Raw genomic sequence first — 57,671 nt, forward strand, 5'->3', positions numbered from 1 at the left:
CACCAACTTGAATAATACCAAAATCAATGAATGGGTTTATAACCTGCACAAGTGGTTGAACTCCAGTGCCACGAATAGTATGATAGAGTGTATCGGATTGAGTAACAATAACTATTTCAGCATTATGAGAACCAATCCTTTTTGGTTTGAATCTAAATTCGGTATACATTGAACTTTGAGGTTCAACAATATATTTAGGTAAACCGGAAACAATATCGAAAGCATCGGCATCTGCACCCTTGAAATATATTGTATCAACCTGAAATTCGTAGCTGCCTGTATTACGAATATAATTTTCGATTAATGAATCTTTTACAGAGCCAACCATCACTTGTCTCATATCAACATTCTGAGATGCAGGTACAGGCATTACAATTGAAAAATGAGCATCTGATACATCAGACTGAAGCATATCAAACTTAATTCTCCATAGGAAGAGGTCATCTGACCCACGGCTTGTAAGTGACCTTGTTCCAAATTCTGACACACTCTTAAAGCTACCTGTCGAAACTACATTTCCGGCTTGGTCAAATGTTATACCATAACCGGTATCATCTTCAGAGCTCCCAGCATTTCTTGTCCATAAATGATCGCCTCTTGCAGAATATCTCGACGTGAAAACATCTCTCCCACCCCGGCTGCTTATCTGAGTATAGCCAAAAGTTGCATTTCCGTTAAAATATCCTGTTAAAGCAACTGCCCCATCATAATCTGATGTTACACCTAATGCCATATCCTCAGTATTGCTACCCAAATTACGTGCCCACAGAAATTCCCCTTGTTGATCTAATTTTGCTACAAATGCATCAAAATCACGGCTTGCTAAAATTTGTGAACCGAAACGAGCAATTCCTTTGAAACCACCGGCAATAACCGGACTACCAAAGCCATCAGAGCTAACTGCTAAACCATAGTCAACCCCAACTCCACCTGCACTGCGTGCCCATTGAACTAAACCATCAGGATTAACTTTCGCTATAAAAATATCTTCTTCACCGGAGCTTGTAATAATCTGATTGCCAAATTGTGCGCTAAGCCTGTAATCACCTACAACGATAGTATTACCAAAGTTGTCATCGGTTATGTCTCTGCCGATGATATTGCCCGGACCTGAGCCCTTGATAACCCATTGCAATAATCCGGCAGTATTATATTTTGCAATGTATGCATCGTAACTCTCTCCGCTTGTAAGGTCTTCATAAGCAAATTGAGCATTGCCATAAAAAGCACCTGTAATTGTAGAATTACCATATCTATCTACTGCAATTCCTCCACTAAAGTCACGTCCTTTACCACCGGCACTCCGAGCCCATTGCAAATTTCCGTTCGCATCCATTTTAGCGATAAAAACATCTAAGTCGCCTCTGCTATCCAAAATATATTGATTGCTGAAAGTAATTCTGCGGCTGTATTCGCCTGTGAAATAAATATTATCATTTTCATCAATTGCAACATCTTTTCCATAATCATTTCCTGCACTTCCAAAAGCTCGTGCCCAAATCAGATTACCGTTATTATTAAATTTCAAAACAAAAATATCTGAACCGCCACGATTCTGTAAAAATCTGTTGCCTATTGAAAATGATGCTGAAAAATACCCGACAATTATTAAATTTACGGCATTATCTTTAACGATTCTTCTTGATATATCAAGTCCCGTGCTTCCTCCGCTAATTGCAGTCTCCTCAAATCCGGCGAAACTTTGCTGAGTAACCCTAACAAGACATTGGTCACTTGGTGTTCTTGGTATGTTATTCCAATCATATTTAAGACCTGTAGCCAAATTTGTAATCACATCCCAATTATTACCTCCGTCAGTTGTATATTCAATCATTACAGTATCGAGTGGAGTGATTCCTTCCCATGTTATTACAGTATCAGAACCAACTACAAACACCTCGCCACCGTTTGGATGAACAACTTTTAAAGTTGGCTTCGGAGGCGGTTTTCCGGGCCAGCCACCACTTAAGTACATTATTTCAGGACATTTTTCATTTTGAACATTTAATTCACCATAAGTATACGCACTGTCACGAGGAATAAAACTAACGGTAACTGTCCTTGATTCACCTGCTTTCAGTGAAAATTTAGTCGGATTGACAGTAAAAGCATTATTGCTTCGTAAAATATCTGCAACATCAAAGTCACTGTTTATTGCTGTAACTTCAACAATTGTATCTTTTCTTACATTAGGTCGGATACCACCAAAATTAATTGAACTCGGCTCAATTAATAATTTTGCTATTGAATTGGGAGGAGCTGGATAAGTAGTACTAAATGTCCTTCCAAATCGATTGATTGAAATACTGAGAGCAATATCAATCGGTTCGCAAACTGTTTCGCTTAACCATTCTATAGTACAAGGAGAGTCTTCGCCCTGTTCAAGCTCTAAAATTTCTTTATAAATATTGTTTGCCTGCTCTTCTGTACGAATATTATCAAACCATTTTCCGCCAGATTTTTCTGCAAGTTCTCTCATTTCTTTCTGAATACTCATTCTAATGGCAACAGAGTAAATAGTTGCCTCCTGCTCAGATGCTCCAAGCAAGATTTCATCAATTAGTGTTTCTGTAGTGGGCTTTCCATCAGAAAGAAATACGATAACTTTTTTGTTTGCTTTAGGTCTCAACATAATCAAAGAACCATGCTGAGGTTCGATGAAACCGGCATTATAATTAGTCCACCCGTACTTATTATAAAAAATACCGTCCACACCTTTGAGTAAACTTTCTTTGTTATTTGTAAATCCCGTCACAAGATGATTCTTTTCATCAAATGCAGTTATCGCTATTTCAGTTCTGTTATTTCGTACACCTGTTATAAATGACCTGGCACCAGCTTTGGCAAGTTGAATGTTTATTCCACCCATCGAACCGGAGGCATCCATAACTAATACTGATGAAAGTGCTCTTGCAGGCTTTACATCAGGACAAGATACACTAAAAATATCTCTTGTTACTCCATTTTCAGTTACAGTAAAGTCTTCATCTGAAAAATTGGTTATATAATTTCCATCAGCATCAAACATATAAAAGTTTGCACGCATAAGAGGAAAGTTGCTTGCATCAATATTGAATACTGTTAAAACCTGTGACTTTAGGGTCAGACTTAACATTATCCAGAGTGATGCTATTGTAAATATCTTGCCCATATTTTAATCCCCTGATTGCACCATCAAATTAAAAAATTCTTTTCTTTAATACAATAATAAACTACTTTACAAAATTACGATTTAATTGTTTTATTCTTGTAATTTTCTTAACAAATATTGAACTTAAGTCATTTTTTTTTCAATTTTACAAATATTTTATAAATTATATTGGATTTAGGTCAATATTCTGATTAATTTGAAAATTTTTAAAATTGATTAAAATGGACTTCTGAATAATATTTGTATAATTTAATGGAATTAAATCGTTCATTCTAAATATAATTTGCATTAATTAGATATTTTTGTTAAATTTAAATCTTTAGTATTGGTAATTTGGAATGAAGATATGAAAAAACTTGTTACTCTTTTTATATTATTGGCAATTATACCACTTTTTGCGGATTCTGCAGAAGAGCACCGCCGAGCAAAAGAGGCTTTTAAGAGATATATGAAAGCTGCTCATCCACTTCCTGAAACTGTTAAGAAAATTGAAATTGGCGATGCTTTTTTATCTAAAGAAAAAAAACTGCCAAAATTTCTGAATGTTGATGCAACAATTGATGAATTGGCTTCAGAACCAAATAAGATGCAGAATGAATCATCAATTGCTGTTAATCCTAAAAATCCAAACAATTTAATCGCTTCCGCTGTTGATTATCGGGCAAACTCATCTACATGGGTCTATGTATCGAGCGACGGCGGTTTAACATGGAGAAATCTCAACCTTGGAAAACCATATCCAAACTGGCGTTCTACAAATGACCCGTCAGTATATTTTGATACTGAAGGTGTCGGTTACTTATGCTATGGCGGGTTTGGTGATGTACTAAATTCTGATGCCGGTTTAGTTGGAGAAAATGGAGTATTCATTGCTAAAACAACCGACGAAGGTGTTACTTGGAAAGCCCACATTCCGGTAATTATACATTTGGGTAATCAAACAATGGATTCCACTTTTGAAGACAAATATTATGTGCAGGTAGATAACTCTCTTCAATCGCCTTACCACAGACATGTTTATGTCCCATGGAAAAGAGTGACACCAAGGGATTCTGCAACTCAAATTGTGATATCTAAATCAACAGATTTAGGTGAAAGCTGGTCTGAACCGGTAAACGTAAGCCACCGCCTTCCCGGTTCGAGTGAAGATACAACTTACGGACAAAGCTTCCCGCTTGCTTCGACCGGTCCGAAAGGAGAGCTTTATATTGTTTGGAATCATGGGATAGAACATGGCGTAGGATTTTCAAAATCTTACGATGGTGGCAAAACTTTTACAGATCCAAGAATAATCCACCGATATAACATCTTCGGTGAAACTCGGTTTCTGACCGGTCAGGGTGGATACAGACACACTGTCAAAGAAGTCGTCAGAGCTGAAACCTATCCGGTTTTGATTACCGATATTACTGACGGTCCAAGACGAGGAACTCTTTATCTTTGCTGGTCAGGTGATAATTATCCAAATGTCTATTTTTCAAAATCAACTGATGAAGGCGAATCCTGGTCAAATCCTGTGATTGTTCATTCGGATACAACAAATGACCAGTTCTGGCAGTGGATGAGTATTGACCCACTTAATGGTGACCTTAGCATAATGTATCTTGATAGTCGGAATGACGCTGAAAATATTATGGTTGAGTGTTATGTCAGCTATTCAAGCGATGGAGGCAATACCTGGATTGACAGAAGAGTATCTGATACTCAAAGCGACCTAAGACTCAATCCTTTTTCAGGTAGGTCATTTGCAGGAGATTACAGCGGAAGTGCATTCTATGATGGTATAATTTATCCGTCATGGGTGGATATGCGAAATGCTGTTTTCAATATTTCGGATAGTGATATTTTTACAGCAATCATAAATATAAGAGCACCTGAACCCCCTGACAACTTTGAAAATATCTCGGATTTTGCTAATCCGCTTGAGCTAAATTTTTCATGGGAACCTCCAACTAAAAGAGCTTTCGGACAAGAACTTAAGCCTGAAGATTTTGTGCACAAGCTAATGAGGGATAATAGAATCATCGCAACTCTGGATGGGAATGAAGACAAATTCAGTGATACTGATGTTGAGCCTTTTAAAATGTACGAGTATCAGATTTATGCAGTTGCCGGAAAAGATTCAAGTATTGTCCGTGAATTAATTGCCTATCCGGGTGGTTCTAAGCAGCCAAATGCTCCATCTATTGTGACAATTGAAGGTAATTTAAGCAATAATGTTTCTATGGAAATTAAATTGCCGACTTTGAGAACAGATAGTATAACTCCAATTGTAAATCTCAAATCTGCAAAAGTTTACAGAAATAAAACTGCAATCGGGTCTATTACTTTAACGCCACAGGACACAGGCAAAACTATTCAATTTTCTGACAATCCTGCCGAACTTGGTTTTTACAGCTACAAAGCCGGCATAAGTGACTTTTTTGATATATTGCAAGAAGAAACTGTAAGCGAGTTAAGCCTTCCTAAAGCAGTATTCACAGGGTCCAGTGTTGAATCAGTCAGAGAAGACTTTGAATCAATTCCACTACCATATTATTTTATTTCCGGTGATTGGGAAGTAACTGATGAAGTTGCTGCTGTAGGCTCAAAATCAATTAGTAATGCCCCTTTCCGGCAGCACGGAAATCTGCAGTTTGATACATTGATTTTTTTACCGGTTGCAATGCCGGAAAAAGATGATTTATTCATGACATTTATGCACATTTGCTCAGTTCCTGCAGATGATTCTGCTTTAATTGAAATTTCGTATGATGATATGAAAAGCTGGCAGCCTCTTGCAAAATACAACCGAAATATGTACCCTGATTGGAGCAATAATTCAGTTTCCAACAGCGATTGGAAATTTGAAAGGTTGTTAATTCCGAATATGGAATCAGCCCAAAGAGTATTTGTCAGACTACTTTTTGAATCAAATACATTCAGAAACGGCAACGGCTGGTATTTGGATGATGTTGTTATTGGTCAGAAATCAGTATCGGTAAGTGACGAAATGTTCTCTGAATCAATTCGTGTATTTCCTAATCCTGCTCAGGATTATGTAAAAATTATTTCCGGAAATGGTGAATTTTCCCGAGTCAAGATTTTTAGTATCCATGGTTTGCAAATACTGGATTATATTTCAGATAATTCTCAGGATATTACAATTGATTTACCAAACTTTGCCAGCGGCTCTTATTTTGTCGAAATTACTAACGATAACGGACAAAAAATCAGAAAGATATTATTCATAAATAAATAGTTCCAAATTATTTTAGGAGTTTGAAATGAGTCTAATGGAAAAGTTTTCAACCGATGAGATTGAAAATCTCAAACTATCGGTTATACGTGTATTTAATTACATTGCAGACATTGATGGTAAAATTGACAAAAAGGAAGTCACAGCAATTGAGACATTCCTTAAAAATATTCGAAAGTTCAATAGTGAATTATTGAATGAATTATTCGTTGAACTTCCGGTAATTGGTATTCTCGAAGAGAAAAGAAGTTTGTCAGGACTTGGAGACAGAGAAGGTTTGCGATATATTTCCGCTCTATTGGATAGAAAAATTGATAGAGAAGAAGCTCTCAATTTTAAGAAATCACTTATAGCTTTAGGATATTTTGTTGCAGACTCGTCAGGTAGTTTTTTTGAGCATAACATTTCCGATGATGAAAATTCAGCTCTTAATTCTATAGCAAAAGATTTGGATTTAAGTTTGAGAGAGATGATAAGTACTAAGCAAATACAAAGGTTAATTGAATCAATGGGTTAAACTACTCAGTTTTTAATCCAAACTGAAAATAATATCCGATGCTGATAGTCTCGATTTCGGAAAAACATATTGTTACGCTGAGCGAAGTTGAAAAATATAAATATTTGGAAAATATATTCTTTAACTTCGCTCAATCTTATATAATAAATCGAATATTGCAGCCAACCAAAACAAATTACTAATCTATATATCAGCCTAATCCATCAAGATTACCTTTGACAACTTCTAAGGAATTTGTAAGGTTTGCTAATTTCTCACGTTCATTATTAACAATTTCCGGAGCAGCATTAGTAACAAATTTTTCATTTGACAGCTTCTTTTCTGTGCTGGAAATTAAATTTTTAAGTCGCTCAATTTCCTTATTAAGTCTATTTTTTTCGGCTTCTATATCAATTAAGTCACCAATTGCGAGATATATTTCATTTTCGCGAACAACTCCACTAAGAGCAGGTTCGGGCTTTTGAATATCTATGCCAGCATTCAAGTCAGTGCATTTCGATAAAAGCTCGATTACATTTTTTTGATTATTAATAAATTCAAGTGCCGCTTCATTTTTGAGATTAATTGAAAGCGGAACTTTTTTAGAAGGTGGAATATTCGCTGTAGATCGCAATTTGCGAATTTCTTCGATTATACTTTGCAAGAGTTCAAACCCTGTTTCTATATCCTGATTAATCAATTCAGAATTTAATTTTGGTGATGAAGATTTAGAAATACTTTGCTTTCTATCGGCAAGTAAGTACCAAATTTCCTCACTTATAAATGGCATAATCGGATGAATAAGTTGTAAAATATTTTCATAAATACCAATAGCTGTATTCAAAAGTCTGACCTTATATGCACCGTCATTGCTTTGATTTGACTGAATTTTAATAATTTCGACATACCAGTCGCAGAAGTCACGCCATATAAAATCATAGAGTATTTTTGAATAATCATTGACTTTGAAATTATCAAGAGCAAAATTAATATTTTCAATAGCAGTATTCAATCTGGAAAAAATCCATTTATCCGAAAGAGTTAATTCATCAAAAATTAATATATCATCAGATTTAATATTGAATTCTTCAGAAATTTGGTCTCGTTTCATTATTAGAAATCTGCCTGCATTCCAGATTTTATTACAGAAATTTCTTCCTATTTCGATTGAAGGAATATCCTGAGTTTCGACATTAACATCCATTCTTACATCCTGACCCAATGGAGACATATAAACCATTGTAAACCTTACAGCATCAGCTCCGTATTTATCAATCACGTTCAGCGGGTCAGGAGAATTTCCAAGTGATTTGGATAATTTTCTCCCCTGCCCGTCACGAATCAAACTCGTGAAATAAACATTCTTAAATGGAATCTCATTTTTGAAATGGAGAGTAGCCATTATCATTCTTGCAACCCAGAAAAATATAATATCGGGTGCAGTAACGAGCAAATCTGAAGGCAAGAATTTACTGAGTAAGGGGCTTTCCTCATTTGTACCGTCTGCAAGCCAACCCATTGTCGTCAGGGGCCATAGCCACGATGAAAACCATGTATCAAGTACATCTTCATCACGTCTTAATGTCACAACGGCATCAAGCCCAAGCTTTTTCCTTGCATCTTCAGGAGAGTTTGCAGCAGTAAATCTGCCGTCTTCGGTATAATAAACCGGTATTCTGTGTCCCCACCATAATTGACGGGATATGCACCAATCCTTGATATTTGTAAGCCAATGCTCGTAGGTCTTAACCCAATGATTTGGATGGAATTGAATTCTGCCATCCTGAACTGCCTGAAGAGCCTTTTCGGTAAGAGGCTTCATCTTGACAAACCACTGGTCACTTAAATAGGGCTCAACCGGCTCTCCCCCACGCTGTGAAAAACCAACATTATGGGTATATTCTTCAATTTTCTCTATTAAATCTTTTTCTTTCAATTTATCAACAATTTTCTTCCTTGCTTCAAATCTTTCTTGTCCGGCAAATTCACCGGCAAAATCGTTTAAAGTGCCGTCAGGATTTATTGAATTGATTATCTCCAGATTATGTCTTTCTCCGACTAAGAAGTCATTTGGGTCATGTGCAGGAGTGATTTTTACGCAACCTGTTCCGAAAGCAGGGTCAGCATATTCATCAGCTATAACCTCAACAAGTCTTCCACAAAGCGGTACGCGAACTTTACTGCCAATCAGGTGCTTATATCTTTCATCATTTGGATTTACTGCAACAGCGGTATCACCAAATATTGTTTCAGGTCTGACGGTAGCAACCATCAGATAGCCAGAACCATCTTCATAATAATATCTCATTGTATAGAGATGTTCTTTCACCTCACAAAATTCTACTTCTTCATCTGAAAGAGCAGTCATTCCCATTGGAGACCAGTTAATAATCCTTTTGCCACGATAAATCAAACCTTCGTCAAAAAGTCTGATGAATACTTCGTTTACAGCATTACTTGGAGCTTCGTCCATTGTAAAAATGGTTCTGTCCCAGTCAGGCGAAATACCAAGTTTTCTTTTCTGGTCAAGAATAATTCCACCATATTTTTCACGCCACTTCCAAATTCGCTCAACAAATTTTTCTCTGCCTAAATCATATCGGCTGAGTCCTTCTTTTCGGAGTTCAGTTTCAAGCCTTGCCTGAGTAGCAATTCCTGCATGATCAGTTCCAGGAAACCAGCATGATTCAAATCCATCCTGTCTTTTACGTCTGATGTATAAATCCTGTATTGTCAAGTTTAAAATATGTCCGAAATGTAATATACCGGTTATATTCGGAGGTGGCATAAGTATGCTGTATGCAGGATTATCAGACATTTCGTCTGTATTAAACAATCCTTTATTTATCCACTCTTCATAAAATTTACTTTCTGAATTTTGTGGTGAATATGCTTTTGGAAATTCTATTGACATAAATAATCAAACTTTTAGTAATTTTGCAAAATAATAATTTGCAAAATAGCAATATTTCTGCAAATTTCAGCATTATTATGAAAATTTTCTTCAACTAAAATTGTAAATTAAAATTTGAATAATTATTATTCTCAAATTAAATTTCAACACAATTTCATAATATCCGTCTTAGAAATTAATAATAAAACAACTGAATAACCTATGAAAAATACATTAATTCTGTACATTATAATTGGAATGTTATGCGAGATTTCGGCTTTTGGTCAGGAATTTAATTCTTACTTAATTAAGTATAAAGGAAATCCAACAAAACTCAGTAGCGAGCTTTCAAAAATTGGAATAAATCAAAAACCTGCGATAAATTTCAATGATATGACTAAAAATAAAGATAGCGAAATTTTGCTAAATGCCAATCAAATGGAAGCTATTTCTGAACTTGGAAGTTTTTATCTGATTCCTGCAGGTGATTTCAGCAAATTGGCAAAAGTATATGAATTGCTTGGCAACGATGAAAATTTTATAAGTTTAGAGCCAAACTACATATTCAAAATTCATAAAGACGATTTAAAACCGAATGATTCACTTTATAATCAATTATGGTGGATTCAGGCTGTAAATACCGAAAAGGCTTGGCGAACATCAACAGGCGAGGGCGTCATAATCGGATTGATTGATACAGGAATTGATTTTAATCATCCTGATTTGAAAGACAATTTATGGATTAATTCAAAAGAAGATTTGAACGGGAACGGTACTTTTGAACCATGGCCACATACAGAGCAGCGTAATGGAGTTTTCGGTGATTTGAATGGCATAGATGATGATGGTAATGGATTTATTGATGATGTAATAGGATTTGATTTTGTTGACCAGGATTTTGCTAATTTCGGTGACTTTTCAAATCCTGACCCTATACCCGATGACCAAGGTGAACACGGTACGCTTGTTGCCGGAGTTATGAGCTCAACACGGAACAATTCAATAGGAATAGCGGGTATTGCTTTTAACTCGAAAATCTTGACAGCCAAAGCATTTGATATAACCGGTAATGCAGAGTCTGATGATATTGCAAGAGCTATTGTTTACGCAGTTTTAAACGGTGCTAAAGTCCTGAATTTCAGCTTCGGGGAAAGGAATGAATCGCCGATAGTACATGACGCTATCAAATTTGCATACTCAATGGGCTGTGTTATGATTTCTTCTTCAGGGAATAATGGCTGGAATAATCAGCATTATCCAAGCGACCATCCTGAAGTAATATCAGTCGGTGGCATTGATGAAGGGCTTGTTAGAGCAGGTAGAGCTAACTATGGCTCTATGCTGGATATTGTTGCACCTTCACAAAATATTCTAACAACTGATGTCGGTGGTGGCTACAAAGTTACAAATGGTACATCACTTGCTGCACCGGCAGTATCTGCTGCGGCGGCACTTATTCTTGAAAAAAATCCCAACCTCTCACCTGCCGAAGTTCGTGGAATAATCCAGATGTCAGCCCAAAGAATAAATAATCCCGTTTGGGATGTTTTCTATGGTGCAGGAATTCTTGATATAGGAAATGCTGTGATTGCAAGCGGCAGTTCAGTATTTGAAATTAACTATCCAAAAAATGAACAATATATAAATATTTCCACAAATCCTGAAATATCAATCACTGGTACAGCTGCATCAAGCTTATTCGAAAGTTTCGATTTAGCAATTGGAGAGGGAATTATGCCTTCTCAATGGGTAGTTAAAACAGAAAAACAATTTTCTCAGGTAATTGGTAGTGAGCTTGGTACAATCAATTTAGTAGGTTTGAGAAACGGAATTCATACCTTGTCACTCAGAGTTTATCAAAAAAACACAAATATTATTGAAAGAAGAATATATCTTAACATTACTAACGATAATTCACCTTTAATTGTATCAAGTTTTAATGTCGAAAATGCTTATTATAACGATAAAAGAGTAGTTATTTTAGGTGCTTCTACAGATAGAAAATGTAACCTCATAGTTAGATATGGAAAGTCCGGTGAAGAACAATTCCGAGTAACAAGGCAATTTGACTTTAATTCAAGATATCACACAGTAGTCTTGGGGGATGACATCGAGTCTGAAATTGAGTATTCGGCAGAAGCAATATTTTTTACAAGTTCAGGAGACAGCACGAAGAGAAATTTCAATTTTATGAAGAAAAATGATGTTTTTAATACTGCAAATTTTGTGAGGAAGAATTATACATTACCAAGAACATACTTGCTCAATCAGGTAGAAGACCTTTATAATAACGGCAAAAAGCATCTTGCAATAAATGACCTCAGCGGTTTATTTATAGGTGATGCAGCAATTTATGAATTTGATAATAACTCTTTCAAACTTAAGGACACATCCCGTGAAGGTTGGATTGCTGCAGGAATTGGCGATTCAAACGGTGATGGAATTCCTGAAATTTTTGGTACATCTGATGGTTTAAGCACCATCAAGCAAGCAAATATTTACGGGAATAATCCTTTTGAAAAGGAATTATACCGGAGTCCTATAGACTCAACCTTCTGGGCTGAGCAAATATTCGATATAGACGGTGACGGTATTGATGAGCTGATTGGATATAAATTTGATTTAAATTTGCTAAATTATTATGCTGTTTACAAATTTATAAATGGCAATTACAGATTACTAACACGCGCCATTCTTCCCGGAACTTTAAATCAGGTGGCTTTGTCACGTGGCTCAGCAATAGCTGATTTCGACGGCGATGGAAGGTATGAATTAGTCTTTGCAAATACACGAGGACATTTATTCATATATGAATTTAATAATGGCACTTTGAATCTTGAGTTTGTTGACTCTAATTCTGTGGCAAGCAGTTCTCAATATATAGAAAAGCCTGATATTGACGGCGATGGAAAACCGGAAATTATGCATGCTTATGCCGGAAGTGTTAAATTATTTAATGAAAATGAGGTCGGAACGCCACTTTGGACTGTTCGATTGTTACGTTCAACCGCTCCCGACTCTTACGAAAAAGAATTTTGGAGCGATAATATCTATGGTGTCAGGTTAGGTGCAACCCGGCAAGGAGTGTTTTTCAGGAATGGAGCCTCTTTCGGCGATCTGAACATGGACGGAAAAGATGAAATCGTACTTTCGGCATTCCCAAATTTATATGTTTGGACTTGGGATTCAACAAATAGTAATATGAAGCCATTTTGGTACTATCCAACTACTTTATCGAATACCGCTGTAATTCATGATTTTGATGGAAACGGAGTTAATGAAATAGGCATTTCGACATTTTCCAATACATCATTTTTTGAATTTGATGTAAATTTCAACGGTCCTCATTCGCCAAAGAATTTTGAAGGTTGGGCAGAAAGTCAGACTTCAGCATTTTTTAAATGGGATGAAATTGAAAATGCCGAGGAATATGTTCTGTTTTTTGTGGACAGAAGTTCAAATCCACCACAGGCAATCGAGCAGGCAAGAACAAGCGGAACTGAAATATTACTTGATGGATTATCTGCAAATTCATACTACGAATTTGTACTGGCTTGTTATAATTCAAATCTTCCAAACGAAATCAGTGATTTCAGTGAAATAGTCGAAATAATTACTACACCTGAAACCAAACCAAATTCAATTAAGATTTTGAGCGACGAAAGTATAAATCTAAGCTTATCCGGAAGACTAAGTAGAAACAGTCTTGCGCCTGAATATTTTAGAATTTTTGATTCGGATGGTGTAATTTTTAGCAACTGCAAATCAGCAATAATAAGCAATGACAGTAATTTGATTCTGACATTTGATAAGAAATTTTTACAAGGCAATTACTCTCTCAGAAACTTTAGATTCAGCGATTATTTCAATAATCCTGTTCGGGAAAGCGAAATTATTTTTGAATATTTTGTGCCAATTGAGCAGCCTGAATTATATCTTCTAAGTCTTGAATTTGCATCTGAGACGCTTCTAAGAATTAAATTTTCAGAAAAAGTTGAAACAACTTCAGCCGAAATTGCAGAAAATTACAAAATGAATCCTATTGGACGAGTTTTATATGCAGAAGTTGACCAAACTGACAATCAATATGTACTTTTGAATCTCTCACAGGAAATCAGAAATCAGGGAGCTCGAGGCAGAAACTATACTATAACTGCAAATAATATTATCGCTGCTTCAGGCAACGAAATGACTAAAGGTGCAGGAAATACACTTGGTTTTGTTATTTCAAAAGACAATTTGAGAGATGTTTTCATTTATCCAAATCCTATCCGACAATCTGAAAATCCTGAAATATATTTCGCAAATCTGACTAATAGAGCTACGGTTACTATCATGACATTAGACGGATCAGAATTACTTACTTTAGTAGAAACTGACGGTAATGGCGGTGTCGAATGGGACGGACGTGACAGAAACGGCAACTTACTTCCAACAGGAATTTATCTTTTCAAGGTTGCCGGAGAAAATTCCGAGGGTTTAAACGTGTTTGAAGAGAAAGGTAAATTTGTAATACTACCATAGTCAAGTCCAAAAATAATGAAGTGAGTTCTTTTCTTAAATGAATAATCCATTTAAAAAAAGTGTATATCAACAAACCTCTAACCGCTATATCCGGTGGAAAAACCCGATTACAACCAGAGTTGTTTTATTTATTTACAATGGAATATTATTTTTAAATCAAGAAGACTTCAATCCTACTTTATATTTATAATATTCAACATCTCATTTTGATACTTAGATTTTAATAATATGAAATAGTTGCCTGAACTGAGATTTCGTAAATTAATTATTACCTCCGAATATTCTCGTCCCGGTCTGATTATACCACTTTCAGAAATAATTCCTGAAATATCAATAACTGAATATTCTACATCAACGTCGCCGGTTGAATTCATCTGAAACTTATAAATGCCATCATTTGCAAGGTCACCCGACTTAATTCTGAACCATGGCATCATAATAAATTTACTTAAAGCTACAGTTTCAGCACAGTAATCTGTAAGCTGAAGTTTGCCATTTTGAGTATCAATCATAATATCTTTATCAGTTGCAATATCAAACACGTCTATTTTGAGTTGCGTATTATCAGGAATTGAAGCCATTACAGTACCCAAAATCTTAAAAATTTCTCCGTTTGATTTGAGCAAATCTTTGGACTGATTTCCTGATACTGATACTTTTAAAACACCACTTAAGTAATCAAATTCAATTGGACTGTATAAATTATTCTGCCTTACACTCATAGCATTGGGATAAAAAAGATATTTATCAAAGCTAATTTGAATGTCAATTTGTTCGGCATTAATTCTCTCAATTCCTTCTTTCAGGTTGACGGAAATTTCAATTTGCTCGCCTGCTACTGCTTCATATTCATTTATGAAAACTAAATTTTCATACTTTTCTTCAAATACTGAGCCTGAAATATCAGCACTAACTGAATCCACACAAAGAGATGAATATTTTACCAATATTTCACCGCTATAGTCACCAAAATTTCCTGCTATAAATTGAATATCGAACTCAATATGTTTTCCGGAAGAAATCATTTGACCAAGAGGACTACCTATAAGAATAAAGTCAATCTCATTGCTTAGACTAATATCATCTATTTTTAAATCAGTCTGACCAACATTATGAATCTCAACTTTCAAGACAGGTTTCTGTTCTTCCCATTTTGAGCCAAAATCAATCGTTGTTGGTATAATAATTAATTCTGGCTTGATTATTTCTGCCTGGACATTAATCTCGAAATTATCCGGACAAACAACTGAATTTAAAACAAATTTACCTGAATAATTACCAACTTCTGAAAACAAATCCGGACTTACTTCAAGTGAAATTTCTGCTTCACCTCCTGATTCTATTGTCCATTTTTCTCCGATAATACTAAAAGCAGTATGCCCCTGATAATCAGAAAAAATAATTGTATCAGCTATTGAGCCGCTATTTATATATTTTACTGTTATTTGTTGTTTTTCGGAACAGAGTTCTAAATTCCTAAAATCAACATTGTGAATTTTGGGCGCAATATCAGACATTCTAAATTCACCGGTTAATAAAACCGAAAAGCTCTGCCCATCATCACCTATTGTAACGATATTAAGATTCGTCAAAAATATTCCTTCATTCTGCGGTAAAAATCTTAAACGAATTATAAAATCTTCTTCGGGCTGAAGTATAAGTGGTAATTCCGGTAAATTTAATATTGAAAATTCATTAATATCAGGTGAAAACGAAATTGAACTTATGGTATCAGGCGAAAATCCACGATTCGATATCGTAATATCAAAATATTTTTCTGATTTTTCGCATAAAGTCAAACCAAAATCAGCAGCTTTAGGGTTGACATCAACAAGTCGGCTAAAGCTGGATAAATCTAAATCAACATAGAATGTTTCAAGACACAAACCATCGGTTTCAATTACTATTCTGCCTTCAAGCTTTGATGCTGAAAGTGGTGTAAAATTGAATGTAAAATCTGCTCCTTGCTCAGGAAGCAGTACCATCGGAACTCCCGGACTGAAATTATAACTCCAGCCTTGGGGTTCAGGTTCAACTCTTATACTTTTTACATTTAAATTTATATCGCTTAGAGAATTAATTCTAACTGTTTCAGTCAAAATTTCGCCTGTTTTTACAATGCCTGTTATAACCTCAGGAATAATATCGAGCTCATTCGATACTACTCTGCCATTAATTATCAGATATGTTATTTCATCGCATGGCTCAGCTCTAATTGCAATTACTTCCCTGAATTCACCTTTTTTAAGGGCATTATAAGAAACTCTTATTGAAACTGAATCATTGCCTCTGATTCGGCGATTAATATCTTCAATCGAGACTATCATTTCGCCGGGAATATCCCTAATGCTTAATATTGCATCGAGGTTTCCGCTATTCTTTAGTCTGACAGTTTGCAACTTAGTCAATCCAAGGCAAATATCACCAAAGTCAATAAATAATGAATCAATTAGCTCGACTCCGTTTGAATTGCCTGTTAAATTAATAATATATGGATTTTTATTACCGTTTACTTTTGTTGAATCATTATTAACAAGAATTATTTGACAATTCTCATTTCCATATTTTTCCGGTGAGTAGGAGATTAAAATCTCTGCAAATTCATTTCTTTGAATTTTTACAGGATATGAATTTTGATTTATCCATCCAACAATCGAAAAACCACTTAAAGTTGGTTCTAATCTGGCACCATCAATATTGAGAATATCATTGCCAGTGTTATGAATTTTTATAGTGTCAATGATAGTTTCAAGACATTCGCTTGTAAAATCTGTTTTACCCGAATGACTTATAATTGGTGATACTCCATAAGCTCGAATCGTAATAACTGTATCTTTATAACAAGGGTCAAGCGTAACTCTGAATTTCGTTTCAAACCAACCGGTATCAGGAAGCTGAATTGCAAATTCAGAGTTTGTAACAGGTTTGGTAAGCGGATATGGAATTGGTGACATATTTCTGATAAAATTTGTGCCTTCAATTTGTCTGATATCAAGAATTGACTCGCCATCTCCTTCTAAAAACCATGGTAAAGCAATGATATTCATAGTATTACAAACAACACGGTTTTCAATTATCAAATCATTTTGAGGAAATGCTGTAACTTTACTTACTTTTCCAACCAAATAAATATATTTAATAACTTCCTGAGAAGTTCCTGGATGTACCGTAATTTTCAATCTTGCTAAATGGTCATTCTGATTTTTGGGTGTATATCGAACAGAAATTCTTGTATCAGAGCAGCCGGGTAAATAGAAAAATTGCTGTGGCGTAATCAGTTCGAAATTACCATCGGAATCATCAATTATTTCAAATTCGGAATATGCTTCTATAAATGACAGATGTTTAATTAGTAAACTATCAGATTTTGAATCACCAAGGCATAAATCTTTGAAAAATAATGAATCTTTGGTAAAGTCATATTCTGGTGGCGACAGCTTGTAAACTCCACTACCGACGACATATCCGAGATTTGGATGCACAAACCAGATATCATCAAGATTACCGTCTTGCCGTATTCCACAGTTACGAGTTTGCCATGAAAGTCCTCCGTTAGTCGTTTTAAGTACACTTCTTCCATCTCCGCAAGCCCATCCGTTTTGAGCATCAAGCAAATATGTCCCGAACATAGCAAATCCTGTCTGATAAACATTCCAGGAATTTCCCATATCTGTAGTAAATCTCATACCACCGTCTCCGCCCTGACCTGAGCAGTTTGTACCGGCATAAGGAAGTAGAAAAGAAGAACCGCTGTTAGTAATTTCCTCGTGCCAGACATTTGAACCGGTTGATGTAAAAATAGCCCAAGTTCTACCTCCGTCAGTGGTTCTCCAAAGGTTTCCGCTTGAGACAGCATAGCCTAATCCGTTTGGTTCGAATAGAAGTAAATCTGTTAAGCCTGAATTTGGCTCACTTGCCGTGAACAACGTCCAGGTCTGTCCTCCATTTTCAGTGCGGTAAAATCTCTGCTGACCTATACAACCACCACCAATAACTAGACCGACATTCTCATTTACAAAATAACAGCCCCAGTAATCAGCAATTGTTTCAGGAGTGATATTTGACCAGCTTACCCCGCCGTCGGTACTTTTGAAAATGCCTGCCGGACCGGAAGTATAGCCGATAGTTAGTGTTGGAAAATGTACATGCTCCAGATGATTAGCTCCATTTACTATAGAGCCAGACCACGAATCGCCGGCATTAGTTGTTCTTATAACCATTCCGCTGAAACCACAAACCCAACCATAATCAGGATTTGACGGATGAAAATATACATCTAACCAATAGTTAGTCCTGAATGGTGCAGGAATATTTTCAAACTCTTTCCAATACTGCGATTTTGCAGAAAAAATTGTAATTAATAACAGAATAAATGTAGTATAAAATCTTTTCATTGCATTTCCTTTTTATTTTATACTAATTTAATAAAAAAAAACTTAAAATACAATTATTTTAATTTTATTTAATACAATAAGTTATAATCTCACTTCATTAGCATCACTTAAATATCAAGGATTCCTTAGCTATTTACTACCACAGAATACCATATATCTTAAGGCTGTATTCTTCGGAAAATTTAAAAAAAGTGCTTTTTGAGTTTTTTTTCTCTGCCGCATCTAAAATCTATTGCAATATTTTGAAATTCATCTCTTATACCAATAAAAACTACTCCTTATTGAAGCATCTTCAAAATTGTACCTGTCTTATCCTGAAATAGTTTGACATAAAACCGGAGCAAAAGATGTCAAATAAGAAAAAATTTCCAATTTTTTTCGACAGGCTGTGAGAGAATTTTTAAAAAAACAACATTTGAGAAATATTAAAAATCAAATCCCCCGAGCTTACTTACGAGTCGGGGGATTAGTAAAATATAGAAGCTACTTCATGCGAATAATTTTTCTTATGAACCTTTGATTTTCAATATCAATAATAACAGTATAATCTCCAATCGCCAAATTAGAGCCATCAAGTGAAATCTTCTTCAAGCCTGATTGAAGGAATCCTTCGTATAAAGTACTAACTTTGGCACCTCTGTTATCATAAACACAGATTACGACCTTGCTCTCAGTTTTTAAACTGAACTCCATTGTAAGTACATCTGAAAATGGATTTGGTCTCACAATAATGGATAAATCATCATTCATCGTTTCAATATTTGCTTTAGCTATAATTACAGCATCGGTTTTGTAATTCAGCCAAGATTGTGATTCTCCGCTGATAATGTCAGTCATTTCGAACAACTCTACATCATTCAATCTACCTGTTTTATTGTCGTAATGCTTTATCCGCAATTCGTTGTTGGCTTTAGCACCATCGCTTCCCGGGGATTGAGAATTGTTGCCCCAGATTGTAACTATTGCTTTTCCATCAAGGAAAATTCCTGATCCGAGAAGTAAATCAAATTCAGAATAAACACCTATTTCATTGCCATCCGGAACATCTGCAAATATAACAAGAGTAGAATTATTTCCGGTATTTGAAATTGCCGGTATTAGAATTTTTGGATGCTTGATTAAACTTTCATCCATAAGTGCACGCTTCCCTAATGAGTTTTGAGGATAAGTCAGAATAGAATTTTTACTTAAGTAAATCTGATATCCTTGACCCGGTTGCATATTACCAATATTATTAATGCCAAACATAGGAAGATATGTGCCACCGGAATTATTTTTTGCGATTACAAGTGCATCATCATCAGTCAATGTAGCCATAGCATCAACAATATTGAGTGGATTATTGCGAAGGTAGGAAACAATTTTCCAGCCTGACCCCAAAGCTATATTATGGTCTTCCGGAACAACTTCTGTACCGGCAATTACGAGCTCAACCGACTGAGAAGTGTAAACCTGATAGCCTTCGTAATTATGCCAATTTACTATATTATCAACATCAAATAATGGCAGATATGTTTTTCCGGCATTGTTCTTCACTAAGACTATGTTATCTTTAACATCATTCCAAATAGCGGGTATTGAAGAATCATCGGGTGCAATAAAGGATGAAATTAAATTCCATCCTGAATTTAATGTAATGATTTGTTCGTCACCGGTGCCGGTTGTTAATTCGTACTCAGTTCCATAAGAAGTGCCCAATGAATTTGTGGCATAAGCTCTGTAATAATACTTGGTACCTTCGGTCAACCCGGTGATATTACTGACAAAAACACCACCACCAGTACCATCAATGGTTTTATTATCTGTAATATCCGGATTTGGATTATCAGACCAACAAACACCTTTACTTGTTACTTCCAAACCACCTTCAGAAGTAACTTCGCCACCAGTTTTAGCTGATGTTGACCTTACATTTGTTGCAATTGTAGTTATAACAGCAGGAATATCGGTAATAATTACAGAATAATCTTCCGACTCGCCATAATCGGAATAATCGCAAGGATCTAAGTCAATATTATATACTATTCTTGCTCGTAATCTTGTTTTACCTAATTCTGCATCATTTGGAATTGTAATGTTCTTCAAAAATGTCTTATTGCCATCTGTGGAATTCAGTATAATCAATTCTTCTGTGTCGAATTCTTCATTTTGATTATAATCAATCCATACACCAACTTTATCACCATTATATTGAACAGGATTAGTCACTTTGATTTGATATTCAGCTCCTCTGACCACAGTAGTTTGAATATGTTTATAGTCAGAATGACCATTTAAAAGACCGCAACCTGATGTATTTGAAATTGTATTAAATTCAAATTTACCAATGTATTCATCGCACTCGTCAGTAAATGGGGCACAATAAATATCGGCAATTTCAAACATCCATTTGCCTGAAAATTCGTTTGCCCCTCCGGGCAGATTTGCTTCAACGTACCAATAGTACTTTCCAAGCACAGGTGTTTCATCGAATACATACATTGTATCATTTAAATTGATAATATCTTCATCAATAAAATCATAATTATCTGCAAAATGCAACTTATATCCTTCTGCATTCTGGAATTGATTCCATTTCAAAACTATATTACTTTGCATTATTGTTGCAAATTCAGGTTGTACAAGGTCAATTTTATTAGGTTTATAATTATGCGGTACTGCAAGAGCAGTAATTTCATTATTATTCTTGACATCAGATAGTTTCATAACCGAAGAGTTGTCAAAGTCAAAATATGAAATCTCGGAATTAAGATTGCTTTCCGAATCATAAAAATAGGAACTTAAATAAAGCATCTCATTATCAAGGTCATATTCCATACTTTGTGCAAAATTATAATCTGCATTTAAATCTTTCCAAAATGGGAAATCACCTTCCCATTTATCATATTGAAGAATATTATCATCTTCAATATCAATCATGAATAAATTTCCATCTTTATCACATGCCAAATTGATGAGTAGCATACCATAATCAAATTCTTGAACTAATTTAACTGATCCCGATTTTGGATTAACAGTATAAAAACTTTGACCATTCAGTCCGCCAACAGCCCATATAAGATTAGTTTCCGGGTCATAAGCCAGCCCGTTGACCGGTATATCGAAATTCATCACAATTGTTCTCTGACCATTGGTAGTGTCGTATGTCACTAATTTTAACGAACCGGTACCATCATCTTCAATACAATACCACTTTCCTTCGAACCAGGTCCCCCCTCTTGCAAAAACAGGTGATCGGTCTGCTGTCAAAAAGTTCAAATTAGTAGCGTCATTAATAATAAATGACAAAGGGCTAATTGGATCAGAATCTTGGCTGAATGCATTATAAGCGAATACTTTTGGTACTTTGTCAGGGTCAACAATATTAATTTCAAAATTGAATGTACTGTCACCAATAATACCTACATCAGTAGTAAAAGTTAGAGCCAGATTGGCTTTGGCAAAAGCCTTATTGATATTGTTTTTTACTTTTACCTTCAATGTATCCAATTTAATGCGTGAGTCTCCTGTGAATGTACAATTTCCGCTGCCGGATAGAATATTCAAAATATTCTCTTGTTGAGTAAGTTCGAAACTGACATTAGAAGAACCATAGAGAGGGTTAAAATTATCTGCATGAACTACAATTGATATATTTTCATCCGGAGCGTAATTATCCTTGTTGGGAATAAATTCAAAGCCAGCCGGAAGAATTTTCAATTTGTTTGTCATTTTCGCATTTGGAAATTCAAGAGATTTTTCAGCATTAATTCTTCCAAATCCCATTAAATTATTGTAATTACCAAGAGGAGATGAAATATCATCAGAATTAGCAAGAAGAATTTCAGTTAATTCATCATTAGTATAATCGTAATTATATGATTTCATCAATCCAAGAAGTCCGGCTACCAGTGGTGATGCCATTGAAGTACCCTGCATCACTTCATAACCGTTATTCGGCACTGTGCTTAGAATTCGAGCATCACCGAACCAATCACCTCCCGGAGCTGCAACATCCACCCAGGCACCATAGCTTGAATAATATGCTTTTGCGTCAGACTGAGCTACAGAACCTACTGACAGAACACCTTTGTAATCTGCCGGATATGTTCTTGTATTGTTGCTGTTATTACCGGCAGAGATTACAAGATATGATCCTAAAGATTTGACGTAATCAATAACTTCCTGATTAGCTTTTGAATATGAATATCCTCCCCAACTGCAATTAATTATGTCTGCTCCCATTTCTGCAAGGTAGATAATTCCGCTATATCCGTTAATGATTGAAGTTGAGCCTGAATTATTCCCATTTTTTGTTGGAAGATATTTTACATTCCACGAAATTGATGCTATTCCGGTACTGTTATTTGTTTTGGCTGCAGCAATTCCTGCTACGTGAGTACCATGTTTATTAGGAATGACCGCTTTTGGATTATTGGCAGCTGTACCATCATCAGTAACAAAATTCCAACCAATAAGGTCATCAACATAGCCGTTGCCATCATCGTCAATATCATTAAGGTCACCCGGGTCAAGTACCCACTGACCTCCGATATATTCTATAGTAAGACCATCGCCATCAGCATCTTCGCCTAAATTTTGGTATAAATTTTCTACTAAATCATTATGAGTCCAGTCAGTTCCGGAATCGCAAATACCTATCAATACAGTTGTTAAACCATTTTCACCTTTGTGAATATCCCAAGCTGCAGCAGCAGAAATTTTTCCAAGATAAAACTGGTCATTGTATCGTGTATCGTTTGGAACAGCAAAAACTCTGTCAATTGGCACAGGTTCAGCATATTCCACAAAATCAAACATGCTGAATTCCTGAATTATATCGTCAATATTTTGTGAAGGTTCAAAAACAATTCTAAAAATATTTTTTAAATTAGAATTATTAGTTCTATCGGCTGAGTTCAAATATTCAGAATGTTTTTTACTATTAACTTTGAATGCCTCTTCAATTCTTATTATACGATATTTTGGAATCAGAATATCAAGTTCCGGATTACCAAAAGATATTGCATAAAGATGCAAATTACTTTCATTTATAATATGCGGAATAATGTTATGATACAAAAATTTAACATAAATTTGATTGTCGAAACAATTTGTATCTTTAACTACATTTGAAGTATTTTTTGATTGCTGAGATTTGTTTGGCAATGCTGATGACTTCTGTAATATTTCTTCACTTCCGATATCGGATTGATTTTTCATTACAAGTAAATTATCTTTACTTAAGCGTTCTTTTTCGGACGATTTATTTTCATTTTTTTGAGAATAAACCAGCGTTTCTGAGCATATTGTGAAGAACACGAATAATGCTATAAATCTTATAAAAACAAACATAATTTCACCTCAAAATATTGTTAATATCCGATAATTCACAGCAAATCAAAAATACAAATATTTACTCAAAAATCAAATTAATTTTTAATTAAATTAAATTTTTCTTGTTATTTTTAAATATATTTATAAGTTGATAATTATTTATTAACCGAATAACACATATATAGCGAAAAATATATTGAGATTATTTTAGGAAACCGATAAAAAAAACAACCACACCTTTGAGGATGTGGTTGCAATAAATATATTAACTAAGAAATTTCGCTTGCTTTTTGATACATTTAGAAAAAATGTAACCGGAATAATTAAGCAAAAATTACTCTTCTTCAGTTTGGCTTTTCTTATATGATTCAATAAGCTCAACCTGAACGTTCGGCGGTACTGCCTGATATTCTGCAAACTCGGAGCTGTAGGTTGCTCTTGCCTGAGTCATAGAACGTAATCCCTGAGAATATTTATCAAGTTCTGCAAGAGGCATACGAGCTTTAATTTTTTGATACTTACCTTCAGAGTCAATTCCCAGAATCACACCACGACGTGATGGCAGGTCACTCATTACATCACCGACGAATTCTTCAGGTACTTTTACTTCAACATTATAAATTGGTTCAAGAATTTTAGGACTTGCCTGAGTAAAATTATCTTTGAATACCATCATACCGGCAGTTTTGAAGGCAGCTTCATTTGAATCAACAGGGTGCATTTTACCGTCATAAACAGTTACACGAATGTCGCGAACATAGGAGCCTGTAAGAGGTCCTTCCTGCATTTTGTCCATTACACCTTTGAGGATGGCAGGCAGGAATCTTTGGTCAATTACACCACCAACGATACAATTTACATATTCAAGACTACCGCCCCAATCAAGAGGATAAATATCTTTTCCTCGAACATTAAAACCATCAGGATTAGGCATACCTTCTACCCATGGCTCAATCATCATGTGAACTTCTGCAAATTGACCTGCACCACCTGATTGCTTTTTGTGGCGGTACGAACCTTGTACTTTTTTCTGAATAGTTTCACGGTAAGGCACACGAGGTTCAATAAATTCAACTTCTACTTTATAGCGATGCTCAAGTCTCCATTTGATAGCACTAAGATGCAGTTCGCCTTGAGCAAAAATAATGGTTTGGCGTAATTCCTGAGAATGTTCGACTATAATTGTTGGATCTTCGGCGTGCAGAGCATGAAGACCAACGCCGACTTTTTCTTCCTCTCCTCTTGTCTTAGGAGCAATAGCAGTACGCACTTTTCCTGTCGGGTATTCAATTGGTAAGAACTTAACATTGAATCCTTTTTCATGTAGTGTATCTGAGATATTAGTATTCTTCAATTTTACTGTTGCTCCAATATCGCCTGCTGATAATTCAGTTATTTCTTCTCGTTTTTTGCCGGAAACAACATAAACGCCTCCAAATCTTTCTGACGAGTTTCTTGATTCATTTACTAAATCAATGCCTGAATGCAATTTGCCTGATTTCACTTTGAAATATGTCATATCTCCAAGTTTCGGATCCGAAAACATTTTAAAGACAAATAATGATACCTTAGCATTTGAATCGCAATCAACTTTTATGCTACCTTCTGCAACAGGCATAGGAACTTCATTTGGAGCCGGAGAATAATCTGCTACAAAATCAAGAATTGATGAAATTCCTGCTAAAGATTTTGTTGATGTAACAAATACCGGAAATATCTCGCGCCCTAAGAATGCTTTGCGTAGTCCGGTTAATAGTTGTTCTTCAGTAAGGCTGCCTTCCTCGAAGTAGATATTCATTAAATCTTCATTAGTTTCAGCAACAGATTCAATTAGTTCATTTCGGATCTCTTCAGCTCTTGAAAGTTCGCTTGAAGGAATATCGCTAATTTCAGGATTTGATGAACCATTAAAAGTTAATAATTTTAAAGAAAGAATATCTACAATACTTTTAAAGTTGCTACCTGGATTGAGTGGGTACTGGAATGCTGTTACTTTGTTGCCATACTGTGATTTCAGGTCATTTATAATATCATCAAATCTGGACTGGTCATTGTCCAATTTATTGATTACATAGAAGACAGGTTTACTTAATTTATTGGCATATGTGAGGGCATTTTCTGTGCCGACTTCAATACCGCTAACACCGTTAAGGACAACCATAGCTGTATCGCATACATACATCGGAGCAATCATTTCTCCGATATAATCATCATACCCGGGTGTATCAATTATATTAATTTTTTTATCATTGTGCTCAGCATTAACAACACTGCTGAATACAGAGCATCTTCTTTCGTGCTCAAGCTCATTAAAATCTGATACTGTGTTATTATCTTCTATTGTACCTATTCTGCTGATAATACCTGTGTGGTGAAGAATAGCCTCAATCAAAGAAGTCTTACCTGAGCCTGCGTGTCCGGCAACGGCAAGATTTCTTATACTCCGTGTTTCATACACTTTCATAACAAATACTCCAATTAAACTTATTTTTTTTTAAATTAGTAATAAAATAAACTCCAAATTAGGGAATTATTATGAATTATTAAAATTTTTTTTAAAATTTTGATGTTTTTCTGCGTCTTTTATTTAATTTTTGGTGAAAAATGAGTTTTGAACTTAATAAATCTGTAAAAATAATCAGACACAAATTAAATAATGGTTTAGAAGTAATTATTTTAAATAATCCTAAAGTTCCAATTGTTAGTATGAATTTATCATATAAAGTTGGTTCTAAGGACGAAATAGTTGGTATTCGTGGTTTTGCACATTTGTTTGAGCACCTGATGTTTGAGGGCTCAAAGAATGTACCTAAAGGAGAATTTGATAAAATTTGTTCTTCTGCCGGTGGAACAAATAATGCTTACACTACTTACGACTACACCGCTTATACAATGACTTTACCGTCTCACCAGATTGAATTAGGTCTATGGCTTGAATCGGATAGAATGTTCTATTCTGAAATTTCTCAATCCGCCCTTGAGACTCAGCAAAAAGTAGTTACAGAAGAAATTCTTCAAACCATCGAAAACCAACCTTATGGTAAATGGCGTGAAAATTTGGCAGCTCTTGCTTACTCGCCGGAGTGTTCTTATTCATGGGAAGTTCACGGTAGTAAGGAGGATGTTGCTAATTCTACGCTTGCAAACGTTCAGAATTTTTTCAACACATACTATAATCCCGAAAATGCCTGTCTAGTTCTTGCAGGTGATTGTCCGCCGGAAAATACGATGCCTCTCGTCGAAAAATATTTCGGCATTGAAAAAAGTAATGGTAATATCCGAAGGAATATTTTTGTTGAGAATTTCAAGCAAAAAGGTAAAACTGAAATTACTTATGACAATGTACCACTTCCGGCTGTATTTATTTCTTTTCATTTAGGTGATTTCAAATCCGAAGATATTTATACTGCTGATGTACTTTCTTATATGATTGGCAATGGACGCAGTTCGGAATTATACAAAAAACTTGTTTACGAAATGCAGATTGCATCTCAGGTAGGTGCTTTTGTTGATAAGCGTGAACATTGCTCGCTACTTACATTTTACGCAGTGGGCAATAAACCGCTAATCCAAACTGATGAATTGAAAAAGGCTATACTTTTTGAGATTGAAAAAGTTAAGAAAGGGCTTTTTGATGAAAGTTCACTATTCAAAACCAGAAATCAACTTACCTCTCAGATTGCAAATGAAATACAATATTCTCACGGTTTGGCTGATATGATTGGCAATTTTACATTATTCTGGAATAATCCGGAAATGATTTTCGAAGTATTGGGTAAATATAATGCTATCAATAGAGAACACTTGATTGAATTTGCAGATAAATATCTGGTAGCTGAAGAAGCAATTGAAGTTGTAGTACTACCAAAAGAAATGTCTGACAATGAAATATAGTACTTTGATATTGATTTTAATAATTTCGATGAACTTTAATTTGCACTCATCAAATTATTCATTCAATGAAAATACTGAAACTGTACTAATAACAACAGCAAGTGTTATGGGACTTGCTGTGCAAATGAGCAGAGGTGAGTATGAGCCCCTTACCGAATATAAAATTGAAGAGTTAATGAAAAAAGAATTGCTTGGAATCAATAGATTTGCAGTTCAAAATTACAATGACAACACGGCTTTGGTAAGCGATATTTTACTTGGTATTTGCCTTGCGGTTCCTGCAATTCAAATTTTTGACGAAAGAGTAAAACCCGAATGGGGGATTTACGGATTGATGTATTTAGAAACAGGTATGCTTAGTGTAGGTACAACTCAAATTGTTAAGAATATTTTCCAGCAGCCAAGACCATATATTTATAATCCTGATGTTCCAATTGAAATGAAAATGACTAAAGACGCACGCCAATCATTTTTCTCAGGTCATTCTTGTCTTGCATTTGCGGGAATGACTTTTTTCGCTGAATCCTATTCAAAATATTATCCCGATAATAGCAATCACAATATAATTTGGCTTGGTTCTATGTCACTTGCTGCTACTACTGCACTTCTGAGAGTACTTTCAGGCAGACATTTTCCGGTTGATATTTTGATAGGTTCTGCGGTTGGATTTGCTGTTGGTAAGATAATTCCTCACTTGCATGAATCCCGAAATGCTCAAATTCCGAATGAATTTATAAACAACCGGATAATCGCAATTTCGTTTAATTTATGATTTTATATATACTATATTACTCCGTTTAATCAATCTAAATGTTATAAAAATAAAATAAGTTGCATTTATAAACGATTACATTAAGATATATTTAGTATTTTTGTAATTATTAATTTGACTTAAGAGAAATATTTAATGAGAGCAGTAATTCCTGTTGCCGGTGTCGGCACTCGACTCAGACCACACACTTACTCATTACCCAAAGTTTTGCTAAATGTAGCAGGTAAGCCGATTCTTGGACATATACTTGATGCTTTGCTTGAGCAATCAATCAATAAAGCAACGATTATTACAGGCTATATGGGTAAGCTTGTTGAGGAATATGTTAAAGAAAGATATTCGGCAATGGAATTTGAGTTTGTAGTTCAGGAGCAGCGTCTGGGGCTTGGTCATGCGATATGGATTGGCTCTAAAAGTTACGGAAATGAACCGTTAATGATTATTCTTGGTGATACGATTTTTGATGTTGACCTTGGTTTAGCATTCAAAAGCGGTGTAAATTCAATTGGAGTGAAAGCTGTTGAAGACCCAAGAAGATTTGGAGTCGTTGTAAAAGGCAGTGACAACAAAATCACAAAATTAATCGAAAAACCTGAAGAACCAATCTCGAAACTTGCTATTGTTGGACTATATAATATTCAGGACACCGAGCTACTTACCAACAGTCTGAATGAGTTAATGGATAAAAATATTAGAACCAGAGGTGAATATCAGCTTACAGATGCACTACAGCTTATGATAGATAAGGGAGCTGATTTTACAACCTTCCCGGTTGAAGGCTGGTACGATTGCGGTAAACCCGAAACATTGCTTTCTACTAACAGGTTTTTATTAGACCACAAGCCTCAATTTCCAAAATATAAAGATTCCGTTATAATACCTCCTGTTTTTATCTCGGATTCGGCAGTAATTGAAAGGTCTGTTCTTGGTCCTTATGCATCTATTGCCGATGGTGCTGTAGTTAAAGACAGTATAGTTCGAAATAGCATTGTCAGCTTTAATGCAAAAGTAGTTTCATCACTACTTGAAGAATCAATTATTGGTAATGATGCTGAAGTAAAAGGTCATTTTCACAAATTAAATGTTGGTGATTCAAGTCAAATTTCAGAAAGTTAATTGTTTAATGTTTAATCTTTTAAAGATATACACAAATGAGTAATAATTCATATTTATTTACTTCTGAATCGGTCTCAGAAGGGCATCCGGATAAAATTTGCGATCAGGTTTCTGACGCAGTATTAGATGCGATGCTGACCGATGACCCAAACAGCCGCGTGGCATGTGAATGCTATGCAACTACGGGTATGATTGTAGTGGGCGGCGAAATTAAAACAAATACTTATGTGGACTTGCAGAGTTTGGTTCGCGGAGTAATCCGTGACATCGGATATGATAAGAACGGTCTTAGATTCGATGCAGATTCAGCAGCAGTTATTAATGTTATCAATCAGCAGTCAACTGACATTGCAATGGGTGTTGATACCGGCGGTGCGGGTGACCAGGGTATGATGTTCGGTTATGCCAATGTTGAGACTGAAGAGCTTATGCCTGCACCAATTATCTATTCACACAAATTAGTAAAACATCTTGCTGATTTGAGAAGACAACCCGGAATTATGGACTATTTAAGACCTGACTCAAAATCACAGGTTACAATAGAATATGCTGATTCAGGTGAAATTTTAAGAGTGGATACAGTTGTTATTTCTACTCAACATGACCCTGATGTATCACAAACTCAGATTAAAGAAGATGTTATTGAAAATGTAGTTAAAAATATTATACCATCTGAGTATCTTGACAACAATACGAAATATTATGTTAATCCTACAGGTAATTTTGTTATTGGTGGTCCTCACGGAGATACCGGATTAACAGGAAGAAAAATTATAGTTGATACCTATGGTGGAAGGGCGCCTCACGGCGGTGGAGCTTTCTCGGGTAAAGACTCAACAAAAGTTGACCGCTCAGCAGCTTATGCCGCAAGATATTTAGCAAAAAATATCGTTGCCGCCGGACTTGCCAAAGAGTGTACTATTCAGCTTTCTTATGCTATTGGAATAGCCCAGCCGGTTTCAATACTTGTAAATACACATGGTTCATCACAATTCAGTGACAGATTGCTTGATAAATTTATACTTGAAAATATTGATTTATCACCGGCGGGAATCATCGAGAGATTCAATTTAAGAAGACCAATTTTCAGAGCTACTGCTGCCTACGGACATTTTGGAAGAAATGAATTTCCATGGGAAGCTACTGATATTGTTGATTTATTTAAGAAAAATTTTGCATGATTAATCGGGGAAGTAAATTTTGATGCAAAAAAATATAACAGTAGCTTACGGCAATGGTATCGGACCTGAAATTATGAATGCCACCCTTAGTATTTTAGATGCAGCCGGCTGTAATTTCAAATATGATGTAATTGAGATTGGAGAGAATGTTTATCTTAGTGGCATAAAATCAGGTATTGCTCCTGAATCCTGGGATATATTACGCCGTAATAAAGTATTCCTTAAATCCCCAATAACTACTCCACAAGGTTCAGGTTATAAAAGTCTGAATGTTACAATTCGTAAATCAATGGGGTTATTTGCAAGCGTCAGACCCACTGTGGCTTATACTAATGTCATTCATTCACATTTTCCAAATATGGATTTAATAGTTGTTCGTGAAAATGAGGAAGATTTATATGCAGGCATCGAACATCAGCAGACAGGCGAAGTTATTCAATGTTTAAAACTTGTATCAAAACCCGGAACTGAAAAGATTATCCGTTATGCTTTTGAATATGCACGCTCTATGGGTAGAAAGAAAGTTACCTGTATGACAAAAGATAATATTATGAAGCATACAGATGGTCTTTTTCATAAAATGTTTCTTGAAATTGCTAAAGAATACCCGGAGTTTGAAACCAATCATTTAATAATTGATATTGGTTCAGCTCGTATAGCAGATTATCCTGAAAATTTCGATGTCATTGTAACACTTAATCTTTATGGGGATATTATTTCCGATATTGCAGCGGAAGTTGCGGGATCCGTAGGACTTGCCGGTTCATCAAATATCGGGGATTCTTTTGCAATGTTTGAAGCAATTCATGGCTCGGCACCAGATATAGCAGGCAAAGGTATTGCAAACCCAAGTGGACTTATTAATGGTGCCGTGATGATGCTTATGCACCTTGGAATGCCTGATAAAGCAGAGCTCGTTCAGAATGCACTCCTGAAAACTCTCGAAGATGGTTATCACACTCCGGATATTTATAAGGAAGCTACTTCAAGAGTTAGAGTTGGTACTGACGAATTTGCTGATGAGATTATCAAAAGACTTGGTAAAAAGCCAATTATATTAAAAGAAGTTAAATTTAATCATGACTTCAAACCAATTCATGTAAAACCTTCTCCTTATATAAAACCGGACAAAGAACTTGACGGGATTGATGTGTTTCTTGATTGGACTGGTGATGAGCGAAATCCAAATACACTTGGTGATTCTCTTGAAAAAGCTATTGAGAATACGGGATTTAAGCTCAAAATGATAACCAACCGAGGCGTAAAGGTATATCCTGACGGTTTCCCGGAAACTTTCTGTACAGACCACTGGAGATGTCGTTTCAAAAGAAATAACGATGACTTAAAAATTTCAAATAATGATTTACTTGATTTGCAGAAATCAATTGCAAATGCGGGTTTTGATATTATCAAAACTGAAAATTTATATTTAATAAATGGTGAGAGAGCTTATTCTCTCGGTCAAGGCGAATAAATTTTAAAATTATAATTAAAAAGGACTAATATTATGTCAAATATACCCCCAAAAAAAGCAACCGGAAATTTCTCAGAAGTACTGGGAAAATATTGCGTAAGAGATATTTCTCTTGCAGAAGAAGGAAGATTACTCATTGAATGGGCTGAAACTAAAATGCCTGTTTTAATGGGATTGAAGCAAAAATACAGCGAAACTAAGCCTTTCGCAGGTTACAAAATTGCTGGTTGTCTTCACGTAACTAAGGAAACTGCAGTCCTTATCAAAACACTTCAAGCTGCAGGTGCTGAAGTGCTTTGGTCAGGTTGTAATCCTCTATCAACAAATGATGCAGTTGCTGCTGCTCTTGCTGAAGAAGGCGTACAAATTTACGCATGGTATGGAAATGGTGAAGATTTCTACTGGTGTATTGAGCGTACAATTGACGCTAAACCACATCTTACTCTTGATGACGGTTGCGACCTTATTGATACAGTTCACGAAAAATACAAAGAACTTGCTACTTCTCATATTATCGGTGGCTCTGAAGAAACTACTACAGGTGTTCACAGACTTCGCTCACGTGAGGCAGCCGGTCAACTTCTCTATCCCGTTTATGCAGTAAATGATGCAGAAACAAAATGGGATTTTGATAATGTTTATGGAACAGGTCAATCTACATTAGATGGTATTATCAGAGCTACTTCAGTATTGCTTGCAGGTAAGAATTTTGTAGTTGCAGGTCACGGTCACTGCGGTTCAGGTGTTGCAAAACGTGCTAAAGGGATGGGTTCTAATACCATTATTACAGAGGTGAAAGCTACAGCCGCTTTAAAAGGTACTCTTGAAGGTCATGAAGTCATGACAATGGATGAAGCAGCTAAAGTTGGTGATATCTTCTGTACTGCAACAGGTGTAAAAGATGTTATCCGTAAATGGCATTTTGAATCTATGAAAGATGGGGCTATTATTTGTAACACAGGTCATTATGATGCTGAAATCAATATTCCTGAATTAGAAGAAGTTTCGGTAAGCAAGAGAACAATTCGTCCAAATTGCGAAGAATATACTCTGAAAAATGGTAAGAAGATTTTCTTACTTGCTCAGGGAAGATTGATTAATCTTGCAGCAGCTGAAGGACATCCATCAGAAGTAATGGATATGTCATTTGCCAATCAGTTTATGGCTCACGTTTCACTTATCGAACGTCATAAAGCAGGCGAAAAAATGCCAATCGCAGTTATGGAAATTCCTGTTGAGCAGGATGAATTTGTTGCTCATACAAAACTTACAATGTCAAATCTTAAGATTGACACTTTAACTCCGGAGCAACTTGCTTACATCAACGATTATAATGCCGGAACCTGATTAAATCTGTCAGTTTGTTTTTTAAATCTCCCTTGCCCATTTATTAGGTAAGGGATTTTTTTTTCAAGAATATTCAATTTTTCATTTTAGCAATATTATTTTTTACTCAACTGAAACAAACATTATAAAATTGTGTCTATGCAATTGAAAAAGATATGAAAAATTTTAATAAATATAGCGACAACGATTTAATTCAAATAACGGCAAATTCCGGTGAGCCGGAAAAATCTGCGGCTTTTTCTGAATTGTATAATCGCTATGCAAATAATATTTATCTGTATTGCAGGAAAATTTTCGGTGATGGCACTTTTGCAGAGGATATTTTTCAGGATACTTTTTTACAACTACTTAAATGTATTGAAAATAAAATATATATTGGAAATGTGCAGGGGTATTTACTTAAAACAGCACGCAATTTATCACTGAATTTCAGGCGTAACCAAAGAGCTGAAATGGTAGAATTTGATGATTTCAGAGCAAATATTGACGATAACAGCTACGAACTTAAAGAACTTTCCGAAATGATTGATTCTGCTCTGGAGTTACTGCCTGAAGAGCATAAAGAAGCATTTATACTTCAATCTTATCAGGGACTTAGCTATAGTGAAATTGCAACACTAACCGACGTACCGCTTTCAACTGTCCGCAACAGAATTGTAAGGGCAAAAGCAAAATTAAGAGAAATTCTGGCTCCAATGATTAAGGAGGAAAAATTATGAAAAATTATGATACATACAGCGAGTTGATTTATCTTGTAATTGATGGGGAAGCAAGTGATGCTGAAAGAACTGCTTTCTATTCAGCACTTACCAAAAGCACCGAATTACAAAATGAATTTCAAACTGCTATGAAGTTTAACAGAGCGGCTGAGAGTTATCCGAAAAAATCAACTGTTCCGGTGGCAGTTACTGATAAATTATTCAGCAAAGCCGGCTTGACATATATCCCCAAAGATGCGGCTATAGGTGCTGCAGCCGTTACAAAAGGAGCAATTGTAAAAAGTGGTATCTTTAGTAATGTTATGAGCAACTCAATCAGTAAAATTGGCTTTGCTGTTATTGGAATGATCCTTGGTGCCGGAATAATGTATTTACTGAATGATAATTCCGAAATTATCGCTGCCGGAAGTCAGCCCAATAATATTGACAACAGATTTATCAAATTCGCAGAACCTGAAAAAGCAATTCCAATAATGAGTGCAAATAATGTTGATGAAATTTCATTTACTAAAAGCATCAAACGTAACAAAATTGCATCTAATAATTCAGGAAAAATTCTAACAGAGGATGTTGGAATGGAAGATGAAAAATTTGAGAATATTCCTCATCTTAAAGATATATCAGAGATATCAAATATTTCAAATAGTAATGAATATTTTCACAATTTGAGTAAATCTAATATTAATTACGAGAGATTTAATAAGATGATTTATGAAAATAACATCCTGAATAAAAACAACATATTTACATTCTTTGATAATCTGGAAATCTCTTTGGAAAATTCAATTCCGTGGTTTGTTCCTGAAGCATCAGTATCACCAAAATCTTATAATAAATTCAACAATTTGGGCTTAAGAGTGTTATTTAAGGCAAATGATTATTTCAGGACCGGAATTTCAATAAATCAGTCCACATTTTTTGCAGAGTTTATTCAAAGTGAAATGGATGGGAATATTTACAATTATCGAATTCAGCCAAATTTAACAACGGTTTCAAGTGAAATTTTAATTAATTTGATAAATTCGGAAGTGTTGGTGCCGTATATTCAGCTTAGTGTGGGAGCTAATCAGGCAGGGATTGTTTTAAGTCCGGCAATGGGTATTGAGTACAATGTTGTAAATTCTTTATCAATTTATTTCAGTGGTACAATGGATTATTTTAGATTTATACAAAACGACAACTGGTTCGATACTCAAAAATTCAGACTGAATTACGGTATAAATCTCAAATTTTAATTAGGAGAAATTGCTATGAAATTACTTTTGAAAAGTATATTGCTTTTAATGATAATAATTATTTTCAGTTCTTGCAAAGATATACTTTCTACAGAACCGAGATATGATAAAAAAATCATAACTGAAAATCTATCACCTGCTGATTCACTCAAACTTCTGACCTTACCCGATGTGGACTTAGGAATTATTAGAGTAAAAGCTATGATTTCAAGGAATATCATTATTGCCAATAATTCTGATTTACACGATATAGAAATATATTCAATTGATAATGATAATAAAACGGGAATATTTACTTACGGTTTTCCTGAAGGAATGCCATTTGTTATTAAGTCGTCTTCAAGTACTGAACTTTTCCCTGCAATCGAAGTAACATTCATTGCTGACCCAATTGTACCGGGAATTTTCTATGACACATTATACATAAATCAAAACGAAGAAATGTTTATTCCAATAAGAGTGCAAACAAGATTTTAATAATAAAAAGGAGTTCTAAAATGAAAAAGTTCACATTGTATTTAGTTGCTTTCTTTGCGATTTCCTCACCGCTTTTAGCGCAAAAGTTTAATCATCCCGAACTACAGTCGGATACATTAAGAACATTTGAAAGTAAAAAGAATACTGTCAGCAATATTCAATTCGGTGCAACAAATTATGGGATAAGTAATTGTTATTTCAATTTCCCTGAATTACGGGGTGTAATTTGGCCCAGAAATAGTGATATTACTTATTCTTTTGGAAGCGGGTTGTGGATTGGCGCTAGTAAATATCATCCTGATTCAAATAAAACAAGAAACATGGTTCTAATAACATATAACCCGAACTCAGGGAAAAGTTGGGCTGTGCCAGGGAGAATAGAAGACGGAAATGAAGTCAAATATGATTTGAAGAAGAAATACAGGACATTTTTAAGTACAGAATACAACACATACACAGGCGAGCCTTTTGATAGTGATTACGAATATAATTGGTCTCACTGGATTTCAAACGGAGAGAAAAAGTACAGTCATGGAGTATTTTTAAATGAATACGAACACGAAAATTCAAAGCGAAACCGCGATAATTATCTTAATGGTCCTTTAATTGTATCCGATGAAGATATTGTAACTACCTTCAAGGATACAGACTTAAACTTTTATGAGGGTGGCTCAGCAAACAGACTGGCACAAGGTTATCCCTTGAGTTTACAAATGGAATCATCCATTTATTCTTGGAGCGATGATTTAATGAAAGATGTGATAATTCAAAGATATGTAATTGAAAATAAGTCCAATGACACACTTAAAGACTGTTGGATTGGGAATTATAATGGTGTTGGGATTGGACTTATTTCAAAGTTTGATAACAAAGAATGGGGGACAAAAGATAGATTGATTTACTACGAAGAAGATAAAACATTGAATCTTTTTGTTGCTTGGTCAGAAAATTCTGAGGTCATAAATGGTAAAGGATTTGGTTACTTTGGTGTATCCTTGCTTGAAACTCCGGCAGTTGATAGCGATGGCTTTTTGAGAAATGACAAGCTAATATATCAAATGGATGAACAGATTGGATTAAAGTCATTGTATAATTGGCACATCAAGAATGATCCAAGATACGATGAACAAAGATATGACATATTAACATCAAACCAAATTTACAAGTCAGATGATTATCTTGATGGTGGAAGAGTTATGACATCTACCGGTCCATTTCACTTTCGTCCGGGAGAAAAGGCATACTTTACTGTATTGATAGCATTTGCACTTCCTGCTAAAGGAGGCGAAGCTGACGGTACAAAAGAAGATATTGCAGGTATCGGCGGCAAAATCAACAAGGGCGATAATCCAATTAAACAAAGCAACGAATTATCACTTATTGATAAAATCAAATTTGCAAGAGATAAATATTATAATGGCTTAGTTACAAAAATATTGGAATCTGAAGTTCGCAGAAATTCAGAATTGAGTGTCTATCCCAACCCCGCTACAGATTTCATTACAATTCAATTAAGCAAAAAAGGGCTTCAGCCCTTTGCAGCGACTGGTAAAGTGCAAATATTTGATGCGTTGGGTTTGGAAGTCATATCCACCCCGTCAGCTGCGCTGACACCCACGGGTGAGGGGAATTTAAGAATTGATGTTTCGCATTTACCAGCAGGAGTTTATTTCATACGTGTTGGTAATAAGGTAGGCAAATTTGTGAAGAAGTAAATCTGTTGAATGTTAAATGTTATTGAGTTGAATGTTTAATCCGTCTTCGCAACAAAGGGCTTCAGCACTTTGCAATAAGATTAAGTAGCCAAAACAGATGGACTACACCTCGGAGGTGGAGTCCATCTTGCTTTTTATTAATCCCAGAAATCCTTTAATCCGAATAATCTCTGATTCAGAAAATGTTGAAAAACTATAATTTTAAATATTGAAAATAATTTGTGACTTTTTATTCCTAATTTACGTTAATTATTTATGAAAGTTGTACTTTTATAAAAATTATGAATACTGAATAACAAAAATATAGCGATAATGATTTAATTAAAATTATCAGAAGTGGTGAAGGTTACTCAGTTGACTATTCCTTCAACACTCTTTATGAAAGGTATTCTGCTAAGTTGAATTTATTTTGTGTATTCAAATCAAAAAATCCACTTGATGCTGAGGAAATTTTCGAAGATACCTGGCTCAAGTTTCTTGATAGAATCAGGCAAGGAAAAATACCTGAATCAGTTCTGTCATATTTATTTGCAATTGCAAGAAATCTTGCGATAGACAGGTATCGTGCTGAAATTTCAAAGAAAACAATTACAATTGAGTATCGGGATTATTTGAATTTTGAAGACGACTATAGTCAATTATCAACTGAAAATTTGGTTGATGCTGATGAACTTAAGGAGGTTATTATGGGCGTTCTTTCAAATATGGACGACATTTACAGCGAAGTTTTTATTATGCAGTGGTTTGGCGGGTTAACTCAAAGGGAAATTTCCGAAACACTGAATATTGGTTTGTCAGCAGTAAAGATGCGAAGTCATCGTGCCATGAAAGAAGTTATTAAATATGTTAAGCCAATTTATAAGAATTATGATGAGTAGTTCGGAGGATATGAAAATGGAAAATATTGATAGATTTACCAAATATTATTCCGGGGAAATGAATCAAATTGAAGAGGAATTATTTTTTTCTGAATTAGCTTTAGATAATTCAGTCAGAGATGAATTTAAAACTTTTTATATGATAAATAGTTCCTTATCATCAATTGTCAGTTCCTATAAACCAAGTGAAGAAAGTAAAGCCAAGCTTTTCAGCAAAGCCGGATTGGTTTATTCACCGGCTGCCATAACGGTAGCGGCTCTGACTGCAACAAAAGGCACAATAATCAGTCAGATTGCGACTTATACAATGGGCAAACTCGGTTTAATTTTGTTTGGTTTAATTATCGGCGCCGGACTGATGTATCTGCTAAATTCTCAACCTGAAAATATTGCTTTAAATAATCAACCGGCTAATAATGAGGAAAGAATCATTCAAATCTTAGATTCTGAAAAAGCAATTCCAATAATGAGTGCAAATAATGTTGATGAAATTTCATTTACTAAAAGTATCAAACGTAACAAAATTGCATCTAATAATTCAGGAAAAATTCTAACTGAGGATGTTGGAATGGAGGAGAAAGAAGAACTTCACACCCATAATATACAAATTAAAAAGTGTCAAATACCTGATGTTCATAATTTTGAAGGAAATATAATTCCAGAATATAAATTAAATTCTGAAATTAAAAATACAGAGTATTATCAAAAAATTTCAACAGATTTTAAAGAATTAGGTTTATCAGTTGAAACAAGATACTCTACATACTGGAATATGGTAAATGAAAATGTTCAGCCAAGTGAATTTTCGATTTTTAATAATATTGATATATTTGTTTATAAAGAAGTCTTGCAAAATTTGCTTCTGGGTGCAGGTGTGCGTCAGGAAACGTTTTATGCTAAATATAACTCTTTCGAGAATGGACGGGATTTTATATATGAGCAACAACCAAATCTTACAAATTTTGAGTTAGCAATTCGGTATTTCCCATATAATATTGAATTTTTCAAACCGCTTATTCAACTGAACTTAGGCGGTGGTAACTATGGATTCACATATCGTGGAGCAATTGGAAGTGAAATTAATCTGATAGACAAATTTTCAATATTATTAACTATTGATTATGCCACATTCAATTTTTTTCATAAAGACATAAAGAACAATTCGGGTAAAGTTGGAATTAATTACGGAATAAATTATAAATTTTAAATAAATTTGGAGAGAACAATGAATACTAAAATCATTTTATCATTAGCATTGCTTTTGCTATTTTTGACATCCTGTGAAGACATTGTCAATTCAGAAAAGAACATTAAGAAAACTGGATACTTGTATAATAAGGTTCTTAATAATCAGGAAAAAAACGTATTAATGCCATTGAAAGTTGGTAATATGTGGCTATATGAAGTCAAACAATTTGACTCATCCGGTACAATGATTAACGAATATATTGACTCAATCGAAGTCTTAGAGAAAATCAACTTCAGAGGCGAAACATGGTTTAGAGTCAGAATGATAGATATGGGTTCTACTTGGAATTCAATTCTGACTAATACAGATAAGGGGCTATATCGTGCAGACGAGAACACCACACTTGATTGTAGATTTATAGTAGCTCAATATCCTGAGAATCGAAGTCAAATTATTGCCCTTCATGAAGAAAATGTGATGATTATGTATTTTGACGGTCAGAAAGATGTTATTGATACAGTTACAACTCAATATTTAATTGAATTAAATGCAAATTATACTGCTTCTTTTAAATCTGCAAATTATCCTGCACGGGAGTATTCTACTTACTGGAGGGCATTAGAGTTGGTTGATAGTAAAACTTTGCATAAAGTTGATGTTTTTGTTCCAAACATAGGTCTTTTTGAGCATAAACGCTACCGCTTTGCCGGAGGCAGAAGGTATGTTGAAACCCACTATAAATTAGTAGCAACTAATTTAATAAAATAAATAAATTTGGAGAAACATTATGAAATCGAAAGTTATATTAATGCTAATCACAGTGCTTGTTATTATAACAGCTTGCGATGATATTGTCAATTCCGACAGTAACATCAAGAAAACGTCGCTTGATTATAGTAAGGTACTTGATAATCAGGAAACAGGTGTCATAATGCCACTGAAGGTGGGTTATAAGTGGCTGTATTCAGTTGATAAAGTAAATGAAGAAAATGTCGCAATTAGTAATCGTATTGATTCTATTGTCGTTCTGCGTGAAGTAATGTTGGAAAATGAAAAATGGTTTGAAGTATATTTCCCAATGTTTTCAAGAGATTACAATGTCCTGATGACCAATACCGAAAAAGGTTTGATGATTCATTGCGAGCAATGCTTGGAAAAGAAATTTCTTTGGGCAGAATATCCACAAAATGGCAGTCTTTTCTATAGCGGAAGGAAATTAATTCAGTTGAAAGATTCCCAAGGAAATGTAATTGGTCAAGATTATGTACCATTAGGCAAAGAGTCGCAGAGTTCCGGTGTTAGTTTACAAAATGGAAAAAGCTTTTCAACGGTAAATTATGTCTGTTATGCAATCAATCAAAACAAAATGCAAAAAGAAGTTTTCCTTGGAGATGAGCATTTCTCTCCGGATTTTGGTTTAGTTGCCGGATTTACTAAAGCGTTAGATGGAATGCTTGGAGAGCAGTATGAGTATTTAGAGTTTTCTAATATTAGCGAAGTAAATCAATGTATTTATGAAGAAACCATCAACCTTGGCGACATACAAATTGGAAAGGTTCATTCATTCACAAAAGAAATAACAAATACCACTGACAAAACTTATAGTTTGAAAGGAATAGCAATAATACCGGCTACTGAAATTATCAGCTTCGGAAAAATTACACCTACAATGCACGACTGGCTTAACTTCCCAATCAGACAAAATCAAAAGCTTTCTATTGAAATTAAAGTTACACCAGACAAATTAGGAGATTTCTCTACATCAGTAATGATATTTCATTCAGAAATGCATAATTGTTTTTATAGAATTTATATTAACGGTACTTGTGTAGAGTAGGAAATTAGATATAATCTGTATCGCAGATTTAGTCAAGCCAGATGGACTCCACTTACAAAGTGGAGTCCATCTGAAAATCAAATATTTTATTTAGTAATTATATAATTGGAGAAAAAATGAAAACCAAAATTTTATTGCTTTGTTTATTTGTTATGATTTATAGCGAAAGTTCTTCCCAGCTTATAAAATGGGATACGTTAACAACCGACTTTGATTATTTCAACAGACAACATTTCCATACTATAAATGAAACAAGAGAATACATATATTCTTTCAATTTAGGTTCCATCGTTAATAATCTATTAGTTATTTCAGAGTATGATATTTACAAAAAAGATTTCTCAGAACAAATCTCATTCAAATTAGATCAGATGTATAATCCAAATGAATACCGTCCTAATGATTGCATTATGACTGAAAACAACATTATTTATGTAGTTGCTGATTCAGGATATATTTTTCAAAAAAATATTTTTAACAAAGAATGGACTTCAAGAAAAATTATTGAAGAAAGTGCTTTGATTTACAATATTGCTTTCAAGGATTCTTTATTTGGTATTATTTCAAATTATCCGGATTATGAAAACCTGATACCTGAGCTGCATTATACTGAAGATGGAGGAAATAATTGGTCAAAATTTGAAAATCAAATTGAGAACGAAAAGCCATTTTTAATTACAAGTTTTAGATTTTTTCAGGATACAATGATTGTAATTACTTATGAACCGGAAACAAAAAATCGAAAGATATATTTCAGTTTTAACTCGGGATATAATTGGGATTATATCAATGAATTCCCAAAATTTAGTTCATTAGAAAGACATAATAGTATTTATTTCAAAAATGGAAAGTTATGGGTTGCTTCGATAAGGTCAGAGGAATTTGTTTTTTCTGATAATTTTGGTCTAACATGGACGAAAGTAAATGAAGTTAATTCTAATGAAGGGATTCGGGGTATCAGGAATATAACTTTTAAAGATAATTTAAATGAAGGTTTTGCACTAAATCCATACGGTGTTTATTATACTACAGATGGTTTAAACTGGGAATTTGACAGAAATCATGAAGATAAGCAACTAGAAAAATTGAACTTAACGCAATTCAATTACAAAGATGAAATTTATCTTATACAAGATAGCGCTGCATTAAAATATGATGGTCTGATTACTTCAATTAAACAAAATGATGTTTCAAAAATTGGAGGCATGAGCGTTCATCCCAACCCCGCTACAGATTTCATCACAATTCAATTAAGCAACAAAGAGCTTCAGCCCTTTGCAGCAGAAGAAAAAGTGCAGATATTTGATGCGTTGGGTTTGGAAGTCATATCCACCCCGTCAGCTGCGCTGACACCCACGGGTGAGGGGAATTTAAGAATTGATGTTTCGCATTTACCAGCAGGAGTGTATTTCATTCGCATTGGTGAGCAAGTGAGTATGTTTGTAAAGCACTAGAATATTAAGAGTTGTCCGACACTTCCGTAAGTGTCGGACATCTTGAATTGCAATATTTATCCTACTTCAGATTCTTATCAAGGAATTTAAATAATTTATCACTCCAGATTATAAATTCCTGTGGCTTTCCAATAAAATGATTCTCATCAGGAAAGATGCAAATTTCAGCAGGAATGCCTTGAGCACGAGCTGCTGTGAAAGCTTCAAGACTTTGAGTATAAGGCACGCGGAAATCTTTCATCCCTGTAGAAATAAATATCGGGCTATCCCAGTTTTTTACATAATTGTGAGGTGAGAATTTTTCAAACTGTGCTCTATGTTTGGTATCCCAGTAAGGACCACCAAATTCCCAATTTGGGAAAAACAGCTCTTCAGTAGCACCATATTTACTGATAAGATTAAACACTCCGCAATGCGAAACAAATGCAGAGAACCTCTTGTTATGGTGACCTGCAAGCCAGAATGCCGCATAACCTCCGGCACTTGCACCCATCGCTGCTCTGCCGTCGAGCTTTACAAAAGGCTCTTGTGAGAACTGGTCAGTTGCGGCAAGGAGGTCATTCATAGGCATACCGCCCCAGTCAAGACTTATTGAATCGTTCCAAGCCTGACCGAAACCGGGTACACCACGCCTGTTAGCTGCAAGCATAATATATCCCTGAGATGCAAATAGAAACTGATTCCAGCGATAGTGGAAATTAGGAGAAATCATACTTTGCGGACCGCCCTGACAGTATGTAACTACAGGATACTTTTTATTGGGGTCAAAGTTGGGAGGATAAATAATCCAAGAATGGATTTTCTTGCCGTCATTAGCAGTAAACCAACGTTCTTCGACCTTTACTTTGTTGATTTTTTCGTATAATTTTTTATTTTCATCTGTAATTTGATTCATGTTACCGGACTCAATATCCATAGAATATATATCAAGAGGTTCAGTAAAACTTTGCTTTCCGAAAACAAGTGTCTTACCGTCATTAGTGATATTAAGACCACTGCCTATCTTATGTATGCCCTCGGTTACGATTTTCCAGTTGCCTTCGAGGTCTAAATGAAAAATCTGAACTGTACCCTGATTTCCGGCTACTAAATAAAAGGATTTGCTGTCCGGAGTCCAAACAAATTCTTCCACCCATTGATCTAAAGTTTTTGATATTTCAGTAATTATTCCATCCAGACGATTATAGACCATAAGCCTGATTCTGTCTGATTCAAAGCCCGGACGTTCCTGACTAACGAATGCGATTAAATTTCCATCTGGTGAATATTTAGGGTTTTTGTCGTAACCAAGCATACCTTCAGTTATATTTTTGGTTGTTCCGTTTTCAATATCATATAAATATATATCTGAATTGGTACTCCATGGATAATCGGAGACTTTTTTGGATGTATAAGCAATTTCTTTTTCATCAGGTGAAATGTCATATTCTTCTGCACCTCCAAAAGGTTTGAGTGGAGATTCATATTTTTCACCCTCCATAATGTCTTTAGGCTCACCGCCTTCAACAGGAGCCACAAAAATATGGCTTACCATCTCGTCATTCCACTCATCCCAATGTCTGATATGCAAATCATCATAGAAATGCATATTTGCTTTGTCAAATTTCGGATACTGATCTTTCAGAGATTCATAAGCCTTGATTTCACTTGCGAATACGAATGTTCCGGGTACTCCGGCATGCACGAAATTACTTACACCATTTTCCACATTTGTGAATTTCTTAGGAGTACCCTTAGGAAAATCCATAATATAAATCTGTGGAGAGCCGTCAACTGTTGTTATAAATGCTAACTTATTATCACTAATAAATCTTGCATTAAACTCCGGAGCCGTGTTATTTGTAAGTTGAATTTTCTCGCTTCCGTCAATTTTAACAGCAAATAAATCGCTATATAGTTTGTTATCAGCTATTGATGGAGTCGAAAGTCGGTAAACTAACCATTGTCCATCGGGAGAAAGAGTAAAGTCGCTAACCCTTTTGGTTGTATATAGGTCTGTGGCGCTAAAATCTCTTGTTTCAAAATTGGTTTGATTCAAACTGAAGTCAATATCGCTTTTTACAGCTGTAGTTTCCTGAGTTTTTTCTTCAGAGCAGGACATAATCATAAGCAATAATCCAGTCAAAATAATTGCTGAAATTTTATTTAACATAATTTCCTCAAAAATATTATTTTTAAAAATGTTTGTAACAATCTACTAAAATAATAAAAAATTATTAATATAAATAAAATACACAGTATTTATTTTGGATTTGAAATTACGCGATTGGTAAATTCAAAAAAAAATCACTTCTTTTTTATCTTAATATTAGATAATGCCCCATCAATTTGAAAATCAATCTTATTAACATTATCATAATAATTTTTAGTAACAAAAATACCGGAACTGTTTTTTGTAAAATTCTCAAATGAAGTCTTGCTTAATGCAAAATCCCCTTGAACTGAACAGCCTGCATCTTCTGGTACAGTAATGTCAAGAGTAGCAGCACCACAATTTATATTTACTTTAGTCATCGGCAGATGAGCTCCAAGCTTTAATCCGGCATTAGTGGCACCTGCGTCAATATTCAGATTTGGGACTTTCAACTCTTCCAAATCCAGTTTAATTTTTGATGCTCCGGCACTGATATCAATATCCCATTCCAAATCTTCTAAAATCTCAATTTTAGTATATCTTGACTGGTTATTAGTACCCTCACTACCTGCAAGACTGTAATTTAATACAACAAGTGAATCATTAGGGCGGTCAATTGTAACATCACAAAATACAGATGAAGAATTCACTTCGTATAAATAATCCATAGTATTTGAAATGACAAAACTACCAGCTCCACCAGAAAAATTGAGTACACCCTTCGTTACTTTTTCATCAAGTATCTCATGATTGCTGTTGCAATCACTCTTTGCAGAATTGATATCAATATTATTTCCAAGCTCACTCAAATAACTAAAACCGCTTGTAAACATTGCTACTATAAGCAATGAAAGTAAAAGACCCGACAGTGAAAGAATTATATTTTTTACAATGAGTGGAATTTTTAGAAGTGATAAGCCCCATATTATCAAAAGAAGTGGCCACCAGTCAATTACTTCGCTGAAACTAACGCGAAATGCACCGAAATTATTTGATAAGATAAAAATTCCAAGAAAAATTAGAAATGAGCCCCAGAAAAAAAGACTGCTTTTCATAATACACCTCCATTTTTCTTGCTTGCTTTGTAGATAATGTAAGCTCCAAATCCTACAAGTATGAGGGGCCAGATGTAGCTTAAATCAATTTGAGGTATAAATCTTTTTAATAAAAACAACATTCCGAATGCTATTAATATGGAGCCGCCAATTATCCTTCTTTGATTTTGCCTCGCTTCGTATATGATTTTCTCAACTTCCGGTACTTCAGCTTTAACATCTTCAGAGAACTCAACACCTTCGATATCATCACTAAGAGGAACAAAAATCCATAATGCAATATAAACAATAAGGCTAAGCCCCCAAGCAAATAACGATACAATAAATATAACCCTTATAATTACAGGGTCAACATCAAAATACTCTCCTAATCCACCGGCTACACCACCTATGAATTTATTCCTGCCGGACCTGTATAATTGCTTTGTCATTTCAGCACCTTTTAATTTAATTGTATTTGTTTTATTTAATATTACGCTGTGGTTATTTACAAGTTTCAAAGATAATATTTTTTTTCTTTTTTTATAGAAAATTATTTACATGTTTACCGTCTTTATTTATTTTAATCAAAATGGAAGCTAAATTTACTTATCTATTGCTGAATTTGTTTACAATTTCATATCCATTGGCTCAGAGTTTCGAATGGAGACTGACATATTATAAAAGCTGGTATGCTCTATTTCCTGCGATGCTACTAACAGGCATTTTTTTCATTGTTTGGGATGTTCTGAAAACCTGGTATGGAGTATGGTCATTTAATCCTGAGTATTTAATCGGAATAAATATCATAAATCTTCCTTTAGAAGAATGGCTGTTTTTTGTCACAGTTCCTTATGCTTGTGTATTTATCTATGAAGTTATGAATTATTATGTAAAAAAAGATGTTTTTGGCAATATTTCAAAGCAAATTTCTTTAATTCTCGGTATTTTTATTTTAGTAAGCGGGCTTCTGAACAATGATAAGGCATATACTTTTGTTATGTTTTCGTTACAGGGAATTTATTTAATTTTGATGTCCTTATATTTCAAGCCCAAATGGTTTGGCAGGTTTTTTCTTGCCTATCTTGTATCTCTTATTCCTTTTGGATTAGTAAACGGCATCCTGACTGCTCTTCCAGTAGTAATTTACAATAATGCTGAGAATCTTGGAATCAGACTTTACACAATCCCTATCGAGGACACCATGTACAGTATGATGCTTATGATGATGAATATTCATTTATACGAATTTTTCAAAAGCAAGTCACTAAAAAAACATCTTAGAATTAATTCATATTGAAAAGCCCCCAAATAATTGGAGGCTTTTCTGAAATCATAATTTCAAAACAAGAAACAGACTATCCCTTAATTGCTTTCACTTTTTCGGTTAATTTTGGTAATATATCGAATATATCACCTACTAAACCATAGTCAGCAACTTTGAAAATCGGTGCATCTTTGTCTTTATTTACTGCAAAAATTATTTTCGAGCTTGACATACCTGCAAGATGCTGAACTGCACCGGAAATACCGCATGCAACATATAATGTTGGAGATACAGTTTTACCTGTCTGACCTACCTGCTCAGAATGTGGTCTCCAGCCGGCATCAACAACTGCACGTGAAGCACCTACAGCACCGCCAAGAGCAGAAGCAAGATTTTCGATCAGATGATAATTTTCAGGTCCTTTGAGTGCTCTACCACCTGAAACTACAATGTCAGCTTCAAGAACGTCGAGCTTGCCTTCATTTCGGAGAATATTTGTAACCTTAACTTTTGCTTCAGCAGTTGAAGTTTCTGCATTTATGCTTTCAACATTCATACCTGAAACAGGATTTTTCACCGAAGTAAATACGTTAGGTCTTAATGATAATACTTTGTTTGATGTATTAAACATAGATGTAATTATTGCTTTTCCTGCGTAAACAGGCTTTTGTACACTAATTTCCCCATTTTCAATTTTTATGCCAACAACATCTGCGACATATCCTGCACCTATACCTACTGAAACTCGCGGTGCTAATTCAAGTCCTGTCGCATTAGCTGAGAACAGCACTGTATCGAATCCTTTTGATTTGATAACACGATTTAAAATGGAGGCATGTTGGGATGAAGAATAACTTGAATCACCATCAAAATTAACGAGTATAGCATTTTTCAATCCATATTCTTCTGCTGTTTTTGCTTGTTCGGCAGTTCCACCGATTAAAATCCCCGTAACATCATCGCCAATTAATGATGCCGCAGAAATAAGCTCATAAGAAACTCTTTTAAGAGAACTTTTGTTAGGTTCGAGATAAACTAAAATTTTGCTCATAATTTATATATTTCCTTTTTACTTATTTACTTAATTATATTACTTTAGCATCTTCTTGGAGACTGCGAATAATTTCGGCAATATCGGCATCTGAATCTCCTAAAATTTTACCGACTCTTTGTTTGCTTGGAAGTTCCATACCTATAACAGAAACAGTAGATTCAACCGATTTGGCATCAATTTCATCAATAGGTTTCTTTTTAGCTTTCATAATATCGGGCAATTTTGGATAGCGTGGTTCATTAAGTCCTTTCTGGCAACTTATCAGGCATGGCAATGTAGCTTCAACTGCTTCTTTACCGCCTTCTATATCACGCTCCGCTTTTACTTCATTTCCAATAACTTCAAGCTTTGAGACAACTGAAATCGAAGGAATATCAAGCAGACCTGCAACCATAGAAGGAACTTGGAATGAATCAAAATCAACACTTTGGCGACCTGCAAATATTATATCATAAGATACTGTTTTTGCATATTCTGCAAGATTGAAAGCAGTCTGATATGAATCCAGATTTTCACCTTTAATAAATACCGCATTATCAGCGCCCATTGCAAGTGCTGTTCTCAGGATTTCACTTGATTCAGCGGAACCTACTGTAACTGCTGTAACTGTACCGCCATTTTTTTCTCTAAGTCTTAGTCCTTCTTCAAGTGCAAATTCATCATAAGGATTTAGAATGTACTTAACACCTTTGCTATCAATGTTTTTACCGTCAACACCAACAAAAATTTTGGTCGCTGTATCGGGTACTCTTGATACAAATACAAGAATATTCATTAAATTACTCCGATTTTAGAATCTAAATAAAATATTGTTTATATAATAATTAAAGTTAAACGAATTTATAGTTAATTATTTTATTTTCTCACAATTTTCTTAAATTATCAAAAATATATCAGGGTAGTCAGTTGTTGATATTTGTTAATGATATAAATACATCTCGTCAGTTGTTATTACTGACGAGATGACATACAATCACAAACAAATTCAAAAATTAGATTTTCTTTGCTACAAGAGTAAGTATCGTTGCTTGGGTTACGAGCTCATTATTTTGATTAAAGACTTCGACATCCCATTTCACAACGCCATGAGGCGGCATTCCTTCTTTATCTTCTTTAGCTGTTTTTTCGAGTACAGTCAAATTTACTCTGATTGTATCACCGACATAAACCGGCTGGGTAAACCGAAGTTCGTCTATCCCATAATTTGCAAGTACAGGACCTTTCTTTGGGTCAACAAACAGACCGGCAGCAGCCGACATGACAAAATATCCATGTGCCACCCTGCTTGTGAAAAAAGTTCCTTCAAGAGAGGTTACATCGGTATGTGCATAGAAATTATCGCCGCTTACTCCTGTAAAATTAACAATATCAGTTTCAGTTACTGTTCTGCCATGAGTTGATAAAGTATCTCCAATTTCCAGCTCTTCAAAATATTTACGGAACGGATGTATGACATCTTCCCTACGCTCGGCACCCTTCTGCCACCTGTTACTAATTTTTGTTATGGTTGTTGGATGTCCCTGAATTGCAGTTCTCTGCATATAATGCGTAACAGACCTGATGCCTCCAAGCTCTTCACCACCGCCAGCTCTGCCGGGACCTCCATGTACAAGATGTGGCATAGGCGAGCCGTGACCGGTAGATTCCTTTGCACAATCCTTATTTATAATAATAAGCCTTCCGTGATATGAAGCAGTTCCGAAGAAAAGCTCTTTAGCTACATCATTATCGGCAGTAAAAATTGAGCCTACAAGACTTCCCTGACCTTTCTTTGCCAGTATTGCGGCTTCTTCAGTTGTTTTATAAGGAATAATTGTGCTGACAGGTCCAAATGCTTCAATATCATGGACTTCGTTTGCTGTGAAGGGATTATTACAATATAACAATGTAGCAGGGAAGAATGCTCCGTCTTCAGCATTTCCACCTACAATATCGTAGCTGTCGAGAGAACCGCTGACTAGTTCACAGCTGCGCATCAGCTCTTCTACTTTTGAACGAACTTCTTTAACTTGGGGCTTCCCTGCGAGTGGTCCCATTCTGACATTTTCTATATCCGGATTACCTATAATATTTTTGGCAAGTCTTGATTTCAGTGCATTTATGACCGGTTCGACCATATTTTCAGGAACAATTGCCCTACGAATTGCAGTACATTTCTGCCCTGCTTTGACAGTCATTTCCCTAACAATTTCCTTAATATAAAGGTCAAATTCTTCTTTATCTGGTGTTACATCTATTCCAAGAATTGAGCAGTTCAATGAATCTGCTTCCATATTAAATCTTACAGAATTTTCCAAAAATGCCGGACTTGATTTCAGCATTTTGCCTGTAACTGCCGAGCCTGTAAATGTTACAACATCCTGGCATGTAACATGCTCCAGTAAATCACCGGCACTGCCTGTAATGAGCTGCAATGCACCTTCCGGGAGGATTTTTGAAACAATAATTTCTTTCACCATAAGTTCTGTCAGATAAGCAGTAAGTGATGCCGGTTTAACAATTGCAGGTAAACCTGCAAGAAGGGAAGGTGAAATTTTCTCAAGCATTCCCCAGATTGGGAAATTAAATGCATTGATATGAATAGCTGCCCCTTCAAGCGGAACGCAGATATGATGTCCAATAAAAGTTCCTTTTTTGGATATTACCTCAGCATTTCCCTCCAATAGAAACGGCTCGTCCGGTAATTCCCGTCTACCTTTGCTTGCGTAAGTAAATAGAGTACCAATTCCTCCCTCGATATCAATCCAAGAGTCAGTCCTTGTAGCACCTGTGGCTTTCGATAGTTCATAGAATATTTCTTTTTTGCTTAACAAATGCTGTGCTAATGCCTTAAGCATTCTTGCTCTTTCGTGGAATGTCATTTTCCTTAAAGTTGGACTTCCTACCTCGCGGGCATACCTTAGCATATCCTTAAAATCAACGCCTTTACTTGATATTTCACCGATTGGCTCACCGGTTACAGCATGAAATAGCATAGTACCGCTTCCTTCACCCTCTATCCATTGACCGCTTGCATAGCTCTTTAATTTCATTTGAAATCCTAATTTTTTTTATTTGACAGAATTGATATTAATAAATTAACGTTGAAATATGAAAAGTGTTGTTAATTTTTTTGAGTTGATTAGGTGTAGTGTGTTGTGGTTAGAGTTTGAGAATTGAATAATATTGTTTTGAGACAAATTTACAGAAAATGTTATCATCAGGATACTAAAATCACAAATATGAAATCTTAAAATATCATGGACATTTCATTATGAAATATTTATCTAATGACACAATACTACTTCTGTGCTAAGTCGAAGTGTGACACTTTAATATAATATTTAACAAGTTGCCGGTTTCAATTACATTCTGAAAATACCAAATCTTGGTTCAGGAATTTCCCGATTTAGTGACATAGATATTCCAAGAGCTATTGCATTTCTTGTGTCGAGCGGGTCAATGATTCCATCGTCCCATAGTCTTGCAGTACTGTAGTATGGGCTTGCTTCTTGCTCATATTGCCGAAGAATAGGTTCCTGAATCATACGAATGTCTTCATCAGTTAGTTTCACACCAGTTTTTTCCAACTGTTTGATTTTGACAGTAGAAAGAACATTTGCTGCCTGCTCGCCGCCCATAACAGAGATTCTGCTATTTGGGTACATAAATAATAAACGAGGTTTGTATCCTCTGCCACACATAGCATAATTACCTGCACCATAAGATCCGCCGACTATAACAGTAAATTTCGGCACCTGTGCATTAGCAACAGCGTGAACAAGTTTAGCTCCATCGCGTGCAATGCCTCCATGTTCATATTTTTTCCCAACTATAAATCCTGTTATATTTTGTAAAAATAGTAATGGGATTTTTCTCATAGAGCATAATTCGATAAAATGGGCTCCTTTTAGACTTGACTCTGAGAAAAGAACACCGTTATTAGCAATAATTCCTACCGGATACCCTTTAATTCTTGCAAATCCGGTAATTAAGGTCTTGCCATATTCAGCTTTGAACTGCTGAAATCTACTTCCATCAACAAGTCTGGCAATCACTTCCATCATATCAAATTGTTGGCGGAGATTTGCAGGGAGAATGCCATAAATTTCTTTCGGGTCATAGAATGGCTCTTCAGGGATTTCAATATCAAGTTCAAATTTTCTTTTTTTGTCGAAATTTTCAACAATATTCCGAACGATTTCAAGAGCGTGCATATCATTTTGGGCATAATGGTCTGAAACGCCTGAAATCTTGCAATGTACATCAGCACCTCCAAGTTCTTCATCTGTAACTATTTCTCCGGTTGCAGCCTTAACAAGTGGCGGTCCTCCGATAAATATTGTCGCCTGATTTCTGACCATAATAGTTTCGTCGCTCATTGCCGGAACATAAGCTCCACCTGCTGTGCAGGAACCCATCACACAAGCAATCTGAGGAATTCCTTCGGCTGACATCTGAGCCTGATTATAAAATATATTTCCAAAATGCTCTTTATCGGCGAATGTATCGGATTGATATGGCAGAAAAATTCCGCCTGAATCCACGAGATATATGCAAGGGAGCTTGTTTTCAAGAGCTACAGTCTGAGCTCTTATGTGTTTTTTGATTGTCATCGGGAAATATGTACCACCCTTGACTGTGGCATCATTGGCGACAATCATACATTCCCTGCCTTTGATTACACCAATACCGGTAATCACACCGGCAGATGGAGCATCGCCATCATACATATCGTAAGCAGCAAGTGAATTAAGCTCAAGAAATGGAGTATTTTCATCGCAAAGATTGGCAATTCTGTCGCGTACTAATAATTTACCTCTGTCTGTGTGGCGTTTACGGGCAATTTCCGGACCTCCAAGCCTGACCTTATCGAGAGTTTCTTTAAGCTGTGAAGTAAGTTTTATCAAATTTTCATGGTTTTCTTTAAATTCAGGCGATTTTGTATTTAATTTTGAATTAATTCTGTACATTCAAAAAGCTCCGGAAATTTCATAAATAAAAATTCTAAAACGTATTGATTAAAAAAACATTTTCGTTTTCATTAAAACCTTCTGTGATTTAAAAATATTGAAAAAATAAAAAAAAACTATATTATATAGACATTATACATTTAAAATTTTGTTTATTAATCAAAATTTACTAATTTTAAGAGTTATAAATGTGTAAATATGAATATTGTGTTAAAATTTTTGCATTTAGATTACTTGTTATCGTAAAATCATAGAAAATTTTATACCAATTTCATTTTAGAAAAATAATTTGTAACTTTTTTTGTAAATAATGTGTTATATAATAATATTTTTGTTAATCTTTTTAATGGAGTTTTTTTCATGAAATCTATAAATACAAAATTAGGTATCAGCCTATTTTTATTTGCTTTTTTGTTGCTTGTTGGCACAAACGATGCTTTAGCAATAAAAAGAGTATTAATTGAACAACAAACCGGTGCTTGGTGCGGTTGGTGTCCGGATGGTTCTGTAAGAATGGACCAAATAATTGACCAGAATCCTGACAGAGTTATTGGGGTCAAATGGCACAATGGTGATGCTATGACAATTACCGAACAATCACAGTTTGCTCAGACTTTTGGTATAACCGGTTATCCTACAGGAACTGTTGACAGAAAACCATACAATGGTAGGATTGCATTAAATAGAGGTGACTGGGCTGCAGCAGTAAATGCAAATTTGAATTCACCAAATGTAGCTGATGTATCAGTGCAATACGATTTAGATCCTACAACTAAGAAAATAACAGCTACTGTTACAGGCAAAGCTCTTGTAAACGAAACCCGTCAATTAGCATTAAATCTATATATCATTGAAGATTTTTGCTCCGGTACCGGAAACCAGTGGGACCAAAGAAACTATATGTCAGGAAATGCAAGTTTTGTTGGACATCCTTACTATTCCAAACCTGACCCAGTTACAAACTATCAGCACATGAAAGTTGTTCGTAAAGTTTTAGGTGGTGTTTATGGTAGCACAAAAAATGTACCTGCTACATTAAATAACGGACAGGAGTTTTCTGAAACTTTCACTTACAATGTTGAACCTTCATGGAATACTGACAATCTTTATGTTGTTGGTGTAATTCAGGCGTTTGTTACTTCAGGACAAAGTTTAACTGATGCTCAAATTATCAATGCAATAGAAGTTGGTAGAAAAGAAGTCCTAATTACAGAAGTTAATGTTGCTGAGCCTCACAAGATGATTGACCCGGGTCAGACCATGAAGAGACAAATCGAATTGCAAAATCCACAGGATTTCCAAATTTCTGTAAATTTAGCAATATCAGGTACTGTACCTAATGGCTGGGAACTTACTTTCCCATCTTCAGTAAATATTCCTGCTAAAGGCAAAGTTAGTGTAGAAGCTACAGTTGTTGCACCAACAGGTACACCAAGTTTTGCAGAATTCAAATTCACAGCAACTCCTAAGAAATTTGCTGAATACAATTCTGCTCCTTCAGCAGGTGGATTTACTTCACTTACCAGCAATACTAAATTTATTTATTACACAGGTTCTAATGGTAATTCAGCTGCTTTCACCAGTACTATGAACGGAATGAACGAATATATTAAAGATTTCGCATTTGTTCCTTTTGGTGCAGATGTTATTGATGCCTACAAACCTGCATATTTCGATGTAATATTCATTTCATCTAATTTATCAGGTGCTTCAGGATTGTTTTCAGGCGTATCAGGTGCAAGTGTAGCTACTTTCAATGCTGTTACTCAGGCAATCAATGCAGGCAAGAAAGTTGTAATCAGTTCAGATTACGATTTATCTTATGCATTAAGCAATAATGGCACCCAGCAAGCAAGAGATTTTTATAGTTTTCTTGGTGTTGAAGGTGGCGAATATGTATTCCGTCGTCAGTTTAGTAATGGTCAGTGGGGAAATCAATTGTTCAATTTCCCTGTTAAAGGAGTTAATGGCGATGTAATTAGTAATGGTATGAGCTTCACAGGTAATCAATATAACCAAGCTACAAATCCGTATTTTGTTTACTTAACAGATGTATTGCGAGTTAAAGCAGGTTCTTTTGGTGTACCATTCCTTATCATGGATGATGATCAATCCAGAATTGGCGGCATCCGTTTTGAAAAAGGTGAATCTAAATATATTTATATGAGTGTTGGTTTCGAAGCTTTAGTCCCTGCAGACAGAGCAATGTTAATTGACAAAATTATGAAATGGTTCAAAACTGAAACTGCTCCCGATGGTCCAAAAGTGGCAGTTAATACCAAAACCCTTGATTTCGGTACTGTTGACACAGACCAGTCAAAAGATATGACAATTACATTATCAAATACAGGCGACCAGGCTCTTACTGTTTACAGCATTGTGAAAACCGGAGATAGTAAAAAAGCATTCACAATTGTATCAGGTGATAATGTGAAGTCAGTAGCTGCAGGTGAAAGTGTAGATGTATTGGTTAAATTTGAACCAAAAGATGCAGATAACTATTCAGGTGTAATAACATTTACAACTGATGGTAAAAACGAGCAAACAACTTCTGTTAATCTTAGTGGCAGAGGAAATCCGGCAGGTAGTGTGGCTTATGGCACTACTCCAAACGGAGCTCTGACAATGTCAATGACACCTAATCCGGTAGTTGATAATTCTCAGTTCAACTATACGATCAGTAGCGATGAATCAAGAAATGTAAGAATTTATGTAATGGACTTAGCAGGCAAGGTTATAACTGAACTTGTAAATTCAAGTCTTTCAGCAGGTACTTATAATATGAATTTCTCAGCTACAAATTATGTAAGCGGTACTTATTTCATTATGGCAGAAGTTGATGGCTCAAAAGCACAAATTCCTGTTGTAATTACTAAGTAAACTATTACTTTTTGACTAAATATGACAGCCGGAATAGGTTATATTTCGGCTGTTTTAATAAAAAAGAATATGAAATTGGTAACTTATGCCCTAAGATAATGAATTAGTCATAATCTTAGGATGCAAGTTAAACGAAATATTGATTTTATTCGACTATAAATTTATATATATTATTGAAAACAAGAAATTTTTCAAATTAGTTTAAGGAGTAATTATAATGAAAAGCAAATTTTTACTGATATTAACTACCTTGTTAGTCAGTTTGATGATGTTGCCACAAGGACTTTTCAGTCAGGAGAAGTATTACATCATTTTCGATAATTTCGAAGACCAAATCGGTAACGATGGAGTCCAGATAACTAACTTATTTGATTTATGTTACTGGGATCCATTGAGGACTGATGTATTATTAGGCAAATATGCAGAGAAAAAGCCTTTTAATGCTCTTACATTTGCACAGAAAGAAATTACCGAATATGATGTTGCAATCTTTGTAATGGGTACTACCAATCATCTCGGTACATCAGTTGATGGTATCAAAGTCCTTGATAAGATTAAAATGATGGTTAATGCCAATAAAGGAGTTTTAATCATCGGCACTAATGTTGTTCCCGAAGCATTCAAACCGGGCGGTGATGCTCAGGCAAGGGCATGGCTAACTGAATGGCTTGGAATTGACAATGTCAGGATTTTGGGTCACGTTCAGGGAAACACAATTTATGGTATGCGGGTTGATGGTGTGGAAGGCGACCCGATTTCCCGCGGCTTCCAGAAACAATGTAACCGCCAGTTTGCTGAAAACAACCCCGAGCTTCGCGGACCTATTCGCTATTACAGTGGCACTCCTTTTTTTGAGATCAAAGGTGGCAAAAATGCTAAAGGATTTGACTTCATTAAGGAAGCAGCAGACCAAAATATAACTGAAACCTGGATAACCGGCGCAAGAGCTGAACAAGGCAAAGCAAGAGTAGCACTTTGGACTACTAATTTTGATATTGCTTCTACATACCACACAAACAGATTTTACAATGCAATGACTTGGGCAGTTCG

At 35.1% G+C, this 57,671-nt stretch carries 33 protein-coding genes (2 of these 33 running past the window's edge); 21 read left to right on the plus strand and 12 right to left on the minus strand.

All coding sequences use genetic code 11. The features are described from left to right. Positions 1-3,151: the 5' portion of a choice-of-anchor D domain-containing protein gene (locus KF896_04355; protein MBX3042930.1), read on the minus strand. Its footprint begins 1,850 nt before the window's first position; 3,151 of the gene's 5,001 nt are visible here — the first part of the coding sequence; its start codon is at positions 3,149-3,151; its stop codon lies off the left edge, out of view. A 346-nt stretch (positions 3,152-3,497) separates the two neighbouring features. On the opposite strand from KF896_04355, the gene KF896_04360 reads away from it, so the two are divergent. Next, on the plus strand, positions 3,498-6,392 hold the full coding sequence (locus KF896_04360; GenBank protein MBX3042931.1) for a T9SS type A sorting domain-containing protein: 2,895 nt from the start codon (positions 3,498-3,500) through the stop codon (positions 6,390-6,392). A gap of 25 nt (positions 6,393-6,417) precedes the next feature. After that, positions 6,418-6,906 (plus strand): hypothetical protein, encoded by a 489-nt coding sequence (locus tag KF896_04365; GenBank protein MBX3042932.1) that lies wholly within the window; start codon positions 6,418-6,420, stop codon positions 6,904-6,906. Between the two features lie 190 nt (positions 6,907-7,096). On the opposite strand, the gene KF896_04370 is transcribed toward KF896_04365, so the two are convergent. After that, positions 7,097-9,799, minus strand: a complete 2,703-nt coding sequence (locus KF896_04370; protein MBX3042933.1) for a valine--tRNA ligase — start codon at positions 9,797-9,799, stop codon at positions 7,097-7,099. Positions 9,800-10,000: 201 nt separating this feature from the next. Between KF896_04370 and KF896_04375 the strand changes: the two genes are divergently transcribed. Further along, entirely contained in the window at positions 10,001-14,302 is a 4,302-nt protein-coding gene (locus KF896_04375; protein MBX3042934.1) for a S8 family serine peptidase, read from the plus strand. Positions 14,303-14,475: 173 nt separating this feature from the next. Here the strand turns inward: KF896_04375 and KF896_04380 are convergent, their stop codons facing one another. The 3 genes from KF896_04380 to KF896_04390 all read right to left on the minus strand — a co-directional run bounded on the left by KF896_04380 (position 14,476) and on the right by KF896_04390 (position 26,476). Beyond that, entirely contained in the window at positions 14,476-18,696 is a 4,221-nt protein-coding gene (locus KF896_04380; GenBank protein MBX3042935.1) for a hypothetical protein, read from the minus strand. Between the two features lie 483 nt (positions 18,697-19,179). Beyond that, positions 19,180-24,030, minus strand: coding sequence for a S8 family peptidase (locus KF896_04385; GenBank protein ID MBX3042936.1), 4,851 nt, complete (start codon positions 24,028-24,030; stop codon positions 19,180-19,182). Between the two features lie 316 nt (positions 24,031-24,346). Continuing rightward, entirely contained in the window at positions 24,347-26,476 is a 2,130-nt protein-coding gene (locus tag KF896_04390) for an elongation factor G (protein MBX3042937.1), read from the minus strand. A 140-nt stretch (positions 26,477-26,616) separates the two neighbouring features. On the opposite strand from KF896_04390, the gene KF896_04395 reads away from it, so the two are divergent. The 15 genes from KF896_04395 (at position 26,617) to KF896_04465 (ending at position 43,300) form a co-directional block, all read left to right on the plus strand. After that, positions 26,617-27,906, plus strand: a complete 1,290-nt coding sequence (locus KF896_04395; GenBank protein ID MBX3042938.1) for an insulinase family protein — start codon at positions 26,617-26,619, stop codon at positions 27,904-27,906. Beyond that, positions 27,896-28,678, plus strand: a complete 783-nt coding sequence (locus tag KF896_04400) for a phosphatase PAP2 family protein (protein MBX3042939.1) — start codon at positions 27,896-27,898, stop codon at positions 28,676-28,678. Before KF896_04395 ends, KF896_04400 begins: the two co-directional genes overlap by 11 nt. A gap of 135 nt (positions 28,679-28,813) precedes the next feature. Continuing rightward, entirely contained in the window at positions 28,814-29,794 is a 981-nt protein-coding gene (locus KF896_04405) for an NTP transferase domain-containing protein (GenBank protein MBX3042940.1), read from the plus strand. A 35-nt stretch (positions 29,795-29,829) separates the two neighbouring features. Continuing rightward, entirely contained in the window at positions 29,830-30,975 is a 1,146-nt protein-coding gene (gene metK, locus KF896_04410) for a methionine adenosyltransferase (protein ID MBX3042941.1), read from the plus strand. Positions 30,976-30,991: 16 nt separating this feature from the next. Beyond that, the gene (locus tag KF896_04415) at positions 30,992-32,449 is read left to right on the plus strand and encodes an NADP-dependent isocitrate dehydrogenase (protein MBX3042942.1); all 1,458 of its coding nucleotides are present in this window, start codon (positions 30,992-30,994) and stop codon (positions 32,447-32,449) included. Positions 32,450-32,482: 33 nt separating this feature from the next. Continuing rightward, positions 32,483-33,796: an adenosylhomocysteinase gene (locus tag KF896_04420; protein ID MBX3042943.1), complete on the plus strand. Its 1,314-nt coding sequence runs from the start codon at positions 32,483-32,485 to the stop codon at positions 33,794-33,796. A 155-nt stretch (positions 33,797-33,951) separates the two neighbouring features. Next, positions 33,952-34,515 (plus strand): RNA polymerase sigma factor, encoded by a 564-nt coding sequence (locus KF896_04425; GenBank protein MBX3042944.1) that lies wholly within the window; start codon positions 33,952-33,954, stop codon positions 34,513-34,515. Continuing rightward, complete coding sequence (locus tag KF896_04430; GenBank protein ID MBX3042945.1) at positions 34,512-35,750, plus strand: hypothetical protein; 1,239 nt, start codon at positions 34,512-34,514, stop codon at positions 35,748-35,750. Before KF896_04425 ends, KF896_04430 begins: the two co-directional genes overlap by 4 nt. Positions 35,751-35,765: 15 nt before the next feature. Then, positions 35,766-36,227 carry a hypothetical protein gene (locus KF896_04435; protein MBX3042946.1) on the plus strand — a complete coding sequence of 154 codons (462 nt, stop codon included), beginning with the start codon at positions 35,766-35,768 and terminating at the stop codon, positions 36,225-36,227. A gap of 20 nt (positions 36,228-36,247) precedes the next feature. Then, positions 36,248-37,942, plus strand: a complete 1,695-nt coding sequence (locus tag KF896_04440; protein ID MBX3042947.1) for a T9SS type A sorting domain-containing protein — start codon at positions 36,248-36,250, stop codon at positions 37,940-37,942. A 398-nt stretch (positions 37,943-38,340) separates the two neighbouring features. Further along, the gene (locus tag KF896_04445; protein ID MBX3042948.1) at positions 38,341-38,820 is read left to right on the plus strand and encodes an RNA polymerase sigma factor; all 480 of its coding nucleotides are present in this window, start codon (positions 38,341-38,343) and stop codon (positions 38,818-38,820) included. Between the two features lie 16 nt (positions 38,821-38,836). After that, positions 38,837-40,027 (plus strand): hypothetical protein, encoded by a 1,191-nt coding sequence (locus KF896_04450; GenBank protein MBX3042949.1) that lies wholly within the window; start codon positions 38,837-38,839, stop codon positions 40,025-40,027. Positions 40,028-40,045: 18 nt separating this feature from the next. Continuing rightward, a complete protein-coding gene (locus KF896_04455; protein ID MBX3042950.1) occupies positions 40,046-40,777 on the plus strand; it encodes a hypothetical protein in 732 nt (243 codons plus the stop codon). 19 nt (positions 40,778-40,796) lie between these two features. Continuing rightward, on the plus strand, positions 40,797-41,846 hold the full coding sequence (locus KF896_04460) for a hypothetical protein (protein MBX3042951.1): 1,050 nt from the start codon (positions 40,797-40,799) through the stop codon (positions 41,844-41,846). 116 nt (positions 41,847-41,962) lie between these two features. Continuing rightward, positions 41,963-43,300 carry a T9SS type A sorting domain-containing protein gene (locus tag KF896_04465; protein ID MBX3042952.1) on the plus strand — a complete coding sequence of 446 codons (1,338 nt, stop codon included), beginning with the start codon at positions 41,963-41,965 and terminating at the stop codon, positions 43,298-43,300. A gap of 61 nt (positions 43,301-43,361) precedes the next feature. Here KF896_04465 and KF896_04470 read toward each other — a convergent pair whose 3' ends face one another. The 3 genes from KF896_04470 to KF896_04480 form a co-directional block, all read right to left on the minus strand. Then, the gene (locus KF896_04470; protein ID MBX3042953.1) at positions 43,362-45,452 is read right to left on the minus strand and encodes a S9 family peptidase; all 2,091 of its coding nucleotides are present in this window, start codon (positions 45,450-45,452) and stop codon (positions 43,362-43,364) included. A 134-nt stretch (positions 45,453-45,586) separates the two neighbouring features. After that, positions 45,587-46,489 (minus strand): hypothetical protein, encoded by a 903-nt coding sequence (locus KF896_04475; protein MBX3042954.1) that lies wholly within the window; start codon positions 46,487-46,489, stop codon positions 45,587-45,589. After that, positions 46,486-46,920, minus strand: a complete 435-nt coding sequence (locus KF896_04480) for a PspC domain-containing protein (protein MBX3042955.1) — start codon at positions 46,918-46,920, stop codon at positions 46,486-46,488. Before KF896_04480 ends, KF896_04475 begins: the two co-directional genes overlap by 4 nt. Before the next feature lie 140 nt (positions 46,921-47,060). Between KF896_04480 and KF896_04485 the strand changes: the two genes are divergently transcribed. Beyond that, a complete protein-coding gene (locus KF896_04485) occupies positions 47,061-47,768 on the plus strand; it encodes a lycopene cyclase domain-containing protein (GenBank protein ID MBX3042956.1) in 708 nt (235 codons plus the stop codon). 58 nt (positions 47,769-47,826) lie between these two features. On the opposite strand, the gene KF896_04490 is transcribed toward KF896_04485, so the two are convergent. The 4 genes from KF896_04490 to KF896_04505 all read right to left on the minus strand — a co-directional run bounded on the left by KF896_04490 (position 47,827) and on the right by KF896_04505 (position 53,741). Further along, complete coding sequence (locus tag KF896_04490; protein MBX3042957.1) at positions 47,827-48,789, minus strand: electron transfer flavoprotein subunit alpha/FixB family protein; 963 nt, start codon at positions 48,787-48,789, stop codon at positions 47,827-47,829. A 31-nt stretch (positions 48,790-48,820) separates the two neighbouring features. Further along, positions 48,821-49,564 carry an electron transfer flavoprotein subunit beta/FixA family protein gene (locus tag KF896_04495; protein MBX3042958.1) on the minus strand — a complete coding sequence of 248 codons (744 nt, stop codon included), beginning with the start codon at positions 49,562-49,564 and terminating at the stop codon, positions 48,821-48,823. A 217-nt stretch (positions 49,565-49,781) separates the two neighbouring features. Then, complete coding sequence (paaZ, locus tag KF896_04500) at positions 49,782-51,821, minus strand: phenylacetic acid degradation bifunctional protein PaaZ (protein ID MBX3042959.1); 2,040 nt, start codon at positions 51,819-51,821, stop codon at positions 49,782-49,784. A gap of 312 nt (positions 51,822-52,133) precedes the next feature. Then, entirely contained in the window at positions 52,134-53,741 is a 1,608-nt protein-coding gene (locus tag KF896_04505) for a methylcrotonoyl-CoA carboxylase (protein MBX3042960.1), read from the minus strand. 360 nt (positions 53,742-54,101) lie between these two features. Between KF896_04505 and KF896_04510 the strand changes: the two genes are divergently transcribed. Both KF896_04510 and KF896_04515 read left to right on the plus strand, forming a co-directional pair. Then, positions 54,102-56,621 (plus strand): Omp28-related outer membrane protein, encoded by a 2,520-nt coding sequence (locus KF896_04510; protein MBX3042961.1) that lies wholly within the window; start codon positions 54,102-54,104, stop codon positions 56,619-56,621. A gap of 217 nt (positions 56,622-56,838) precedes the next feature. Then, positions 56,839-57,671, plus strand: partial view of a choice-of-anchor D domain-containing protein gene (locus KF896_04515; protein ID MBX3042962.1) — the 5' portion only. It continues 1,354 nt past the right edge of the window; the window shows 833 of its 2,187 coding nt (coding positions 1-833); it begins with the start codon at positions 56,839-56,841; its stop codon lies beyond the right edge, outside the window.

This window comes from Ignavibacteriota bacterium (genome assembly GCA_019637995.1).
Classification (GTDB): domain Bacteria; phylum Bacteroidota; class Ignavibacteria; order Kapaibacteriales; family UBA2268; genus JANJTB01.

What these genes read in the sequence shown, in the direction of transcription:
- KF896_04425 (MBX3042944.1), top strand. Translation starts at nt 33,952, where the DNA reads ATGAAAAATTTTAATAAATATAGCGACAACGATTTAATTCAAATAACG.
- KF896_04470 (MBX3042953.1), bottom strand. Translation starts at nt 45,452, where the DNA reads ATGTTAAATAAAATTTCAGCAATTATTTTGACTGGATTATTGCTTATG.
- KF896_04475 (MBX3042954.1), bottom strand. Translation starts at nt 46,489, where the DNA reads ATGAAAAGCAGTCTTTTTTTCTGGGGCTCATTTCTAATTTTTCTTGGA.
- KF896_04380 (MBX3042935.1), bottom strand. Translation starts at nt 18,696, where the DNA reads ATGAAAAGATTTTATACTACATTTATTCTGTTATTAATTACAATTTTT.
- KF896_04430 (MBX3042945.1), top strand. Translation starts at nt 34,512, where the DNA reads ATGAAAAATTATGATACATACAGCGAGTTGATTTATCTTGTAATTGAT.
- KF896_04480 (MBX3042955.1), bottom strand. Translation starts at nt 46,920, where the DNA reads ATGACAAAGCAATTATACAGGTCCGGCAGGAATAAATTCATAGGTGGT.
- KF896_04395 (MBX3042938.1), top strand. Translation starts at nt 26,617, where the DNA reads ATGAGTTTTGAACTTAATAAATCTGTAAAAATAATCAGACACAAATTA.
- KF896_04400 (MBX3042939.1), top strand. Translation starts at nt 27,896, where the DNA reads ATGAAATATAGTACTTTGATATTGATTTTAATAATTTCGATGAACTTT.
- KF896_04460 (MBX3042951.1), top strand. Translation starts at nt 40,797, where the DNA reads ATGAAATCGAAAGTTATATTAATGCTAATCACAGTGCTTGTTATTATA.
- KF896_04375 (MBX3042934.1), top strand. Translation starts at nt 10,001, where the DNA reads ATGAAAAATACATTAATTCTGTACATTATAATTGGAATGTTATGCGAG.
- KF896_04450 (MBX3042949.1), top strand. Translation starts at nt 38,837, where the DNA reads ATGGAAAATATTGATAGATTTACCAAATATTATTCCGGGGAAATGAAT.
- KF896_04455 (MBX3042950.1), top strand. Translation starts at nt 40,046, where the DNA reads ATGAATACTAAAATCATTTTATCATTAGCATTGCTTTTGCTATTTTTG.
- KF896_04510 (MBX3042961.1), top strand. Translation starts at nt 54,102, where the DNA reads ATGAAATCTATAAATACAAAATTAGGTATCAGCCTATTTTTATTTGCT.
- KF896_04405 (MBX3042940.1), top strand. Translation starts at nt 28,814, where the DNA reads ATGAGAGCAGTAATTCCTGTTGCCGGTGTCGGCACTCGACTCAGACCA.
- KF896_04385 (MBX3042936.1), bottom strand. Translation starts at nt 24,030, where the DNA reads ATGTTTGTTTTTATAAGATTTATAGCATTATTCGTGTTCTTCACAATA.
- paaZ (MBX3042959.1), bottom strand. Translation starts at nt 51,821, where the DNA reads ATGAAATTAAAGAGCTATGCAAGCGGTCAATGGATAGAGGGTGAAGGA.
- KF896_04360 (MBX3042931.1), top strand. Translation starts at nt 3,498, where the DNA reads ATGAAAAAACTTGTTACTCTTTTTATATTATTGGCAATTATACCACTT.
- KF896_04505 (MBX3042960.1), bottom strand. Translation starts at nt 53,741, where the DNA reads ATGTACAGAATTAATTCAAAATTAAATACAAAATCGCCTGAATTTAAA.
- KF896_04485 (MBX3042956.1), top strand. Translation starts at nt 47,061, where the DNA reads ATGGAAGCTAAATTTACTTATCTATTGCTGAATTTGTTTACAATTTCA.
- KF896_04370 (MBX3042933.1), bottom strand. Translation starts at nt 9,799, where the DNA reads ATGTCAATAGAATTTCCAAAAGCATATTCACCACAAAATTCAGAAAGT.
- KF896_04365 (MBX3042932.1), top strand. Translation starts at nt 6,418, where the DNA reads ATGAGTCTAATGGAAAAGTTTTCAACCGATGAGATTGAAAATCTCAAA.
- metK (MBX3042941.1), top strand. Translation starts at nt 29,830, where the DNA reads ATGAGTAATAATTCATATTTATTTACTTCTGAATCGGTCTCAGAAGGG.
- KF896_04440 (MBX3042947.1), top strand. Translation starts at nt 36,248, where the DNA reads ATGAAAAAGTTCACATTGTATTTAGTTGCTTTCTTTGCGATTTCCTCA.
- KF896_04465 (MBX3042952.1), top strand. Translation starts at nt 41,963, where the DNA reads ATGAAAACCAAAATTTTATTGCTTTGTTTATTTGTTATGATTTATAGC.
- KF896_04435 (MBX3042946.1), top strand. Translation starts at nt 35,766, where the DNA reads ATGAAATTACTTTTGAAAAGTATATTGCTTTTAATGATAATAATTATT.
- KF896_04420 (MBX3042943.1), top strand. Translation starts at nt 32,483, where the DNA reads ATGTCAAATATACCCCCAAAAAAAGCAACCGGAAATTTCTCAGAAGTA.
- KF896_04495 (MBX3042958.1), bottom strand. Translation starts at nt 49,564, where the DNA reads ATGAATATTCTTGTATTTGTATCAAGAGTACCCGATACAGCGACCAAA.
- KF896_04390 (MBX3042937.1), bottom strand. Translation starts at nt 26,476, where the DNA reads ATGAAAGTGTATGAAACACGGAGTATAAGAAATCTTGCCGTTGCCGGA.